The following is a 56,812-nucleotide window of genomic DNA, read 5'->3' as shown; positions in this document are numbered from 1 at the left end:
CTGCTGTATGCGCTGCTGTATCTCACCGGCTATCACGCCATCGGACTCGAGCAGATCAAGACCTTCCGCGAACTCGGCTCGCATTGCGCGGGCCATCCCGAGTACGAACCGGCGCACGGTATCGAGGCCACCACCGGCCCGCTCGGCCAGGGCATCGCCAACGCATTCGGCATGGCTATCGCCGAAGCGTATCTCGCGGCGAAATTCGGCGGCGACCTCGTCGACCACTACACGTATGCATTCGTCGGCGACGGTTGTCTGCAGGAAGGCATCGGCCAGGAGATGATTTCGCTGGCCGGGCATCTGCAACTGGGCAAGCTGATCCTCTGCTGGGATGACAACCAGATTACCGACGACGGCAGCACTTCTCTCTCGATCAGCGAGGACGTCTGCGCGCGCTTTCGCGTCGGCGGCTGGCATGTCGTCGAAGTCGACGGGCACGATCTCGAAGCGGTATCGGCGGCGCTGACCATCGCTCGCGCGGACCCGCGGCCTTCGATGATCGCGTGCAAGACCGTGATCGGCCGCGGCATCGCGCGTCTGCAAGGACAGCGCGGCGGCCATAGCGGCAAACTGTTCCAGACTGACGCCGACGCGGCGCGCGACGCACTCGGCTGGCCGCACGCGCCGTTCGAGATACCCGCGGAGATTCTCGCAGCATGGCGCGCGGCAGGGCGGCGTAGCGACCCGCAGTATTACGCATGGCACGAACGTCTCGCCGCGTTGCCCGCCGCGCAGCGGGACGAGTTCGAACGGGTCCAGTCAGGCCACCTGCCGCATGGCTGGCACGACGTGCTGGACGACTACCGCAAGCGCGCCGTGGAGCGCGACGAGCCGCAGCCCGGCATCACCGTATCGGGCGAGATCAGCGATCTGCTCGCGCCGCTGTTGCCGGAACGCATGGTCGGTTGCGCCGATCTCGAAGCGCCCACGAGCCACAAGCGCCAGTTGCACGCCTTCACCGCCGCCGACCGCAGCGGCGCCTACGTCCACTGCGGCGTGCGCGAACACGTGATGGGCTCGATGGCCAACGGCATGGCCGCGCATGGCGGCGTGATCGCGACGAGCGTCACCTATCTGGCGTTCTCCGACTATCAGCGTCCGGCCATGCGCATGGCGGCGCTGATGGGCCTGCCGGTGCACTACGTGTTCAGTCACGATTCGATCGGCGTCGGCAAAAATGGCCCGACGCATCAACCCGTCGAGATTCTCGCCTCGCTGCGCGCGATGCCGAATATGCGCGTGCTGCGTCCCGCCGATGCCGTCGAAGCCGCCGAGTGCTGGGCGCTCGCGCTCGAACATCGGCGCGGGCCGAGCACGCTGGTGTTCGCGCGCCAGGCGCTGCCGTTGGTGCGCCGTGAATATAGCGCCGAGCCGCTCTCGCAGCGCGGCGCTTACGTGCTGGCCGAAGCCGAGGGCGGAGCGCGCGCTGTGACGCTGTTGGCAACCGGTTCCGAAGTCGCGTTGGCCTTGCAGGCGCGCCGCCAGTTGCAGGACGAAGGCATCGCGACGGCCGTGGTGTCCATGCCGTGCTGGGAGATTTTCGACGAACAGGACGACGCCTATCGTGCAGCCGTGCTCGGTTCGGGCACCGTGCGAGTCGGCGTGGAAGCGGCGTTGCGGTTCGGCTGGGATCGCTATCTCGGCGAACGAGGCGGGTTTGTCGGCATGACCGGTTACGGCGCGTCGGCTTCGGCGGAGACTCTGTACGAGCACTTCGGCATCACCGCGCAGCATATCGTCGCTGAAGCGAAGCGGCACCTGTAAATCATCGGGGACATGACCATGCACAAGATCGTTTTTCTGGACCGCACGACCCTCGCACCGCAGATCGTGTTGCGTGAGCCGCGCTTCGAGCATCAGTTGATCGAGCACGACCGCACCACGCCGGATCAATTGATCGAGCGTCTGGCCGGCGCGTCGATTGCGATTACCAACAAGGTGGCGCTGACGGGCGAAGTGCTGGAGCAGTTGCCGCAGCTGAAGCTCGTCGCGGTGGCCGCGACCGGCACGGATTGCGTCGACAAGGCGGCGGCTCAGCGGCTCGGCATTGCGGTGAGCAATATTCGCGGCTACGCGATCAACACCGTGCCCGAGCATACGTTCGCGCTAATCCTCGCGCTGCGGCGCAATCTGGTCGCCTATCGCGACGACGTGCTCGCCGGCGAGTGGCAAAAGTCCGGGCAGTTCTGTTTCTTCACGCATGCGATTCACGATCTGGCCGGCGCGCGGCTCGGCATCATCGGCGAAGGGGTGCTTGGGCAGCGCGTGGCGGAACTCGGCAAAGCCTTCGGCATGCAGCCGATGTTCGCCGCGCACAAGGGACGCGAAGGACTCGGTCCGCTGTATACGCCGTGGGATGAAGTGCTCGCGACCAGCGACATCATCACCGTGCACAGTCCGCTCACGCCGCACACGCGCAACATGCTCGCCATGCCCGAGTTTCGCGCGATGAAGCGCCGGCCGTTGATCATCAATACAGCGCGGGGCGGGCTCGTCGATGAAGCCGCGCTCGTGCAGGCGCTCGACGAAGGTCTGATCAGCGGCGCGGGTTTCGACGTGACCGCGGGCGAGCCGCCCGCCGACGACAATCCGCTGTTGCGCGCCGCCGGCCGGCCGAATGTGATTCTGACGCCGCACGTGGCGTGGGCATCGGACGAGGCGCAGCAGAGTTTGGCGAATCAGTTGATGGATAACATCGAGAACTTCGTCGATGGTGCGCCGAACAATCTGGTGAGTGGGGCGTATTGAGGTCAATAGCCGCGCCGACTCATCCTTCGGCGCGGCTACCTACGTCTAACCTGGCCTTAACCCTGGCGGAAAATCGGCGCGCCCCACGGTGCTCCGATCGTGCCGCCGTCCACGACGATCTCCGCGCCCGTCATTCCCGACGCATCGCTGGAAGCCAGGAACAGCACCGCAGCCGCGACTTCTTCCGGAGCGGCGAGGCGCGCCATCGGAACACGCGGCGCGAGGGCCTGTTCGGTGCCGTCGAGCGTCGCGCCTTCGCGCGCGCCACGCGTCCAGATCGGCGTGCGCGTGCCGCCGGGGATCACCGTATTCACGCGAATGCCACGCTGCACCAGCTCCGACGCGAAGACCTTCGCCATGCCCGTGATGCCCGCCTTGGTGGCCGAATACGCCGACGAACCAGGCGAGCCGAGTTCACGCATCACCGAACCGTTCAACACGACCGCGCCACCCTCGCTCATCAACGGCAATGCGGCTTGCACGGTCAGAAAGACCGCCGTCAGATTCGTGCGAAGAATCGCCTCGAACGCCGCGGCCGTCGTGCCGCCGAGCGGCGTCGGACCGGAGATGCCGGCGTTGGCGAACACGATATCGAGCGACCCGAATTTGCTCTTGATCTGTTCGAACAACGAGTCGATATCCGCTTCGTTATCCAGATTGGCACGCACGCCCAGCGCGTTTTCGCCGAGCTCGGACACGGCCTGATCCAGCTTCGCACTGTCGCGGCCGGTGATCACCACTTGCGCGCCTTCGGCAATCAGCAGCTTCGCCGTGACGAAACCAATGCCGCTATTTCCACCGGTAACCAACGCTGTTTTTCCCGTGAATCGCATCATCTCTCTCCTGGATTGCGCCGCCAACGCGCCGGAAATCACGGCCGCGCGACGCATGTAACGGTTAAGCGGCCAAAAAGCGCCGCCGCGTACGGACATCCGCCAAAGACGCCCTCATCCAACAATCTGCATGTTGATCATCATGCACATTTTCAGTATTATGCTCATCATGCAGATTGTCAAGAGGGGTGACGGAAATGGGCTACTCGCAGGCGCAAAAAGCAGAAAGCCGTCAGCGCGTGCTGGAAACTGCGGCGCGGCAGATTCGCGAAGACGGGATCGAGGCGCTCGGCGTGGCGGACTGCATGCGGCGCGCCGGTCTCACGCATGGCGCGTTCTACGGCCACTTTGAGTCGCGTGACGCGTTGATCGTCGAGGCGCTGGAATATGCCGTCGCGCAAAGCGAGAAACGTATCGCCGCTTCAATCGCGGCGGCGAACGCGAACGGGTCGGCGAAGAAAGAACCGTTGCGGGCGATCGCCGACATGTTTCTCAGCGAGAAACACATCAAGAATCCGGGCAACGGCTGCGCGTTGTGCGCGCTTGCCGGTGAGGCGCGGCACGCGGCACCGGAAGTTCGCGATCGTCTGACGCAATACGTGCACAAGCTGGCATCGCGAATCGCGCAGACGTTGGCGGGTGGTAGCGAAAACCTGGCGCTCGGGATCGTCGCGACCATCGTCGGCGCGGTGACGCTTGCGCGTGCCGTCGACGATCCGGAACTCGCCCGATCGATTCTCGCCGGCTCGCTCGATCTGATCGTGGCGCAAGGCGCTGACGCTTAGCTTAATGTAGCGGCGCCGGCATAGGCCAGCGCCGCCCTTCTGTTGCTTCAATGCGCGTCGGGAGATACGAGGCGCGCGTCAGCGGCTCAATGATCGTCGTCGCGATCGGGACCGCACATACGGTCCGACTCGCCGTGGTCACGGCGGTGATCGCCATGATGATCGTCATCCACGCTAGGCAATTTCTGCGCAACGTAATCCGGCAAGTCGCTCGGGTCCCACGCGAAGGCGAAAAACTGATTCGGGTTCGCGATGCCGGCCGGATGCTTGGTGTCGGTGATCGTGCCCAGGAAGTCGTTGTCGTTGGCGACGAACAGCGTGTGCTTCTTCACACCGCCGACCACGACATCGGGACCGAAAGCCAGACCCTCCAGCTTCGCCGGAATATCGTTCGCGTTGTAGCCGTGCGCGGTGAGCGTGGCGACCACATCCAGAAACAGCGTCTTCTGCACCGCGTACGGCGCGAGGCCGGCCTCGCCGCTCGCGTTGCTCACGTCCTGAGCCCCGTTCAGGTCGATATGGAACACCTTCTTGAACACGGCCGTCGAGTTATCGCCGAGCCCCTGGCCGTCCCGCTCGTCCATCAGCAATTCGTGATCGTTGACGGCGACCACGTCGCTGATGGTCGGATATTTGGGCTTGGCCGCCGTGCCGATGTTCGTCAGCGGATACGCGAACTGGGTCGTCCTGCCGGTGCGCACGTCGATCCTGACGATACGGGTGTACGCGCCGTTCGTCCCGCCATCCTGGATCAGCGGGCTTTGCATCGCGCCGAACAGCGTCTTGCCGTCCGGCGAGATCGCGAGGCCTTCCATGCCCTTGTTGGCGACCCGGCCCGAGGTGTTCTCCGCTATTTCGTCGTTGCCGATCGGGCTCAGCGTGGCAACCGCAAATGCGTCCGGCAGCTTGTACGTGTCGATGCGGCGGCCGGTGCGGCGATCGAAACGATAAACGTAAGGGCCGTACTCGTCCGAGATGAAGACGCTGTCGCCGTCGTTGCTCACGCGCACGCTTTCGGGATCGAAGCGCGCGTCGCGGTCGTTAGTCGACAGGCGCGCCGGATCGAAGTTGTCCGAGCGGCCGGTGAAGTAGTTGGTGTGATTGCGGCGGTTGAGCGCCGGCGCGCCGTTGGGCACGCCCGCGGCAGCGCCTGTGCCGTAGACCAGCCTGTCGTTCGCGTGGAGCAGCGTCGTGGCGAGCAGGGTCGGCGTCATCGTGTACGGAAGCGAGGCGCCGGCCGCGCCGGGATTCAGGCGCAGGCGCAAGGTCTGAAAACGGTTGATGTACGAGGCGGTGTCGTCGATCGCCGCGTTGTACGACACGGCATTCGGGCCGCGGTCCGGCACGGCGACGAACGTGTGGCATCCCGCGTAAGCGATGCCCGAACCGAGGCCGCCGAGCAGATTGCCCGCCACACCGTTCTCCAGCGGCGCCGCGGTTTCCTTCGATAGATCGCCCGTCAGGCCGCTCAGTTGGCCAACCGCAATAAGATCGACGCCAGCGTGCGCGCCCGTTGCGACGAAAAGCGACGAAGCGATCGCCGTCAGAGCAAAGATTCTTGAACGAGACACGGTGTCTCCTTGATTGGAATGCTTGTTTGTCGACGGATCGGGCGCGCGGCGTTGTACATGGGCGCTTTGTCCGCGTGGATGTGCGAAAGACGTGAGGGCGGGCCGGCCTGCGGCCCGTCGGCCGATTGAAGGCCGTCGGTAATACTGCGTGAGGTTCGTGACCGAATAATGACGTCGAGAACTAGCCTTGAAGCGACGGCGGCAGTATTGCACTGCGCCAGAAAGGTCGATGAATGCCCGAGAGCCCTACCCGATCGCCAATCCCGCGTCGGCCAGCGAGCGGCGCAGCCCGAGCTTCGGATACGCGCGATCGACCGCGCGCACGTCGGCGCGCGTTTCCTCGATGATCCAGTCGCGCACGTCGGCCGCGGCCGGCCGCAGCGCGCGGCTCTCCGGCCACACCAGACAGCAGCGCCGGTTCGTGACGATCAGTTCCTGTTCGGCCGGCTGAAGCGCGCCCTCCAGCAGCCAGTGCGACACCACGTTCAGCCAGCCGAGCGCGACGCCCTGGCCGAGCAACGCGGCCTGCACGACGATCGCGTAGTCGTTGAAGCTCAGCATGCTCGCGGCGTGCCGCCCGTGTGCGGCGAACGCTTCAAAGCGGTCATGCCAGCCGCGCTCGCCGTCGTCCATGACGATCACCGTGTCGCCATGCGCGCGCCCCGCCTCCGTGGCCGCGATCTCGTCATAGCGCCGGTTGCACACCGGCAGCAGCGTCTCCGGCATGACCAGCACGCTGTTCTCGCCGATCTCGTCCTCGCGCCGAAAGCGCATGCCGAGATCCACATCGACGAGCGGCCCGCCAATGCGCCCCGAGATCAGTTGAAACCGTAAGTCGACGTTCGGGAACGCCTGATTCAGCCGGTTCATGCGCGGCATCAGCCAGTGCGTGGTGAAGGCCGTGGACACCGACAGCGTGACCGACTCCACGCCCGTGGCGCGCGCCTCGATCTCGCGGATCGCGCCTTCAATGCCATTGAAGCCCTCGGAAATCTTCCGGTAAAGAATCTTGCCGTTCTCGGTCAGCTCGATACCGCCGCGCACGCGCTCGAACAGGCGCACGCCGAGATGGTCTTCCATGCGCGCCAGCATGCGGCTCACCGCGGGCTGGCTCACATATAACTCCTGCGCCGCGCGCGTGAAGTTGCCGCAGCGCGCGGCAGCTTCGAACACGAACAGCGCATTGGCGCTCGGCAGTTTTTTGCGAAGGTTAGGCATGACCTGATGTTATGCCTTCTCCAACAATTTGGGAATTGCCGCCAAAAAGGACGCGGCCTATATTTTCCCTAACGCAGGCTTCTTCAGCGAGACAGAACGCAATGGACGCACGAGCGAAAACAGGTGTTTCGATCCGATCGGCAGCGAAACGTTATGGCCAGGTGGTGGCCCTCGACGACGTTTCACTCGACATCGCCCCCGGCGAATTCGTCTCGCTGCTCGGCCCCTCGGGTTCGGGCAAGACCACCTTGCTCGGCATTCTCGGCGGCTTCGTGCAGCCGAGTTCGGGCGCGGTCTGGGTCGGCGAACGCGACATTACATTTGCGCCGCCGCACAAACGCGACATCGGCATCGTGTTTCAGAACTACGCGCTGTTTCCGCATATGAGCGTCGGCGAGAACGTCGCTTTTCCGTTGCGCGCGCGCCGTCAGCCGAAAGGGACGTGGGCGAAGAAAGTCGCCGACGCGCTCGCGATGGTCGAACTCTCCGGCTACGAAAGCCGCGGCATCAGCCAGCTTTCCGGCGGCCAGCGGCAGCGCGTGGCGCTCGCCCGCGCGATGGTGTTCGAGCCGCAACTGATCCTGATGGACGAGCCGCTCTCCGCGCTCGACAAGCAGTTGCGCGAAACCATGCAGATCGAACTGCGGCGGCTGCATCGCAAGCTCGGCGCGACGATCGTCTATGTGACGCACGACCAGCGCGAGGCGCTCACCATGAGCGACCGCGTGGCCGTGCTGAAGAACGGCCGGCTGGTGCAGATCGACACGCCTGAACGGCTCTACGACCGGCCGTGCGATGCGTTCGTGGCGAGCTTCATCGGCGAGGCGACGCTGCTCGACGTGACGCGCGCCGGCGACGACGCCGTGCGTCTTGGCGATACCGTACTGCGCACCGCGCATCCGCTGCCGCACGGCAACAAACTGCTGCTCGCGGTGCAGACCGAAAAACTCGTGATCGACGGCGGCGGCGAACGCAATGACGGCGTGAACCGTCTGTCGTGCCGCGTCACCGAGGTGCTGTATCAGGGCGAGAGCCTGCGCGTGTTCGCCGCGCTCGCCGACGGCACCGCCATCAGTCTCAGACAACCCGGCGGCCACGACGCGCGCCGCCGCATTCCCGAGCCTGGCGCACAGATGAGCGTGACGCTCGACCCGCAGGACACGATCGTCGTGCCCGCCTGATTTTCTCCGCCCACGCGTGGGGCACTCTCTCTCCGATTCACCGCACACTGCAAAAGGATGATTTCATGAAGCTCACCGATTTCAAGGTCCTGACGTTCGACGTCGTCGGCACACTCATCGACTTCGAGCGCGGCGTGCTCGCTTCCGTACGGCGCATTGGCGGCCCGGCAGCGAAGGACCTGACCGACGACCAGATCTTCGAGCCGTATATGCGCGGCCGCGCCACCTATCCGGGCCGTTCGAGCCACGAAATGGCGAACGTCTATCTCTCGCTCGCGAAAGAACTCGGTCTGCCTGACGACGCGCAATCGGCCGCCGCCTTCCAGCGCGATGTGCTCGAATGGCCGGCGTTCGCGGATTCGGTCGCCGCGCTCAAGCGTCTGCGCAAACACTTCCGCCTGGTCGCGATGACCAACGCGGACCGCGTGGCACTCTCGGCCTACGCGCACACGCTCGGCGACCCGTTCGACGACACCGTCTGCTGCGACGAAACCGGCGTCGCCAAGCCCGACCCGCAATTCTTCGCGTACAACCGCGGCCGTCAAGCGGCGTTCGGCTACAAGTTCAGCGAAATCCTGCATACCGCGCAAAGCCAGTATCACGACATCGGCATCGCCACGAAGCTCGGCTACGCGACCTGCTGGATCGAACGCCGTCAGAATGTGAAGGGCTTCGGCGCCACGCCCGTTCCGGAAGCCGTGACCACGCCGACCTTCAAGTTCGCGACGCTCGGCGCGCTCGCGGACGCCGTCGAAGCCGAAGCGCGCCTCGCCGCCTGAGCCGATGCTCGCGCCGATGACACTACACACGCCCGCGCCTGATTCGCTCTGGCGGGCGCTCCTTGCCGCATCGCCAGGCGCCGGCGCGGCGGTCAGCACCGGCGTGCCGCTCGCGCGCGATCTCGAAGTCGAGGTCGCCGTGATCGGCGCGGGCTACTCGGGTCTCGCCGCCGCGTATGCGCTGCAAAAGCGCGGCGTCGACTGCGTCGTGCTCGATGCGAATCCGGTCGGCTGGGGCGCGAGCGGGCGCAATGGCGGCGTGGTGTCGTCGAAGTTCAGACTGTCGTTTCCCACCATCGACAAGCTGCACGGCCTCGATACCGCGAAGCGCATGCATCGACTCGCGCATGAAGGCGTGCGGGTCGTGGAGACGCTGGTCGACGAGTTCCAGTTGGCACGCGCCCGCTTCGAACATACCGGCAGCCTGCGCTGCGCTCACACGGAGGCTGCGTTCGCCGCGATTCGCGCCGAAGCCGACTGGGTTCGCTCGCATCTCGGCGATACCTCGATGACCGTGCAATCGCGCGCCGCCATCGAGCACGAGACGGGTTCGAAGGGCTTTGTCGGCGGCGTGCTGAGCGCCGACGCCGGCACCATTCTGCCGCTCGAATACGTGCGCGGCCTCGCGCGCGGCCTCACGCTGCGAGGCGTGCCGATCTACGAATCTACACCGGTGCGGCAGATGCAACGTGCGCCCGGCGAGACGCGCGTGACGCTGCGCACGCCCGGCGGCACGGTGCGCGCGAAGCAGGTCATCGTCGCGACCAATGCGTATTCGGATCTCACGGCGGCGACCTCGGCGTATCAACGCGAACTCGTGCCGTTTCGCAGCGCGATGATCGCCACCGAGCGCCTTCCCGCCGAGCTCGACGCGCGCCTGATGGTCGAGCGCCGCAGCTACACCGAAACGCGCCGCATGATGAAGTGGTTCCGCAAAGTGGACGGCCGCATGCTGTTCGGCGGACGCGACGCGTTCGGCAAGGAAGGCCAAACAACCGGCTTCGACGCGCTGCAACGTGCGATGGTCGCGCTCTTTCCCGATCTCGCGGACGTGCGTGTGGAATATCGCTGGTCCGGTTATGTGGGCATGACGTTCAATTCGCTGCCGCATGTCGGACGCAGCGACGACGCCACGACCTTCTGTCTGGGGTATAACGGAGCAGGCGTCGCGATGGCGAGCCTGCTCGGCCAGCATGCCGCCGCGCTCGCGCTCGGCGAAACGCCCGAGCTCTCGCTGCTCGGCGCGCCCGGCCTGCGGCCCGTGCCCTTTCATTCGCTGCGCGCGCCGGGTGTGAGACTCGTCGCGGCGTGGTATCAGTTTCTCGACGCCGTAGGTGCATGATGACAACCGCCAAACGGATGCTCCAGGGAACCACCTTGATGCAGGCCACCGAGTCCGATCCCGCCGCGCGCTACCAGCGCCGCGAGGATCGCACGATGCTTCTCCTGATGACGCCGGCGCTCCTCGTGATCGTCGTGCTGCTGGTCGTGCCGCTCGCTTGGCTGTCGTGGCAGTCCATCTATCACGACGGCTTCACGCTCGAAAACTACCGGCGTATGTTCACCGGCGCTTACGTCGAAACGTTTCTGCTGACGTTCAAGCTGAGCATCATCGTGACCGTCATCACGCTGCTGCTCGGCTATCCCGTGGCCTACTTCGCCGCCTCGTTGCCGCCGAAGCTAAGCGCGCTCGTGCTCGGCATGGTGATTCTGCCGTTCTGGACCAGCGTACTCGTGCGCACCTATGCGTGGCTCGTGCTGTTGCAGCGCACGGGGCTGGTCAACAAGGCGCTGATCGCCTCGGGACTCGTCGACCGGCCGGTGCAGCTCGCGTACAACCAGTTCGGCACGGTGATCGCGATGGTGCATATCCTGCTGCCGTTCATGGTGCTGCCGCTCTATTCGGCGATGCAGAAAATCCCCGCGAATCTCTCGCAAGCCGGCGCGAGCCTGGGTGGCTCGCCGCTGCATGTGTTCCGGCGTGTGTTCCTGCCGTTGTCGATGAGCGGCGTGTTCGCGGGCGTGACGCTCGTGTTCGTGCTGTGCCTCGGCTTCTACATCACGCCTGAACTGATGGGCGGCGGCAAGTCGATCATGGTGTCGATGGTGGTGAGCCGCAACGTCGAGATCTACAACAGTTGGGGCGCGGCGAGCGCCGTGAGCGTCGTGCTGCTGATCTGCGTGTTCGCGATTTTCTATGCCGCGAGCCGCGTGGTGCCACTCGAAAAGACCCTGGGCGCGAAATGAACAAACTCCCGTTCGGACGGATCGTCCTCGGCGCGAGCGTCGTGCTGATTCTGCTGTTCCTGATGGTGCCGGTGCTGATCGTGGTGCCGCTGTCGTTCTCCGACACGCGCTTCATGACCTTCCCGCCGCCCGCCTACTCGCTGCGCTGGTATCACTCGTTCTTCGACAACCCCGCATGGATCGACGCCGCGCGCACCACGCTGAGCGCTTCGATCTGCGCCGCGCTGATCGCCACGCCGCTCGGCGTGGCCGCCGCGTACGCGATCCAGAACGGCACACACTGGATCATGCGCTATCTGCGCACGCTGCTGATGCTGCCGTTGATGGTGCCGATCATCATCGTCGCGGTGGGCGTGTTCTTCGTGTACTCTCAGGCCGGCTACGTGAATACGCTCGGCGGCCTGATTCTCGCCGATACGATGCTCGGGTTGCCGTATGTGCTGATCTCGGTCGGCGCCGATCTGCGCACCTTCGACCGCACGCAGGAAATGGTCGCGCGCAGTCTCGGCATGAATCGTTTTCGCAGCTTCATGACGGTGACGCTGCCGCAGATCAAGGCCAGCGTGATTTCCGGCGCGGTGTTCGTGTTCATTCAGGCGCTCGACGAAACGGTGGTCGCGCTCTTCGTGTCGGGCGGTTCGAACCAGACGCTGACCCGCCGCATGTTCGTGACGCTGCGCGACGAGATCGATCCGACCATTGCCGCGATCAGCACGATGCTCACCGCGCTGACGCTGTGCCTCGTGATGATCGTCGTGGTGAGTCGTCGCTCCAACGCCGCGCGCGCCTAACTTCTCTCTGAAAATAGCCATTAAATGACCAATGCACTGAAGTTCTATATCGATGGCGCGTGGGTCGAGCCGTCCACCAACGCGCGCCGCGCCGTGGTCGATCCCTGCACCGAGGAAGCCTTCGCCGAAGTCGCGATGGGCACACCCGCCGATGCCGATCGCGCGGTAGCCGCCGCGAAACGCGCATTCGTGTCGTTCTCGCAGACTACGCCGGCCGAGCGCCTCGCATTGATCCGCCGCATTCTCGAGGTGTTTCTCGAACGTCACGACGAGATGGGCGACACCATCTCGCGCGAACTCGGCGCGCCGCGCGCGATGGCGCACGCGTGGCAGGCCGGGATCGGACGGCGGCATCTCGAAGAATTGATCCGCACGTGCGAAACGTTCGCGTGGCAGCGCAGAAAGGGCACGACGCTCGTCAATCACGAACCGGTCGGCGTGGTCGCGCTGATCACGCCGTGGAACTGGCCGATCAATCAGATCGTCTGCAAGGCCGCGCCGGCCATCGCTGCCGGTTGCACGATGGTGCTCAAGCCCAGCGAAGTCACGCCCCTCAATGCCTTGCTGTTCGCGGAGATACTCGACGCGGCGGGCGTGCCGCCGGGCGTCTTCAATCTCGTCAACGGCGACGGGCCGACTGTCGGCGCGGCGCTCGCGGCGCATCCCGATGTCGATATGGTGTCGTTCACCGGTTCGACACGCGCGGGCGTCGAGATTGCGAAGCTCGCGGCGCCGACTGTGAAGCGCGTGCATCAGGAACTGGGCGGCAAGTCCGCGAACATTCTGCTGGATGACGTCGATTTCGAAGCGGCCGTCACGGCCGGCGTCAACTCGTGCTTCAACAACAGCGGACAGTCGTGCAATGCGCCGACACGCATGCTCGTGCCCGCGGCGCGCCATGACGAAGCGGTGGCGATCGCGCGGCGCGCGGCGCAAGCGCAGCGCGTCGGCCCCGCCGATCACGAGCGCACGACCATGGGTCCGGTTGTCAGCAGCGTGCAGTTCGAGCGTGTGGAGCGGCTCATTGCGGCCGGTATCGACGAAGGCGCGCAAGTCGTGGCCGGTGGCCTCGGGCGTCCGCCGGGTCTGGAACGCGGCTATTACGTGCAACCGACTGTCTTCGCGGATGTGCGCCCTTCCATGACGATCGCGCGCGAAGAGATTTTCGGCCCGGTGCTCGCAATCATGCCGTACCGCGATGAGGAAGAAGCGATCGCGATTGCGAATGACAGCCCGTTCGGTCTCGCCGCCTATGTTCAATCCGCCGATCTGGAACGCGCTCGGCGCGTGGCGTTCAGGCTGCGTGCGGGCAGCGTGTATCTGAACTATCCGTCGTGGGATGCGGGCTCGCCGTTCGGCGGATACAAGCAGTCGGGCAACGGACGCGAATACGCTGAATGGGGGCTTGACGCGTTTCTCGAAGTGAAGGGTATTGTGGGGTTTGGCGAGTGAGCGTACTTGGCCCTTCTTGGGCTTAGTCGGAACCCTCATCGCTTGACACATGCGCCGGGCCATCGCGTTGCAATGCGGCGGCCCGGCATCGCATTCACGCACGGCCGCGCAACATATCCGCAATCCGTTCCGCGATCATGATGGTCGGCACATTCGTGTTCGCGCACGGTATCGACGGCATCAGCGACGCATCGCACACGTAAAGTCCGCTGACGCCATAGACCGCGCCGCGCGCGTCGCAGACGGCGAGCGGATCGTCGGCGGCGCCCATGCGGCAGGTTCCCGATGGATGCCAGGTGCCGCCTACCGAGCGCGTCACGAAACGCGTCAGCGCGTGATCATCGGTGAGCAATTCGTCGAGCGTCACGCCTTGCGTGACCACACGCCGCACCAGCCACGCGCGCAACGGTCCAGCAATGTCCAACAGCGTGCTCAGCACGCCGCGTTGCAATGCATTCCACGTCCCCGGAACGGCCACACTCGCGACGCGCGGCGAATAGCTCGAAGGCAGCAGCGTGGCGCAGTGCTGCGCCATCATCGGATCGGCCAGCGTGTGGGCGCCGAAGCGCAGCGCGAGCTTGAGCCGTTCGAGATCGCGCGCGTCGGACAGCATGTTGAAGTCGACGGTGGGTTCGTCGTGCGGATCAGCCGAAGCGAGACTCACGCGGCCGCGCGAGTACGACTTGTTCACCCAGAAGAAGATCGTGCCGAGCCGGTGGCCAACCGAATGCCAGCCCGAGCGCGACAGGATCGCGCCGTGCATGTCGCCGGGCACTGCCCCGCTCACGCCCGACGAGAAGCGCACGATCGCCTGCTCGTGATGCTCGTCCGGATATAACGTGCGGGCGGCGCGTGGCAGAAACGCCGAGACGGCAATCGACGGATGCTCCATCAGATTGCCGCCGACCCCGCCTCGATCCGCCACCACCTCGATACCGAGCGCGGCGAGTTCGGCCGCCGGGCCGATGCCGCTTCGCATCAGCAGCGCCGGGCTGTGAATCGCGCCTGAGCAAATGATCACCTGCGTGGCACGCAACGCTTCGCTCGCGCCGTCCTCGCCGATGGTCCGCGCGCCAATGGCGAGCTTGCCGTCGAATAGCACGCGCTCGACGAGCGTTCGCGTGCGGATCGTGAGATTCGGGCGAGCGCGCACGGTGTCGTCGAGATAGCAGACCGAAGTCGGGATGCGCTCGCCTGCTTCGCTCACCGCGATCGAGCCTATAAACGTGCCGTCCTGCCACTCGCCGTTCTGGTCGTCACGCCGTGTATGGCCGCGTGCGTCGAGCGTGGCGAGCACCGCGCGCACGAATGGCGAAATGCGCGCCCACGGCGCGCGCTGGATGCGAATCGGCCCGCTCTTACCATGCAGCGCGCCGCCGAAGTCGCAATCGGTTTCGAGCTTGCGGAAGTACGGCAGACAGGCGCTCCAGTTCCAACCCTGCGCGCCGAGCGCGTGCCATTCGTCGTAGTCGGCCGGCGCGCCGCGATTCGCCATCAGCGCATTGATCGCCGAGCCGCCGCCGAGCAGGCGCGCCTGTTCGTATCGGCGCGTCGCGGCTGAGGCGCTCATGCGTGCCTTCAGGCGCTGCCAGATGTTCGCGGTGTCGAGATAGGCGCGGCCCGGATAGCGGCTGCGCACCGCCGCCGGCATATCCGTTCGCGAGATATTGCGGCCGGCCTCGACGAGGCAGACGGTCTTGCCGGCGTCTTCCGACAGGCGAGCGGCCAACACGCAACCGGCCGAGCCGCCGCCGAGAATCAGATAGTCGATCACGTTCGATGAATGCGCAGACGATGAGCCGTGCGGGACGCGCGAGAAGCGCTGGGCGCTGCGCGCGGGTTTCGGCGTCCGTGGCGTCCAACGGACCCGAATCCCGCGCGCAAGAAGATGCGGTTGCGCCTACTGCATGAACTTGAGCCAGCGCGCCTTCGCCTGGACGCCGGCGTCCGACGCCCACCATTCCTCCGACATCAACGCCTGCTTCGATGCATTTTCCGGCGAACTCGGCAGCTCACTCGCGCGCTTCGCGTCGATCTTGCCCGTCTTGAATGCCGCCGGATTGCCCGGACCGTAGTCGATATACAGCGGCAGGTTGGCCTGCAATTCAGGCGAGACCGCCGCGTTGACGAACTTGATCGCCTCGGGCAGATTCGGCGCGTTCTTCAGCACGCAAAGCTGCGTGTTCTGCAGAATGCCGTCGTTGAATGTGAAGTCGACATCGGGATTGTCCTTGCGCACCGCGCTCGCGCGGCCGTTCCAGATCATCGTCATGTCGACTTCGCCGTCATGCAGCAATTGCGCCGACTGGCCGCCCGAGGTCCACCACACGGTTACGTCCGGCTTGATCTGCTGCAGCTTTTTAAACGCGCGATCGACGTCGAGCGGATAGAGCTTGTCGCGCGGCACGCCGTCGGCGAGCAACGCGGCTTCGAGCACGGTCTGCGGGTCGTTGCGCAGCGCACGCGTACCGGGGAACGCCTTCACGTTCCAGAAATCGGCCCAGCTCTGCGGCACCTTCTTCAGCGTCTTCTTGTTGTAGCCGATCACCGTCGAATAGAACTCGTAGGCGACCGAGTACGGCGTGCGGTATTTCTCCGGCATGGCCGCCGCATTCGGAATCTTCGAGAAGTCGAGCTTCTCCAGCAGGCCTTCCTTGCCGCCGCGCAGGCAGTTGGACGTCGGCGTGTCGACCACGTCCCAGATCGGCTTGCCGGTCGCGGCCTGGGCTTTGATCTGCGGCCACGCGTCCGGAATGCTATCCTGGTTCACGGTGATATTGAGCTGCTTCGCGGCCGGGTCGAGGATCGCCTTGGTCTGCGCTTCCTGATAAGTCCCGCCTTGCGAAACGAAGGTAATCTTGCCGGCCGCGGCAAACGCGGGCGTCAAACACGCCGGCGCGAGATTCGCGACGCCGAGGATCAGAACAGCGGCAAGCGGGCGCAACATGGGCTTCTTGATCACGACGGGGTCCTCGAGACGGTTGAGCGAACATATCGTCGATGTCATGCATCGTTGAGCCCAATATAGTGAGTCTATTTATCCGCGACAACGCCCGAATTGTTTGAGTGCCCATGACGTCACGTTATGACCCGGCAAAACCCCAATATGCCGTGAAATCGCCGGGTGCGTAAGTGTGCGGCACGCGCCTCCGGCTTATGCCAGGTTATCGGCCCACGCGTGTCACGCGTTCGCAACGTGAGTGTCGGAAATCGCGCGCACGTCGATGCGCCGCGGCAGAATCGCGTCGCGATTGGCGCTGTCGGCAACCTTCTGCAGCGCGCTGATATCCGCCTCGTTGACGAAGTGCTGTTTCAGCGACGCGCGATGCGTGATGCGCTTCGCGGCATCGAGCGGCGAACGCGTCAGCGTCGCGTAGATTTGCGCGTAGGCGTCGGGATTTGCAAGTGCCCAATCGCCCGCGCGCCGGAATCGCAACAGCACATCGGCAATCGCCGCGCGCTTACGCGGTTCCGCCAAGGCCGCGCCCGAGGCCGTGATGAAACCAAGCCCGCTATTAATGCCGGTGCCGTCGCGCAAAATGCGCGCGCCGCGTTGCACGGCGATGCCGTAGTACGGATCGAACGTGGCCCACACGTCGATCGAGCCGGACGCGAACGCCGCAAACGCATCGACGGGCAGAATGAAACGGACGTTGACGTCGTCTTTCGAGAGACCGGCTTCGGCCAATGCGCCATAAAGCTGGAACTGCGAAATACTGCCGCGCGCCGAAGAAACGAACACCGTGCGCCCTTTCAGGTCCGCGACCGTGCGAATCTTCGAATCCTGCGCGACCAGAATGCCGAGTTGTTCGCCGGAACCGACGCGCGTCGCGACGATCTTCAGCGTCGGGTCGCCGACGGCTGCGGCAAGCACGGGCAAATCGCCGGCCGGCGCGAGATCGACGGCGCCCGCGCGCTGCGCTTCGAAGAGCGGCGCAGCGCCCTGGAAATTGGCCCAACGAAATGCGTACGGCGCGCCGTCGAGCACCTTGGCCGCTTCGGCCAAAGCACGCGTGCCACCCGCCTGATCGCCGAGCACAAGTGTGACCGACGCCAGTTCGGCTGCGTGGACGTCGAGCGAATTGAATGCGCCGGATGCGGCGAATGCCGGCACTGCGCTCAAGAGTTTGAGTGCGCGCCGCCGTGCGGAAAACGAAGTAGAAATGGAACCGGCCATATGCCCTCTCTGATGATATGCCCGTAAGCGTAGCGACGAAGACGGCACCTGAGAATTATTCTCTTTCGATATGTTTATATCGAATCAATATTTAACTTTTGCATTTAATGGCGCAAGCGAATTGCCTCGTTCGCTCTGTGTTTTCGATGCACGCCTGCGCTTATGCGCTGACGTTCGATCTTTAGCTGAAACCATCGGTTCGCGCCGCGCAGGGTCGTTGCTAGCATGGTCGATTGGCCTTTCTTTCAGACTCGACTCTAGGACTATGAATCATGGCGCTGCTCAACAGACGGGCTTTTATTCGCGTCGCGCTGGCTTCCTCGCTGACTACGCTCGCGACGCGCAGCTACGCGCAAACATCGGCCACGAACGGCGAACCCATCGCGCTGCGGATCGGCTATCAGAAGTCGTCGACGTTGATCACGCTGCTCAAGGCGCGCGGATCGCTCGACAAGGCCCTCGCGCCGCTGGGCGTGCGCGTGTCGTGGAATGAGTTTTCAAGCGGCCTGCCCTTGACCGAAGCGCTCAATGTCGAAGCCGTCGATTTCAGCGCGGACGTCGCGGACACCGTACCGATCTTCGCGCAAGCCGCGCACGCGCGCTTCGTCTATGTCGCGCAGGAAGCGCCGTCGCCGGGCGCCCAGGCGATCATCGTCAAACAGGACAGTGCGCTCCATACGCTCGCCGATCTCAAGGGCAAGCGCATTGCCGTGACCAAGGCCGCCGGCAGCCACTATTTGCTGCTTGCGGCGCTCATCAAGGCAGGCCTCACGCCCGCCGATGTGCGAATCAGCTACCTCACACCAGCCGACGGCCGCGCGGCCTTCGAGCGCGGCAGCATCGATGCGTGGATCACGTGGGATCCGTACGTGGCTTCCGTCGATCGCGACGCCGACGTGCGCATTCTCGCGGACGGCAAGGGACTAGCGTCGTATCAGCGCTACTATCTCGCGTCGAATCGCTTCGCGGCGGCGCACCCCGAGGTCATCCAGATCGTGTTCGATCAATTGACGCAAGCGGGCGTTTGGCTGCGCGCGCATCCTCAGGAAGCGGCCCAGACTCTCGCGCCGATCTGGGGACTCGACGCCGCCACGATCGAACGTGCGAATGCGCGCCGCAGTTATCTGGTGCGACCCGTTATTGCGCAGAATTTCGGCGAGCAGCAAAAGATCGCGGATACGTTCTTTCAGGCCGGATTGTTGCCCGCCAAAGTCGAGACCGCGCAGGCGCAGCGTTGGGATTTCGGAACTAAACGCGGAGAGCCGGCGGGTACTTGATGGACTAGCTAACGAGGGATGTCAAAACGGTGTCAAAACGCGTGGAGAAAACCGAATAAATCGCATTGCAAAACGCCGCCCAAAATGTTTTTTGGCGGTCGATTATGATGATTCGATCACCTCACTCGAACGACTCGGTGTTGGATATGACGAATACAGGCAAGGCGTTGATAATCGCGCTGGTTCTGGTGGACGTGGGATTCATCTCTTACCAGCTTCTCCCCAAGGGCAACCGCTCCGAGGTGGCGCCGGAGGCGGTCACGACCAACTCGGTCACGACGGCGGCGGTCGATCCGCGCGTGGATGGTACGCATGTGACCGCAGGCAACGTGGTTTCCACTTCGCCGTCCGCGAACAACACGGGCGAAACCGCGGGCGCACCGCTGCCGTCTAAATCGGGCCCCGTTGCCAATCACGCGCAGACGGAAGCGCGGCCACAAGGACAGCGACATAAACAGCCGGGCCGCGCGCCCGCATCGGCGGAGACGAACGAGTCTGTCGCTGCGAAGGCAAGCACCGCGCAGCCGATCGGCCGCGCGCGCGACGATCTCACCCGACACGGCTCGAATGCCGTCGCGGCGGCCATGACGGAACAGCTCGTCAGGGAATCGTCCAAACCCGATCCGTCGTTGCCGATGCCGCCGGCGCAGGCCGCGCAGACGCAGGCCGCGCCGACCAGCCAGGACCATCGCGGCTCGAACCCCGTCGCCGCCGCGATGACGCAGGAACTGGTGAGGGAATCCGCACGGGTGAATGCCGCCTCGCAAGGACCGGCACGGAGTGGTACGCAGTAGGATTGCAGTCCGAACTAATTGGATGGCCGCTGGACCTCGAGCAGCAGGCGATCTCATCAACTACGCGACAGAATGGATGTCGCGTGCCTCTCAAACTCCGCAACTCGCTGCCGTCGAACACATTGCCGACGAGTCTGAATGTCATGTCGCTTGCGCGCGTCGACGGAAATCCGGCGACACATGTCCGCCATGAAGTTGGCAGGCGAACGTCCTATACTGGTTCGGACTGCCTGCTGTCGCGCGCATAGCGGCGGTATGCGTTGCGATCAGCAACGATCCCCCGCAGACCGACCCTCCGCCCCTGCCTGTTTGGACACAGCCATGCTGACCATCGACGACATTCGGGCAGTACCGCTCTTTGCAACACTCTCCGATGACGAACTCGACCATCTCGCGCACACGTCCGCGGACCTTCATCTGTGCGCAGGCGAGTTCGCGGTTCATGAAGGCGGCGAGCGCGCACTGTATGTCGTTCTCGCCGGCAAAATGGAAGTCATCAAGACGTTCGACGGTATCGAGCGCACGCTAGGCTGGCGTCTGCCCGGCACGATCTTCGGCGAAGTGCCGCTTGCGCTGAGTTCGCCGTTTCCTGGCGCATATCGCGCGGCGGAACCGTCGCGTGTGATGCGCGTGGACGCTCAGCGTTATTACGTGCTGGCCGCCGCATCGCCGGATGTGGCGCTCAAGATGGGCGCACTCGCTCGCGAACGCATCGGCGGGTTGCAAGGGCTTTCCGCTGAACCGCCCAAGGCGCGCGTGACCATGGTCGGCAGCCGCTGGGACGACGCCTGTACGGCGCTGCGGCATTTCCTCGCCCGCAACCAGATCAGCTACGACTGGATGACGCCGGACGCGCCCGAACTGCCCAAGCGTTGGCCCGGAACCTGTCCGACAGAGGAGGAGTGTCCGTCGCTGCGACTGGTCGACGGCACGGTGCTGAACCGGCCCAAGGCGCGCGAGCTTGCCGGACTGCTGGGTCTGCAAACGCAGCCTCACCTCGCTGAATACGACACGATGATCATCGGCGGCGGGCCGGCCGGTCTCGCCGCGGCGGTGTACGGTGCATCGGAGGGTTTGCGCACCATCGTGCTGGAGCGTGAAGCGCCCGGCGGCCAGGCCGGCACATCCTCGCGTATCGAAAACTACCTCGGCTTTCCCAACGGTGTCTCCGGAGACGAACTCGCAAGCCGCGCGCTGCAGCAGGCAAGGCGGCTCGGCGCGGAGATTCTGGTGACACGGTCGGTCGGCCGAATCGATGTGCAGGCGCGCAGCGTTCACCTCGACGGCGGCGACATCATCCGGACGCGAACGATCATTCTTGCGACGGGCGTCACGTGGCGGCGTCTTTCGATCGAAGGCTTCGACCGGTTTATCGGTAAGGGTATTTACTACGGCGCGTCGCGCAGCGAAGCGAACGCGACGCACGGACTCGACGTATATCTGATCGGCGGCGGCAATTCGGCTGGCCAGGCCGCGTTGTACTTTGCCAATCATGCGCGCATGGTGACGCTCGTTCTGCGCGGCGATTCGCTCGAGAAGAGCATGTCGCGCTACCTGATCGAGCAACTGCGCGGCAAGTCGAACGTCGCTGTGCAACTGCGATCGGAAGTCGTGGGTGCGTACGGCGACACTCATCTGACGGCGATCGACGTGCGCGACGCGTCAAGCGAGGAAGTGCGGCGGCACGATTGCGGCGCATTGTTCGTGTTCATTGGCGCCGACGCGGAGACTGCGTGGTTACCCGAGGAAATCGCACGCGATGCGCGCGGCTACGTGCTCACCGGCGACGACGTCGTCAAGGCCGGACGCTGGTCTCATGACCGGGATCCCTACCTGCTCGAATCGAGCGTGCCCGGCGTGTTTGCCTGCGGCGACGTACGGCTGAGTCCGGTCAAACGCGTTGCTTCCGCGGTCGGTGAGGGCAGCATGGCAATCGCGTTCGCCCACAAATATCTGCAGCAAGACGCCCGATAGCGCTGGATCGCGCGGTAGGGCTTCTGCCCGCTTGCAAAACCGCGCCGGCAGCGCCGCCACACGCCTATTCTTCAGCGGAATACTTCGATTTCCCAATCACCAAGGATTGACTAAAAAACAGGCTTCTGTTCGCCCGATTGAAACCCGACCCGCCGGCGCACACTGATATCGTGCCAATTGCGCAAGGAGCCCGCGATGTCCACCCGCCACGATAAAGATAACGAGTTCGAAATCAACCTGCCGGCTGCTTCGACGACAGAATGGACCAGCCCGGTGCCGGGCGCCGACGCCGACACGATGCGCGGGTTGCACCTCGCGTCGGAGAGCGTGCTGTGCCTCGCGACGCAGACTTACGACGCCGCCGCGCGTGGCGACGCGGCAGGCGCGGAAGCGGCGCGCGCGTCGCTCGAACAGCAACTGGCGCTGGCCACGCGCCTAATCGACGAACTTCTGTTTGACGGCGATAGCCCGCATACGACACACTGACCGGCCCGCAGGCCGAACAGCACTAATCGCAGTCTCTACATCTGAAAACCGAAATGAGCGCTCTGACGGTAATCCTCTGCATTTGGGCCATGGTGGCCTTCTGCGCAATCCTCTTCATTCGCGGCGCCACCTCGCGCGTGGAGCGTCCGACCAAGGCACCGCAAAAGCGCCCGTCGCGCTTTTCGATCGCGGAGTAACGGCAAGCAGGCGATCCTGATTCGTTCGTGACAACACGTGCGAATCCTTCGAACGTTCTCATCGGAATAGTCGTACGGCAAAAGCGGCCCGGCAGCCCATCATCACCACAGGTCGCAACGACCGGGCAGCCACCGCGGCATGAATCAGGGCGGCGCTGTGCCGCCCGGTCGTCATCTGCCCTACCCCCTATTCCATGGAGATCGTCATGCTGAAGTTTTACTTCCACCCCTCGCCGAACCCGATGAAAGTCGCGTTGATGCTCGAAGAACTGCAGACCCCGTTCGAACTGATCGCGGTCGACACGTTCAAGGGCGAGCAACATCGCCCGGAGTTTCTCCGCATCAATCCGAATGCAAAAGTCCCCGCGATTACCGACGACGGCGTGACCGTGTTCGACTCGCACGCCATCCTGCTGCATCTCGCGGCGAAACATGAACGGTTCCTGCCGGCACCGGCTGGCGAACGCGCACAGGCCTTGTCGTGGCTGATGTTCGTTGCGACCGGACTGTCGCCCTTCTCGGGCCAGGCAGTGCACTTTCTGCACCACGCGCCGACGCCGCTGCCCTATGCGCGCAATCGCTATCTGAAGGAAGTGGAGCGCCACTATCGCGTGCTGGACGAGCGCCTCGCGACATCGAAGTATCTGGGCGGCGATGCTTATTCGATCGCGGATATTGCGCTATGGGGCTGGGCTAGCTTCGCCGGCTACATTCTCGGCGAAGCGGGACTGAGTGCGTATCCGAACGTGAAGCGCGTCGTGGACGAAATCTCCGCGCGTCCGGCTGCGGCGCGGGCACAGGCGTTGAAGGACAAGCTGACGCTGAAAGCCGAGTTCGACGAAGAGACACGCCGCGCGCTATTTCCGCAGAACGAAAACCTGACCGCTTAAATAAGCGCCTGCTGGTTAGGCATGCCGCGCAACGCGCCGCCATGTTGCAGCGGTTGCGCGGCTCTTTGCGTTGCCGGTCATTTGAGGCCAAGCCGTTTGGCCAGCCGGTTCAGATTCGCCCGATCAAGACCGAGCTCACGCGCGACGGCCGCCCAATTCTGGTTGTGGCGAGCCAATGCGTCGAGAACGGTGGTTCGCTCGAACTCGGTCACCGCGCTGCGAAAGTCTTTCGATCCGGTTTCAGTTGTCTCGGCTGGCGTCTGGCTTTTGTCTTCAGCCGGTGCGGCTGATAGCGCAAAGTCGGCAGCCGTCAACGTCAGGATCCGCCGGCGCTCGCGATTCGCAGCCAGTGCCTTGAGCGCGCTTCGGCCGATCAGGTGTTCGAGTTCACGCACGTTCCCCGGCCACGGATAGCGCAGCAGCGTGGCTTGCGCATCCGCTGAAAGCCGCAGGCTCAGCAAGCCGAGCCGCGAGCGGTTCTCTTCGAGGAAAAACCCCGCCAGCAGCAACACATCGCGGCCGCGTTCGCGCAACGGCGGCACGCGCAACGGATAGACGCTGAGCCGGTGATATAAGTCCGCGCGGAACCGCCCCGTGCGCACCTCTTCAGCGAGATCGCGATTCGTTGCGGCGATCAGCCGCACGTCGACCTTGTGTTCGTGGTCCGAGCCAATGCGCTGCAACTGGCCGTTCTGCAAAACCCGCAAAAGCTTGGCCTGCACGAGCAGCGGCAGCTCGCCGACTTCATCGAGAAAAATCGTGCCGCCATCGGCCAGTTCGAATTTGCCGCGCCGATCCGAAGACGCGCCGGAGAATGCGCCCCGCACATGGCCGAACAGTTCGCTCTCGACGAGCGTGTCCGGCAGCGCGGCGCAGTTCAGACTGATCAACGGCTTATTCGCCCGCGACGAGAGCGCGTGAATCGCATTGGCCACGAGTTCCTTGCCGACGCCGGTCTCGCCGGTGATCAGCACGGTCAAGTCGCTGCCGGCAACGATCTCGATCTCCTTCATCAGATGCGTGTGCGCGTCGCTGCTGCCGACCATCTCGCGCCGGCTCTGGCTGCTCGCCTGCCGGTAAGCCTCCGCGCGGCGCCGCTCCTCCTCGCTGCTGCGCGCGAGCGTATCGATTCGCTCAACGACGCTCACCGTGGCGGCGGCCAAGCTCAGAAACGCGCGCAGCGACGCCATGTCGATGCTGTCGAAGCGTGCCGGGTCGAGCGCATCGAGCGTGAGCAAACCCCACGGCCGGCCGCGTACGAACAACGGACAGCCGAGGCAGTCGTGGACTTCGAGATGCCCGGCCACGCCTTGCACGAGGCCGTCGTAGGGATCCGGGAGGTCGGAGTCGGCGGCGAAGCGGGTCGGCTCCGGCCGCGACAGAAGCTGCTCGAAGCGCGGGTGGTCGCCGACACGAAAACGCCGCCCAAGCGTATCGCTGCTCAATCCGTCGATAGCGAGCGGCACCAGCGTATCGCCCTCCAGACGCAATAAAGCGGCTGCGTCGCCGGGAAACAGCGCGCGCAGGCTGCTGAGCAGACGGCGGTAGCGTTCGCGGTCGGACAGGTCGCGCGAGAGATCGAGGATCAGCGGCGTCAGGACGTCGAGGAGCGCCTCTGCAGTCAGATTGACTCCATCAGGAGTCTTTTCGACTAAGGTCGAATTGACCATCATGAAATTCAGATCGTTGATTTATTTACATTTTATACCTGGCACGAAACATGGATAGACAAGCCCGTCAGTCGAAGCCCGACTGGATATCCACCAACAACCAGGACTTCCCATGCTTTCCGCCGAACACCGCGCCATCGTCAAAGCCACCGTTCCTCTTCTCGAAAGCGGAGGCGAAGCGCTGACCACGCACTTCTACGACATGCTGATCAGCGAACATCCCGAAGTGCGTCCCATGTTCAACCTCGCCAACCAGGCGAGCGGCGCGCAGCAGCGCGCGCTGGCCAACGGCGTGCTGATGTACGCACGTCACATCGATCAACTCGAACAACTTGGCGGGCTGGTCTCGCAAATCATCAACAAGCACGTCGCGCTGAATATCCTGCCGGAGCATTATCCGATTGTCGGGCAGTGCCTGCTCAAATCCATCCGCGAAGTGCTCGGCGCCGAGATCGCAACCGATGCGGTCATCGAAGCGTGGGCCGCCGCCTATCAGCAACTCGCCGATCTGTTGAGCGGCCTCGAAGAGAAAATGTACGCCGAGCGGGAAGCGGCGCCGGGAGGCTGGCGCGGCACGCGGCTCTTTCGTGTCGCCCGTAAAGTGCGGGAAAGCGACGAGATCACGTCGTTCTATCTGCGCCCCGACGACAACGGCGAGTTGCTCGCGTTTCATCCGGGGCAATACATCGGCGTGCGGCTCTTTATCGACGGCGAGGAAGTGCGGCGCAATTATTCGCTCTCGGCCGTCTCGAACGGCCACGAGTACCGTATCAGCGTGAAGCGCGAACCGAATGGCAAGGTGTCGAACCATCTGCACACGCGCGTCAATGAAAACGACACGGTGGAACTGTTCGCGCCGGCTGGGGATTTCAAGCTCGAACACAACGACAAGCCGCTGGTGCTGATTAGCGGCGGCGTGGGCATCACGCCCACGCTGGCGATGCTGCAAGCCGCGCTGAAGACCGATCGCCCTGTGCACTTCATTCACTCGGCGCGTCACGGCGGCGTTCATGCGTTCCGCGACATGATCGACCAGTTGGCCGCGCGTCATCCGACATTGAAGCGTTTCTATTGCTATGAGCAGCGTCGCGCGGAAGATGCCGACGCGCACGGCATCGGCTATCTCGACGAAACGCGCCTCGACGCGTGGCTGCCCAAGACGCGCGACGTCGACGTCTATTTCCTCGGACCGATCGCGTTCATGAAGGCCATCAAGAAGCACCTGAAGGCGATTGGCGTGCCGGAGTCGCAAAGCCGTTATGAATTCTTTGGTCCGGCTTCCGCACTGGAATGAAGACGCGGGTTGCGCTGGACGTGCAAATAGCCGGAGCCGGCTATTTGCACGCACCTGTCGGTCGCGTTGAGGCTACTTACGCCGTCAGCAAAGCGTTGCGCTCGTCACCCAGGACATGCTCTTGAAGCGTGCGATCATGGCATCCACCAACTCGCGTTGCGCTTGAGCCAGCGCGATCGTGACCTCTTCAAACCCGCTGCCGGGAAGCGTCGTCACAACGACTGTCTCGACGTTGCGGGAGAAGGGAAATAGCACCTGCCAGATTGCGGCAATGCGCATACCATGAAGCGCCGCGCGCACCACGAGTCGGTGACGACCCGAAGCGTGCGACGACAGCACCTGCAAACCGCTCTCAGAAGATTCACTGGTCATGTCGTACCCTTTTATAGTGACTGAGCCGCGTTGCTCGCGGCATTCAGATGTTCGTTCGATTGTGCCGTCTTATTAAGGCATCTTGATGATTCCGCTCAAGCGTCTGAGTAGAGCGTCGGCGTGCTCCCGGTCGACCTTTGATACTTCGCGCTGATTCAGTATCGTCTCGATCCGTTGACGCCAATAACCCGGCTCATTGACCATCGACGTGCACGCCATCGAATCACCTTTTGAAAGCAATCTCTCTAACGTTGTGACTATCGTTTCAATGTGCGAGAGATCGTTCTTATACGATTGACTTCCCATTACATTCCCGGCTGACTTTTTTAAGCGCCTTCGGATCGCCCTTCGAACGAGTTGGCAAGCAATGCGATACCCATTTCGTTTCCGAATCGGCTGGTCCGTCCTGCTTGGAGGAAAGCGAAACAACAGCCCTGGAGCGTTTGCTCCAGGCTGCATGAGCATTGCTGTTGGCTGAATTGCCTTATTTGGCCCGCGCCGAGGCAGGCACCGTCAACTGAGTGGCCTGCGCCATGGCAATGGCTTGCGCGGTGGCTTTGCGCATCGCGTCGTAGGCAGCGCCCGCGCTGGAAACCGCCGACTTGAACGCGGTGACCGCGAGTTCGGAGCCTGCGGGCGCATTGCGCGCGAAGTCGTCGAAAACCGTCTGCATTTTCGTGTTGGACTGTGCAAACCGGTCTTCGAAAATCTTCAGAAATTCGGCCTGTGCGGCATTGGTAATTTCAAGCACGTGACTGTTATAAGACAGCACTTTCTCCGCGACGGGTTTCGCGTTGCTGGCCTGATGAATAAACAGTTCGACCGGCGTCTTACCCGACACCGCCATCTGCCACGCCTGTTCGCTTTCCGCGAACGTGGCCTTGGCCGCCTGCAGGTTCAACTTAGCCAGCTCTTCAAAATACTGGAATGTTTGCTGCGCCAACGAAAACGCGACGGCAACATTGGCACTTTGCATGGAGACGAATTGCTCTGGCGTCGAAAAATACACTCTGTACTCCTTCTTTAAACGTTCACATTGCTCAGACAAGAGGTATGCGAGACCAGTCGGGACGCAAGCAGTTGGTGACTCATCGGCTTGCGCCAACCTGCTCGAATCGTTCTGCGATGCAGCATTAGATGAAACATTCTAACTTTGTTAAATCTGCATCTGGCGCACTGTTTTGTAGGTAATTACCCTCGGGCGACAGCATGGTTTTGACTGAAGAGAGCCGCGGCTTTGATCGTCGAAAGATCAGCGGAATATTCGCGGCCTCGGCGTATGCGCCGATCTGTGGGAAACAGCGTGGGAAGCACTAACAGTAAGCGGCTTGATCGCGCTACGAAGTGCATGAGCAGATGTGCGATAGACGATCAAATGCAGGTGTATACGACCGTCTATCGCAAGAGGAAAAGACAAAATGTGATGCGGATTTACAACCAATCTAGCGGTGACACCACGCGGGTCCTAGTCAGGCGGCAATACCAGCGGACCGCAATTGGTATCGGCGATGAATGTCGCAAGTAACTTCGCCGGGCGCACCGGATCGGGATTCTCCGCGAATAAATGAAGCGCGCGCGGCGGCTCGAACCAGGTCTGTCCAATCGCGTAGTCGACGGACGGCCCACCTTGCAGTTGCGAGCGGATCGTCCCTTCCAGCACGACCGCCGTCACTGAGCCAGGGTGACGATGCGCGGGCGTGAAGCCAAGCGGCGGAAAGTCGACGATAGCCGTCGTCACCGACTTGCCCGGCACGTTGGGCAGCGCTTCGCACGAGAGCACTTTCACGGTCGATGCAGGCCGCCTCGCTGCGTCCGGGTGCGTCGATGCGTTGGACATCAATGAATCGCCACCGCAGATGTCAGCGAACCAGTGGATGGCCGAACGAGGCGCCGACGGGCCGAGCGCCAGTAGCGTCAGCGTGGCCAGTGCAAGCATGGCGGGCTTGCACGCGATACGCGGCAGCGTCAGCGGATTCATACGCGCGCCGCCGACCGCAGATCCGGCGACCAACCCAGCTCACGGCGCGCCTTCGCGCTGGTCACTTCAGCTGCGTCTTGCGCGACGTTGTACACGCCGGCGTTGCCCCGTTGAAGCGCAAGCAAGGCCGCAACGGCCGCCGCTTCGACATGCAGCGGACTTGAGCCAGCCGGGGCGTCGGCGCCTGTGCCGGGTCCGTAAATCTGTCCATAGCGAAGCACCGTGCCGTTCAGCGACGCCGCTTCCAGCACGTGCCGCTCGAGCGCCGCGACGCCACGCACGCTCGTGCCGCGCGCGCCCTGCGCATCGATGTCGAGCGGGCAGCTTTCGTCGTAAGGCGTCGTTCCCGGCCGGTACGCCCATGCAATGCTTTGCGCAATCATCCGGCGGCTGCCCGCCGCGATCGCCGCGGCCACCAGGTTGCGCGTGCCCTCGTCGCGTATCCGCGCGTTTGCCGTCACTGCCTGCGCCATTCGAGCGGGGTCGAGCCCGGGCGGCAGATCGGTCAATTGATGAAGCACGCTCGCCGGCGCGATGCGCACGAGCGCGTCACGCAGCGCGGCCGCATCGAACACGTCGACGACGACCGGCACCACGCCCGCGTCCTCAAGTTCTCTCGCGCGGTCCGCGCGCCGCGTGCTGCCGAACACCGTATAGCCCGCGTCGATCAGCAGCGGCGCAAGCGCGCTTCCGATGGCCCCCGTTACTCCGGCGACGAACACCTTGTGTGTCATTTCCTTTCTCCCGTGAGTCATTACTCGAAGTTCGGCGACATGCCGCGTTTCCAAATGACCCCAGCATAAGACTGTGAATGGTCGCCAAAAAGGTCCATTATTCGGAAATTGATTGAGCCAATTCGACGAGGACGAGAGTGCGGCGAGCCGAACAGATTGAACTTGCGCTAGCGCCCAGACTGCAAGGCGTGCCGCTTCAGCGCTGGCTCTACGACGAGTTGCGCAAGGCGATCTTGTCCGGGACGTTGCCGCCGGGCGCGCGCCTGCCTTCCACGCGCGATCTCGCGACACGGTTTCGACTGTCGCGCGGAACGGTGCTGGGCGTTTTCGCGCAACTCGACGCGGAAGGGTATCTATCGGGCGCAGTGGGGCGAGGCAGTTTCGTCGCGGCTGAACTGCCGGATCGGCGCATCGACAGCGGCGAGCGGACCTCGCCCAGAAAGCGCGATGGCCGGCCGCTCGTCCGCGAGCGTCATCGTGATGGCGAGAGCGGCGCGCAATCGCCTGGTGTCGAGTTGTCGGCGCGTGGCCGCTTGCTCGCGCGGAGCGCGTTTCAGCTCAGCGGCCGCACGCGCCCTGCGCTCGCGTTTCGCGCCAGCCAACCCGATCTCGACACGTTTCCATTCGAATTGTGGGCACGGCTCGCGGCCAACCGGGTGCGCCGCGCGCAGCGGGATCTGCTCGGCGATGGCGAGGCGCAAGGGTATCGGCCGCTGCGTGAAGTGATCGCCTCTTACGTCGGTCCGTCGCGCGGCATTCGATGTTCGGCGGACAACATCGTTGTGTTGGGCAGCGTTCAGCAGGCGATCGATCTGAGCGCGCGCCTCCTGCTCGATCCGGGCGACACCGCGTGGATGGAAGATCCCGGTTACCTCGGCGCACGTTTCGTGCTCGAAGCGGCGGGCGCGCGGGTGATCGGCGTGCCGGTCGACACGGCCGGCGTCGATGTGTCGTGGGCTCGTCAGCACGCCGCGGCAGCGCGCCTGGCCTATGTCACCGCCGGGCGCCAGGCGCCGCTGGGTCCGCCGCTCGCGCTCGAACGGCGCCTGTCGCTGCTCGAGTGGGCGCGGGATCGAGGCGCCGTCATCATCGAGGACGACTACGATAGCGAGTACCGCTTCGAGGGCCACCCGCTAGCCGCGATGAAGAGCCTCGACGACCACGGACACGTGATCTACTGCGGCACCTTCAGCAAACTGCTGTTTCCCGCTTTGAGGACCGCGTACGCGATTTTGCCCGACCGGTTGGTCGAGCCGTTCGTGGCCGCGCTCTCGTCGACGGCGCGGCATGTTCCAACCGATCAGCAGTCGGTATTGCACGACTTCATCGCCGACGGCCATTTTGGTCGGCACATACGGCGCATGCGCATGCTCTATGGCGAGCGGGCCGAGGCGCTGACGTCGGCGGTCGAGCGGCATCTCTCGGGCTTGCTCGCGCTTGCGCCGATCGTGGCGGGACTCGATGCGCCCGCCTTTCTGCCGCAAGGCACGGACGACGCCGACGTGGCGCGGCGCGCGGCACGCGAGGGCATCGAGACGCGCCCATTGTCGCTGTATGCAATCGATCGTCCCGCGCCGCCGGGGCTCGTGCTCGGTTTTGCGTCGATCGGTGTCGAGGAAATAGAGTCAGGTGTGATCGCTCTGGCTCGAGCGTTGACGCGCCGTTCGCGATGAACCAGTGCGGTACGCGCAGACCAGATTGACGCTACCGCGTGGCTCAGCCCGTAGACCGTTTGCGACGTTTAGCCTGCGAACGCTGACCTTGCCAGCTCTCCTCGTCGAGCAGACGATCGAACAGCCGGTCGCGGGCCGAGTCATCCAGCGGCGACAGTCCCAACAGAGAGTGAAACGCGAGACCGCTTGCCGCGAAGTATCGCAACAGCGACAGATCGAGGTCGGTCGCTTCGTCCTGCAAGGCCTTCATTTTCTCCGCGTCGGACATTTTCATTTCGTCGAGCAAGTTGGGATTCTCGACCAGCGCGGCGAGAACGGCTCGTGCCACGGAATGCGGCTGGTTGATGGACTCTCGATAAATCGCAATCTGCGCCGCGAGGTTCGGCTCCGCTTTCGACGCGCCCTCCTTCGCCATATAGTCGCGCGCGATCTGCTCGAACTGCTGCTTCTGATGCTCCAGCAACGCGCACAGCACCCCCTGCTTGGTGCGGAACTGATGCAGCAATCCGCCCTTGCTGATGCCGCTTTCACGCGACAACGAATCGAACGTCAGTCCACCGACACCTTCGCGGGTCAGGATGGTAAGAGCGGCATCGATTGCCTTCTTGCGAGAAATCTCCGAACGGGTCTGGTTATCCATTGTCGATATTGATGACGTCGCCACGCTGGCTGTGCCGGCCCGGTGGCCGCCGCGTCGTGATGGTATTGGGCAAATGAATCAGCGCGGTGAATCAGTGTCGGCAAGCAGTCGCGCCATCCGTCGGCACAAGCAGCGCTCGCTCTGAGAGTTGGAATTGTACCGCCCAAGCCGCCCAACAAACAAACCGGATAGACGGTTTACATTCAATAAAGACAGTGCTACTGTTCGGCCTCATCGGTTCTCGCCTGAACTACACGCCGCCCGGCATTCACCGGCACTCAATCAATTTGCCCTCAAGGAACATGCAATGTTCACGAACAAACTCGTCCCGCTTCTTTTCGTCGGCACAGTGGCACTGGCCCTCACGGCCTGCGCGGGTGTGCAACCCGTCGCCTACACGGGCATCGCTTCCTCGCCGCAGTTGAAGCAGAACCGGGACGACGATGCTGGCAAGGTGCCCTACAAATACGCGGCGCCTGTGGTCTGGGCGCGCTACACGCAGGTCGTGCTGGACCCGGTGGCCGTCTATCAGGGCAGTGACAACCAGTTCGGCAAATTAAAGGCCGCCGACAGGGCCGCGCTTGCCGACTACATGCAAAAGACGTTCTCGGAAAAACTGGCGAAACGGTTCGACGTGGCCACGCAGACCGGCCCCAACACCTTGCGGATCAAGCTGACCTTGACCGGCGCGGAAAGCACGACGCTGCTGGTCGGGCAGTTCATGCATTTCGACCTCGCGGGCAATCTCTACAACGGCGTGCAGTCGATCCGCGGCGGCCAGGGCGCATTCAGCGGCTCGGTGTCCTACGCCGTGGAAGTCTATGACGGTGCGAGCGGCCAATTGCTGAAGGCCTACGTGTCGAAGCAATATCCGAACGCCATGAATCTGCCGGCCGCTTTCGGCTCCCTGGGCGCTGCGAAAACGGGACTCGACAAGGGTGCGGATGCGCTGGTGGCGCAGCTTCATTGACCGGTCCGCTGCCGCTGCCCATCGCCTTGCGCGCCGCGCGTGCCGGGTCGATCCGCGCAGGCATCAGGCACAGCATGAAGCGAGCGCTGCGCTATCTTTGCCGGTTGGCGAAAGACATCGGCGACGTCGTCCGCGGAAAGCTGTAAATGCGACTTCGCCCACGACTCGCCGCCATCTGGCTCGCGCCGATTGCCGCCACATTGATCTGTCTCGCGCTACTCGCGCCCTGGCTCGAACGATCGGGGTCCGAGGTCACCGTCAGCTTCGCCACGGCCGAAGGGCTCGAGGCCGGCAAAACCCGCGTGCGCTATAAGGACGTCGAAATAGGCAGATTGACGGAACTGCGGCTCACGCACGATCGCTCACGTGTGCTCGCCGTCCTGGAACTCGACACGTCCGCCGAACGGTTTGCAATGTGCGGCACGCGCTTCTGGGTGGTCCGTCCGCGCGTCGGCAGCGCCGGTGTCTCCGGGCTGACGACGTTCATCTCCGGTCCGTACATCGCGGTGGATGTTGGACGCGCGTCCGCGACATGCCAGCAATTCGCCGGTCTCGAAACGCCGCCGTCCGTGACCAGCGACCAGAACGGTGGGCGGTTCGTTTTGCACGCGTCTTCCCTCGAATCGCTCAATGTGGGTTCGCCGGTCTATTTCCGCCGCGTGCAGGTGGGGCAGGTCCTCAACTATGCGTTAGCTCGCGGTGGCTCCGCCGTCGACATCGATGTATTCGTGAAAGCGCCCTACGACCGCTATGTCACATCAGGCACACGATGGTGGCACGCAAGCGGCATCGACTTGCGATTCGATTCGAGCGGCTTGACGCTGGACACTCAGTCCGTTGCCACGCTGCTCTCCGGAGGCGTCGTATTCGATCTGCCAGAATCACGGATACCCGAACATCGCGCCGCCGACGGCGCCGCGTTCGCTCTAGCCGCAAACAGAACCGAGGCGATGCGTCGCGCCGATGACGGACCCGCCGCGTCGGTGCGCATGATGTTCAGCGGGAGCGTGCGCGGACTCTCAGTCGGCGCGCCGGTCGACTTCGACGGCGTCGAACTGGGCGAAGTGACCGCCATCGATCTCGACTTCACTCCGGCGCGCAGCCGCTTCGACATGGTGGTGACGCTCGACCTCTACCCCTATCGTCTCGGACGACGCTACAGGGAGGCGCTCGGAAAAGGCTCCGGCGCGGCGGCCAAGGCGCTGCTGCATCAACTGGTCGCCCAGGGGTTGCGCGGGCAGTTGCGCACGGGGAGCGTCCTGACCGGCCAGCGCTATGTGGCGCTGGACTTCTTCCCGAACGTGCCCGCTGTCAGCATCGATACACGCCGCATGCCGGTCGAACTGCCGACCGTGCCCAATACCGTCGAGGAGCTTCAGGACCAACTCGCCAACATCGTGAAGAGACTCGACCACGTTCCCTTCGACGAGATCGGCTTCAACCTGAACCAGGCGCTTGTGAACGCCAATTCCCTGTTCCAGCGAATCAGCACGGAACTGGTGCCGCAGGCGCACACGACGCTGGCGACTGCCGAGCGCTCGTTCAACGCCGCAAACGCTTCGCTGCAGCAGGACTCGCCGATGCACACCGATATTCATCAGGCGTTGACTGAGTTGCGCCGGACACTTGCTGCGCTAAAGGCACTGTCGGATTATCTGGAACAGCATCCTGAATCGATTGTGCGGGGTAAATCGGCGGACCACTGACTTGCTTCGAGGCTTGCCCGCTGGCCGGCGCGCCGTCTGTGCGATGATGCCTGACGTCGAACCGACTCCCGGAGATCATGATGAGCGGCAAATGGTTTTCGAAGTTCTCAAGCTTCCTTTCCACGATGACCGGCAGACCGGTCACCTTTGTTCTGGCCGTCGTCATGGTGATCGTCTGGGCCCTCACTGGCCCGCTCTTTCACTACAGCGATACGTGGCAACTCGTGATCAACACGTCGACCACAATCGTCACGTTTCTGATGGTCTTCCTGATCCAGAACACCCAGAACCGCGACACCGCCGCGATGCAAATCAAGCTCGACGAGTTGATCCGCGCGTTGGAAGGGGCTCACAACGCCCTGCTCGATCTTGAAGAGCTTGAGGAAAAAGACTTGACGCGCTTTCGCAAACACTATGAAAAGCTGGCTGAGGAAGCGCGCACTGCGCTGCGCGCCGGCGGCAGCGATACCGATTCGCCGTTCGTCGACAACCGCGATGATGGGGACGAAGACCGGCGAAGCGGTAAAGGTCGCGATGGCAAAACGGGAGCGGCGGAGCAACGCGACTAGCCAATGCATTGGCTGCGAGCGCACGCTTTGCGATAGTCGTTAGCGAGCACGTAATGCTAGAAACGTGCGACGTCGATCACGGCATCCGCAAATGCTTTCGGCGCTTCCTGCGGCAGGTTATGTCCGACACCGCCGCCGATATTCCGGTGCGCGTACTTGCCGCTGAACTTCTTCGCGTACGCCGCCGGGTCGGGATGCGGCGCGCCGTTCGCATCACCTTCCATCGTGATGGTCGGCACGGAAATCGTCGGCGCCGCTGCCAGACGCTTCTCCAGATCGTCGTATTGCGCCTCGCCCTTCACCAGCCCCAGACGCCAGCGATAGTTGTGAATCACCACCGCAACATGATCCGGGTTGTTGAACGATTGCGCCGAGCGCTCGAACGTCACATCGTCGAAATTCCATTTCGGCGACGCCGTATGCCAGATCAGCTTGTTGAAGTCGTGGCGGTTCGCGTCGTAGCCCGCAGCGCCGCGCTCCGTGGCGAAGTAGAACTGATACCACCACGCCAGCTCCGCCTTCGGCGGCAACGGCGCGCGGTTCGCCTCCTGGCTGCCAATCAGATAGCCGCTCACCGACACCATCGCCTTGCATCGTTCGGGCCACAGCGCGGCGATGATATTCACCGTGCGCGCACCCCAGTCGAAGCCGCCGAAAATCGCCTTGTCGATCTTCAGCGCGTCCATCAACGCGATGATGTCGACCGCCACCACAGCCTGCTGGCCGTTGCGCGGTGTATCCGCGGACAGGAAGCGCGTCGTGCCATAGCCACGCAGATACGGCGCGATGACGCGATAGCCAGCCGCCGCCAGTAACGGCATGACTTCGGCAAAGGCATAGATATCGTACGGCCAGCCGTGCAGCAGGATCACCACCGGTCCGTTCCGCGGACCCGCTTCGGCGTAGCCGATGCTGAGCGTGCCGGCATTGATCTGCTTCAGGTTGTCGAACGAGGCGACACTGGCTCCCGTCTTCGTGCTGATGGATTGCGCGTTGGCAAGCCCGCTCAGTCCCAGTTCCATCAGGCTGAGGCCCGCAACCGTCGTCCCGAGCAGACGACGACGCCGAATATTGATCTGATCAGACATGGCGACTTCCTTAAAAGTTAAGCGCTCGCGAGCCGTGCCGGATCGCTCTCGCTGAAAGACGGCCCCAACGGCCGCAAGCGGATTGCCGGATCGAGACGCGTCCACGGAAGGTCGACGGGATCGGCGGCCATCGGCCCCGGCGCTTTCGCCACGAGGATCGCCTCGGCAATAGCCTCGAAATCCGCGCGAAAATGCACCGAACTCTTGTTCACGAGGATCTTCATCTGCTCAGGTTCGATGCCCGCCACGCGGAACAGGTTGCGATCGAACACCTGCATCTTGACCGAGCTCACCGCAATCCTGACGCCTTCGATCCGCAAACAGGCGACCGGCCCCAACTCACCTTGCATCCCGTTGAGCATCGGACCATCGAAACGGAAGCGTCCGTCCGACACGTGCTCGACTTCGAACACACCTTCCAGCGGCGCATCACCCGGCACACCGGAACGGCCGCCCAGCGCGAGTGAAATGCGCGCGCCCACACCCGCGCGATGCGCCGCTGCCGCAGCCTCCGCATCCCAGATCACGCCCACCGCCGCGCCGGTAGCGCCGTTGCGCAACAGCGCGCGCACCATCCCCATCGTGTTCGAATCGCCGCCGACGCCCGGGTTGTCCTGCGTGTCCGCAATGATGACCGGTTTGGCCGCAGTCCTGCTCAGCCGGATTGCTTCGAGCGCCGCTTTGTCGGGCGTCAGGAAGGGCACATCCCAACGGGCTTCATCGCCGGCGATCTTCGCGAACAGTGCGTCCGCCGCATGTTCTGCCGCGGCTTCGTCGAATGCATAAGCCCAGATCGTCGGGCCGCACTCGGGAAAATCGGCCGCGGGAAAGCCCGGCGCAAACGACACGGTCACGACAGGCCGCTCTTCGATATCCTCCAGCAACTGGTACATCCCGCGTGCGGGCTCGACCAGCGTGCACATGCCATTCACGGGAATCAGGAACGGCACGCGACGAACCGCCCGATGCAACGGGCGCCCCTCCCGCATCAGATCTTCGAGAAGCCGCGCGGCACGCTCGCCGGTTTCAGCCATGTCCACATGCGGATAGGTGCGATACGCCACGAGCGCACTCGCGTGTTCGAACATGCGAGCGGTCACGTTGGCATGCAGATCCAGCGAAACGACCACCGGCATGCGATCGCCGACGACCCGCCGCACGCGTTCGAGAAGTTCACCCTCGCCGTCGTCGTGTTGCTCCGTCACCATCGCACCGTGCAGGTCGAGATAGATCGCGTCGAAACCGCCTGCTTCGATCGCAGCGATGATCTCGCCACCGATCCGCTCGAACGCATCCGTCGTGACGTGTGCCGATGCGCTGGCGCCCGCCCAGATCACCGGCTTCAGTTCATGCCCGTTTGCTTCCATGACCTTGATGAAGCCGCCGATCGGCACATTGACGTCGCGAAGCCCGAACACGTCGTTGCCGCGGACCATGGGCGGAAAGCCCTCGCCTTGAACGAAACTCGAATAAGACGCCTTGGTAGGTGCAAAAGTATTGGTTTCATGCTGGAAACCGGCGATCAGGATTTTCATGTGTTTCACCTTTTCTCAAACGATCTCGCGAACCATCGGCGAGATGATATGGATGCCTATCTTTTAGATTTCGACAAAGACTTCGGAAAGCAGACTCAACAGCCCTTAGTCCTGCTTGAGCGTCAGCTTGCCCGTCAATATCAGAATGGCGGCCAACGCGGCGGCGCCAGCCATGACGAAGAGCCCGGTATGCATGCTGCCCGTCGATGCCTTGGCCCAACCGACCACAGCAGGCCCCCAGAAGCCGCCGGACAGTCCCACGGTATTGATTAGCGCGATGCCGCCCGCCGCCGCTGTTCCCTCGACAAGCTGGGACGGAATCGCCCAAAAAACCGTGTAAGCCATCCAGAGGCAAGCCGTGCCCAGCGTCAATGCCACGAGTGTGAGCGTCACACTCCCGTCGGCAAAGACGGCCGCGACCAGGCACATCGCCGCGCCAAGCGCCGGAATCGCGCAGTGGTAGCGGCGCTCGCCTACCCGGTCCGAGCTGCGGCCCGCGAGGTACATGCAGACGGCGGCCGCGACATAGGGAATCGCGGTGTACCAGCCGAGGCGGATCGTGTCGCTCACGCCCTGCTCTTTGAGCAGCGTCGGCAACCAGAAGCTGATCGCATAGATCGGAAAGATGATGCTGAAGTAAGCGAGCGCGAGCACATAGACTCTCGGGCTCTTCAGCACGGCCTTGAACGAGTCCGCGCGATGCTCGGCCGGCGCGGTTTCCCGTCCCAGCAGCAACTTTTCGTCGTCGCTCAGCCAGCGCGCCTGCTCGGGCCGGTCGGACAACACGCGCAGCGTCAGGAGGCCGAGTGCGATGCACGGCAGGCCTTCCACGAGAAACATCCACTGCCAGCCGGCCAGGCCGCCGACGCCGGAAAGACTCGTCATGAGCCACGCCGACACGGGGCCGCCGACAATCCCGCCAAGCGGCCCGGCGACGAACACGAGTGCAATGGCGCGTGCCATCCGCGCGGGCCCGTACCAGCACGACAGGTAATAGATCATGCCCGGTGCGAAACCCGCCTCGAACACGCCGAGGAGAAATCGCATGGCATAAAAGGCCGGCACGCTGCGCACGAATAGCATGCAGGCTGACGTAATGCCCCACAGCACGAGAATGCGGCTGAACGTGCGCCGCGCGCCGACTCTCGGCAACATGAGATTGCTCGGCAGTTCAAACAGGACGTAGCCGATGAAGAAGATGCCCGCGCCCACGCCGTAGGCAGCGTCTGAAAAACCCAGGTCGGTCTGCATCTGCAGCTTGGCGAAGCCGACGTTGACGCGGTCCAGATACGCAAACATGTAGCAGGTCACGAGAAACGGCAGGAGCCGCCAGTTGAGCTTGCTGTACAGCGCTGAGGCAGGATCGCCGGCGGCCGATGGATGGATTGCTGACATGCGTGTCTCCCGGTTTTGCGTCCGTGGGCCCGTCGTGCGGGTTAAGTTGATGGTGGCAGGGCAAAACCCGACTAGCAAGAGCAACTAAGTTCACATATCGTTGCTCTGTAGACAACGACAATTGGCGCTGGAGCGATCAAATGCGAGAAATCAACCAGCAGCGTCTTCGGTATTTCCACGAAGTGCTGACTCACGGCACCATCCGCGGCGCCGCCGACCACATCAATACGTCGCCGTCGGTCATCACGCGGCAGATCAAGCTGCTCGAAGACGAATTGGGCACCGTGCTGTTCGAACGCCAGGCGCGCGGCGTCAAGCCGACGGAGGCCGCGGCGCATCTGCTCGAGTTCTGGCAGGGTTACCGGTCGCAGCAGGAAAAACTCGAGGACCAGTTGCACGCGTTGCGTGGGCTTCAGAAGGGACGCATCCAGTTGTCCATCAGCGAAGGTTTCGTCGACACGCTCGTCGACGACGTGCTGGCGCCGTTTTGCACGCGCTATCCGCACCTGGAGATCAGCATGACGACGCAGGCCGTGGACGCACTGCTGGACGACGTGGCGGAAAGCCGGGCTCATATCGGGCTGGCTTACAATCCGCCGCCCCACCCGCGTATCGAGTATCGAGCCAGTTCGCACCAGCCCGTCGTGCTGTTACTGAGAAAAGATCATCCGCTCGTCAAACGGAAAGGGCCGGCGGGCGTCGATGATCTGCGCGCTTACCCGCTCGCGCTGATGCCTTCCACGTTCGGCATCGGCCATGTCGTTTCGATGTTGGAGTTGGCGGAGAACGTGGTGATCCGCCCGACGTTGACGACGAACTCGCTGAGCGCGTTGAAGCGTTTTGTGACGGCGGAAAACTTTGTGACGCTCATCGGGGAGTTCGCAGCATACCGGGAGCTCGCCAGCGGTGAACTGACCACGGTCCCGATTGCGCATCCGTTGTTTGAAAGTGCGCAGGCCAGAGTGCTGGTCAAAACCGGCCGGCCGCTTGCAGCGGGGCCGCTCGAACTGCTCAAGTGGATTCAGGAACGCATGCCGATGTTCGCTACGTCCAAAGCGAAAGACAGCCCACGGCGAAAGGCTGGTGGCCGGCGAAACGGATAACGGTGCATGGCGTGCGCCAGTGGCCGAACGATCGGCCTCGGAATAGGCAAACGGGCCGCAGCGATCTTGTGTGTCGCTGCGGCCCGTTGTTGTGGACTATGCCTCTTTACATCCGTGGCCTAACGCGGCCGGCTGACGCGGCTCTATCGCGCGCGGGCTGCTAGAAACGTGCGACGTCGATCACGGCATCCGCAAATGCTTTCGGTGCTTCCTGCGGCAGGTTATGTCCGACCCCACCGCCGATATTCCGGTGCGCGTACTTGCCGGTGAACTTCTTCGCGTACGCCGCCGGGTCGGGATGCGGCGCGCCGTTCGCGTCGCCTTCCATCGTGATGGTCGGCACGGAAATCGTCGGCGCCGCTGCCAGACGCTTCTCCAGATCGTCGTATTGCGCCTCACCCTTCACCAGCCCCAGACGCCAGCGATAGTTGTGAATCACCACCGCAACATGATCCGGGTTGTTGAACGATTGCGCCGAACGCTCGAACGTCGCATCGTCGAAATTCCATTTCGGCGACGCCGTGTGCCAGATCAGCTTGTTGAAGTCGTGGCGGTTGGCTTCATAGCCCGCAGCGCCGCGCTCCGTGGCGAAGTAGAACTGATACCACCAGGCCTGTTCCGCCTTCGGCGGCAACGGCGTGCGGTTCGCCTCCTGGCTGCCGATCAGATAACCGCTCACCGACACCATCGCCTTGCATCGTTCAGGCCACAGCGCGGCGATGATATTCACCGTGCGCGCACCCCAGTCGAAGCCGCCGAAAATCGCCTTGTCGATCTTCAATGCATCCATCAACGCGATGATATCGACCGCCACGACGGCCTGTTGCCCGTTGCGCGGTGTATCCGCGGACAGGAAGCGCGTCGTGCCATAGCCACGCAGATACGGCGCGATGACGCGATAGCCAGCCGCCGCCAGTAACGGCATGACTTCGGCAAAGGCATAGATATCGTACGGCCAGCCGTGCAGCAGGATCACCACCGGTCCGTTCCGCGGACCCGCTTCGGCGTAGCCGATGCTGAGCGTGCCGGCATTGATCTGCTTCAGGTTGTCGAACGAGGCGACACTGGCTCCCGCCTTCGTGCTGTTGGATTGCGCGTTGGCAAGCCCGCTCAGTCCCAGTTCCATCAGGCTGAGGCCCGCAACCGTCGTCCCGAGCAGACGACGACGCCGGGTGTTGATCTGGTCAGACATGGCTAATTCTCCTTATGTGCGACAGCGCTGAATTGAACGGTGCGCCCACAGGACGCACCGTATCCAGAATCAAAACATCGCGAGGCGTGGCTGGCAAGAACCCGCATCGTCGAAGCCGACCTTCCGTTACGGCTTGGCGTAAATGGCGCCGAGACCAATCACTTCGGTATCCGACGCACGCGAGCCCGACGCCGAGCTGCCGGCCGTCGCCGGGCCGTATGACGATGCCGTCAGCCCGTTTTGTGCGCTCACGCGAGCTTCGGCAGCCTGGATATTCCTGGGATACTGCGTTTCATCGCTCGCGGGGTTGTAACCGGCCTTCTCCAACTGGGCGAGTTCCGCACGGACCTCGGCCCGCGTAAGCGGCTGATTCGATTGCGCGAACGACAGGGCCGGGAGAGCAACGACAGCGGCAACGATAAGCGATTGAATGACTTTCATGACTTTCACCTCGAGAGAAATGTCTTCCACGCAAACGCCCGTTTGCGTTTCCAGTTAGCAAGGCCAGTTCGGCTGGCTTGGAAGCATTAGACCCCGCGGACGTATCTGGCTTATGTCGGCAATGCCCGTTGGTGAAACGTTATGTACCCTGCTACGGCGCAGATACATTGCGATACAAAGAAGCGGGGCGAGGCAAAGTCGCTCGCCTCCCTGAGATTGCCGATGCGAATCGAGCCGGTTCAGCTTGCCTCTGACTCTTCGTCCATGATGAGCAGAAACAGTGTTGCCTGGGAGGAAATGTTCAGTTTCCGGTAGAGATTGCGCCGGTGAACCTTGGCCGTGGCGGGTGACACACACAGTTGCGGTCTGGCGGAAATGATCGGGCGCGACTTCATCCAGACAATATCGCCTGGGCTGATTGCGCCGAGGCTGAATTGATAGAAAGGGTCCAGCAAATAGATGCCGTTCAGCTACCCTTGAACAGTTCGTCGTACGGCGTGCGCGTTTGTATCTCAGCGATCAACTGAGGTTTTCCGTTGGGCCAAAAGATCATCGCCACCCAGTTGTCGAAGTGGACCACTTTGCGCAACAGGTCGATGAGCGCATGCCAGAACTGTTTGTCGTCGAGTTGGCGACGGCGTGCTGTGCCGACAATGAAGCGGTCTATCCTCGCGGTGAGAAGATGAAATCGCTCATTCTGTCATTGCCTTTGCCGGCCGAAATCCTTCGCCTCCCAAACAGGCTGTGGACACAGTTCAAAGCGGGTCGGTAACTTACAATGCTGTAGATGAGCCCCTCATCAACAGCATCGATGCGAGACATACTGACTTCCTATTTCTGGAGCGGCGATGCCATTCGCAGTCGGAGCGTGAGTGACATCGTGCTGTCAGGCACGCTCGACGTGCCGGTGCCCCCTGCTCGTGTGCTCGCGGATTGGGACAGGGAGACGTCGTCGCGCATGGTCCTCGAACCCGGCGACGTCGAGGTCATGCCGTTGGCGCGAACGCAGGTGCGCTGGCCGGACTACCCACGCTGCGTGCGCGCAATGTCCGAGTGGACGGGTTCGCTCGGACTGCCCGGGGTGCTTGCCGACAGCGACATTGCCCTCATGGCCTGCCGCGGTGCGAGGTATCACCATGACGGTGCGCAATATGGCGGTGCGGCCTTTTGCAATCTCTTCCTCAGCGAGGACAAGGGGCTGGATGTGCATTTCCCCGGTACAGGTCATCGCTTTCCTCTGACTCGCGGAACGGCGGTGATATTCGACACCGGCCAGCCGCATGGGGTGATCCGGCGCGGCAGCAGCGGCTTTAATGCGGCCGACTTCGCGCCGGATCAGGATTGCACGCAAATATTCCTGACGTGGGAGCTTCCGATCGAAGATGTCCATGTTGCGCGCGCGCTTAACGTTGTCTTCGACATCGACATAGCACCTTCGACCCCATTGCAGCCGGATGAAGAGCAAGTCTGCGTGAATGGTGAACCAGCTATCGTGTGCCCGGAATCTGGTCGTTGGTGCAGGGTTGAATGATCGTCGGAGTTTACGGCGGGTTGTTGCAACTGAGCCTTGCCTCGTGCGGGCAACGGCCTCAAGATTGGCCTCCAGGCAGCCGTCAACATAGCGGCAGCGATATGCTGCCCGCGGTTGACGGTCCGCGACAGTCGTTGCACAACGAGAATGGTTATGACACGCCCGCGAACCGGGACACGGACGCCCGAAATTGCCGTAACCGATGGGTCCGCCGCGCGGACATCACTGCCTCAAGCGCGCATCGCCGAACCGTTGTCCTCGCCGACGTATTGGCAAAAGAGCACGGCCTTGCTCGCCGCACTGGTGGTAACCGCACTGGCGTTCCTTGCAAGCCGGGGCCTGCGGGCCATGACCGGCCAGGTTGCGCCGATGTGGCTGAGCAACGCGGTGCTGCTCGCTCAGATGATCGTCGCGCGGCGGGAACAGCGGCGCTGGGTCTTGTGCGGCGGCACGCTAGGCGACTTCACCGCCAATCTGCTGATAGGACGCAGCCTGCACACGTCGGTCTCGTTCACGTCGGCGGATATGCTTCAGGTCGTCATTGCATTCGCGTTTGCTCCGCGCGTGACGACGGTGGCCGAGTTTATCCGGCCCAAAGCGCTCCTCAAATTCCTCTTCGGCGGCGTGCTGCTTGCGTCGGCCGCGTCAGGCTTGTGGGCCACGCTTTTGCTCGAGGGCAGAATCGGCCATTTACTTTTGCCCACGCTGGCGCCCTGGTTCATCTCGGATGGTTTGAGCCTCATCATCATCACGCCGGTCGCGATGGTGTTCTGGAGCGGCGAGCTTGCCCGGGTTCTGCGTAGCGGCAATCGCTTGAAGACCTGCGCGCTGGTGGCGTTGGTGGGCGTGGTGACGAGCTGCATATTCGGATTGCAGATCAGCGCGCCATTGTTGTACTGGGTACTTCCGCCCATTGTGCTGCTCGCGTTTCAGGCCGAAATTGCAGGCGTTCTGCTTGGCTTACTCCTTTGTCTCGCGATCGCGCTGTGGTTCACCGCGCACGGTTCGGGGCCGCTCTGGGCTTATCCGTTCGAGAGCATGCAGCATCGCGTCTTCGCTTTGCAGCTGTTTTTCGTCGCCGCACTCGGCGTGGCGCTGCCGATCAGCGCGATCCAGATGCAGCGCAACCGCATGATCGGGCTCCTGCGTGACGGCGAAAAACGCTTCCGCACGCTGGCGGAAAACGCCACGGATGTCGTGATGAGCATGCAACTCGACGGCAAGCTGACCTACGTGTCACCGCGTGCGTTCGACGCGTGGGGTCGCGCGCCCGAGCAGTTGATCGGCATGCATTACGCGGATCTGGTCGACGCCGCCGATCGCAACACCTTGGCGGCGATGATCGAGCAGGTCGCGACCGGCCGAGGCGACGCCTCGCAGATCAGCCGTTTTCCGCGCGACGGCGGCTTGCGATGGATAGAAACGCACGTGCGTCCGGTGATCGATCCGTTGTCCGGCACATTGAACGGCCTCACCGCCATGGCGCGCGACGTGACGGAACAAAGAGCCATCGAACAGCGCCACGCCGACGAGCGCCGCGAACTGGAAGGCCTCGCGTTCCGCGACAGTCTCACGGGACTATTCAATCGCCGCTACTTCGATCGCGAACTCAAGCAGCGCTGCCAGCAGGGTTCGCATACGGCGACCTATCTGGCTGTCGTCATGATCGACGTCGACAACTACAAGAGCTACAACGATCACTTCGGCCATCAGACAGGCGATGAATGCTTGCGCACCATCGCCCGCTCGATAGCGTCATCTTCTGCAAAGTACACCGACATGGTCGCGCGCTATGGCGGCGAGGAATTCGCCTTGATTCTGGCGCACGCCGAACCGGACCGGGCACTCGCCGTCGCGGAGCAGATTCGCGAGGACGTGGAAAAGCTACGGCTTCCCCATCCGCCGAGCGTGTCGGGAGTCGTCACGATCAGCCTCGGCGTCTGCGCGCAGCGCAGTGACAAGTGCGGCGATGGCAGCAGCGTGGTCGCTGCAGCGGACATGGCGCTGTATTCGGCAAAGCGGCTCGGCCGCAACCGCACGTGTGTGGCCTGACGACGCGACGCGTCACCAATCACGTGCGGATCAGGCGGACGTTCGGTGTTGAGATAGCGTGGTGCGCTACGCGGCAATGCCTTGCTTAACGGGCGTGGCGCAAACCGCATCGCGCTCGTGTGCTTCGGGCGCGATCGTCTTGACCGGCGTGACCATGCTCGCCAGCGGCAAGCGCACCACGAATTCCGAGCCGCGGCCAAGTCCCTCGGAAAACGCCTCGACGGTGCCGCCATGGCTCGCGACGATATCGCGCACCACCGCCAACCCGAGTCCATGCCCCTTGGCGCCCAACGCGCAGCCCGCACGCCCGCGCGCGTAGGGCCTGAAGATGGTCGCGAGCTCGCCCGGCGCGATGCCGAGGCCTTCGTCGCGCACGCTGATATAGCAGTAACGTCCGGCGCGGGACGCCGTCACCTTGATCGCATCCGCGCCCGCCGAATATTTGAGCGCATTGACCAGCAGATTGACGAACACCTGGGTCAGCTTGCCGAAGTCGCCTTGCACCCGCATCGGCGCGTCGCTTGCCGCCAGTTGAATGGGTGCGTGATCGGGCGCGCCCGCTTCAGCTACCTGAACACAATGCGCAAGCAGATCGCCGACGTCGACCGGCGCGGGATGCGCAACCGTTCTCTCGCGCGACGAACATGCCAAAGCGCCGATCGCCGTTTCAAGGGAACCGGCGACCTCCGCATCATCCGGCGCCATCAATTGCTCGGCCAACTGCCCGAGGAGGCTTGCTTGCCGCGAGAGCAGAAGCGCATACCGTGTCAACTGTTCGTCATGGCCGTACTGGGTGTTCAACAGACGCGCGAGCAGGCCAAGCGGCGTGATCGCATTGCGGATCTCGTGGCCTATCGTTGCACCGATCGATGCTTCTTTCGTTTCGTCGCTACGTTCGGCAGGTGTCGCCGCGTTCTCCGGCCGTTGCACGCTCTGCCGACCCGCTTGTTCGCGCGAATGCCCGGAGATCTCGACGCGCGGCGGCTCGATCTTCGCATCGTGCAGGCGCTCGATTTCCCGCGTCTGTGCAGTGCGAAGCTTTTGCACGCAGTACGTGCACAAGCCGATGATCGGCCGCGCCGCGAGCTTCTCCTTCAGCGAGGCTTCGTAGTCGAGCAGCGCGACCCAGTCGGTGGTTTCGTTGCAGACGGCGTCGCCGGCCACTCGCAGTCCTTCGAAGCCTCGCCCCAGCGCGTCGTTGATCGCCTTCGACCACAAGCCCACGGTGGCGCCGCCGTTGAAGCCCGTTTTAGGCGAGGAGTAGATCTGTGCGCCGTCGAGAATCTGCAATTGGCCCGCGTCGATATAGTCAGCGAGTGCGGGCGCGGTTCGCGTGAGCATATAGCGGGCTTTGTCGGGTCCCAGCAACGCGGGCGCGACCCACACGGCCGCCTCGCGATTGGCGAGTCCGGCATGAAGGAAGTCCGCGGTGACGCTGAGCAATTCGCTACGCGATTCGTAGAAGTGACACAGATGTGAGCCCCAAGGGAGGGCTCCAAGCGCGGGAAAACCGCTTTTGCGCGTTCCGGTGGTCATCGTTTCCCTGAAAGTGCGTGGGTCAAGAACCACAGTCGCGCTAGGTTTTAACGATGTCCCGCGCGCTCGAATATAAATGTCACGGCACCTCCCGCGTCGTTCCGGCGATCCTGAAGGACAGGAAGCGGAACTGCCGCGTTGGTGCTCGATATTTGGGATTCAGCAGGATTCGAAAGTACGCGAGGGGAGATTTTGAATGAATAGTTGTTTTCCCTAGGCATGTTTCTTGACGCGAAAGAGCGCGTGGTCACACACGCGTCAATTCGGATTGGTATAGGACTTGGGGACGTGTGAGCATCCGCGCGCTCATGTCGAGTCAGAAAGTGCGAGAGCAGCTATGTGTTCGCTACAAGCAGTTCCTCCGCATTGCTCGGCGGACGCAGATCGTCGGTCCTGCCCGCGAAATAGCGCTGGGTAAGATCGGCCGCCGAGACGTGCCGTGCCTCTCTAAAGCCGGCTTCATGGGCCAGCGCCAGCATCTCCGGCGGGGTGAAGAAGCTGAGAAAAGGTGTGCCGCTCGCTCGCGCGCCCTTCTCCGCCATCTCGAGTCCCGGACGTACCTCGGGGTCCGCCAGTTCCAGCGGGAGCAGGAACGTCATGGCGAGCGTCGATCCCGGGGCGAGGGTCGCGACCTGGCGCAGCGCGGCCGCGTTCGCGTCCCTGGTGAGATACATACTGACGCCCGTGGAGACCACGATTGCCGGCTTGGTTTCATCGAAGCCGGCAGTCATCAGCTCGTCCCGCCAGTTCCGGCCCGCCTCGAAATCGACCGGCACGAAGCGCAGCCAGTCCGGGACGCCGAAGCCGAGCTCGACCAGGCGTTGACGCTTCCATGCCTGAGGACCTGGCTGGTCGATCTCGAACACCTTGAGGCGGGACGCGATCTCCGGCCTGCGCTGCGCGAAGCTGTCGAGGCCGGCGCCGAGGATGACGTACTGACTCAGCCCTCGCCCGGCCTGTTCCACGACCAGGTCTTCGATGAAGCGAGCCCGAGCCACGATCGAGGCGCGGAAGGGCCGCGTGAACTGCGGGTCCATGTCACCGCGGGCGCGCCAGTCCTCGTCCGGAGCCAGCAGCTTAAGGCCGATTTCGTCTTCCAGCACATGCGGCGGCGGGTCGGCCTCGACATGCAGCGCGCGCCACAAGGCGACGCGCGCTGCTGTGCTGTCCGGGGCTACATCTCGCTTGTCGTTCATGACTTTCAATCCTGTTTGTTCGTTCTCGGCTCCTACTTGCCATCGCACAGGATCACCGGCCGCGATCCTGCCGCCCACAACAGGCTATGATGGAGAAGTGGGTATGACGGATGACGAGGGACAGCGTGTCACAGACAAGCCCTGATCGCAAGACGACGTTCAGCAAACGCCTCTTATGGTTCGTTGGATTGTGGCTGCTCGGAGTCGCCGGGGCAGTGCTACTCGCGTTACCGTTTCGTCTTCTGATCGCTGCGGCAATGCATTATCAGCACTGAAACACTGCCGATACCCGATGACCGCTTCAAGGCCGATCGAGCATTTTTGGCACCTGTCCAAGCTGCCGAAACAGCGATAGCCAGTCCTCGAGGTGCCAGGTTTTCTCGATCAGATTTCCACGCATCTGATGGAAAGAATGAATCGCGAATTTCACGTGCTTGGAACTCGCGTCAATGCCGAGCAGTTTCCCGGTTTGCGTGCCGCTAATCTCCGCGCGAACACCTATCCGGTCTCCATGCACCAGCAAGTCGAGAATTTCGACTTTCATGTCCGGAAGCGCGGTCGCAATGTCATGGAACACCTGAACCATTTGACCGGGTCCGTGAGTGGCCCCGCGAGGCTCCGGAATATACTGCCAGTCAGGGGTGACAACCTTCCCCAACAACTCGACGCTTCTCTGCTCGAACGCTCGATAGAAGCCTTCAACCGCTGCACGAGCCGCCACTTCGTCGGTACCTGAGGTCATGATCCGTTGCTCCTGAAGATGCAAGTCACCATGTTAGACCGAATCATATCGGGCAGCTTCAGGCATTCGCGTGATAAGCAAGTATTTCGGCGCGCCATGTTCGTCATCGGCCGAGTGGTTTGCGAAAAACACTTCCACCATAGCCGCGCACGATATTGTCGACTTCAAACGGTGACGCTTCCTGCGCCTCGAGGATGAACGCCACGCTGCCGGCAGTGAGCTTGCTGGTTATCGATGCGACCAGTTCATTATCGAGTGTTTCCTTGATCGCATGCCCAGCCAGCCCGCCGCTCGCACCGATCGTGAAGCCCACGACCGCGCCTGCCGGTCCACCGAGCATGCCGATCAGGCCGCCAGTCAGCGCGCCGATCACAGTCCCCCAAAACGGCCGAGTCTGCTCGTCGAGCACGGTCAGTTGACCCGTGGCGTCTTTTTGCACCAGCACGCCGCTCTCGATCTTGAAACCGAGATCTTTTTCCTCGAAGTTCCTGAAATCCCGCCCCGCGCGTTCGGCTACGTCAACGCTATCGAAAACCGCGACGATCAACTGTTGTGCCATTGGATAGCTCCTCACATCGCAAACGTTATCTGTCAAAGATAGCGACTTTCGAAAAGCGTGCCACTTTTTTGTTTCCGATTCCTGGTATAGGTCGAAATGGGCATGATTCGCCGCGCGCACTCCTCGGAGCATTTCTGGCACGCACTTCAGCAGCATCGCCACGATCAGCCGTACCGGCGTCGGCACCTCGCGTTGTGTTTGAGTCAACAGATTCAGCTCGAAAGGCGGCAGATCGAAACCCGGCAACAGGCGGACCAGCCGGCCGGCCAGGAGCGCGTCGGCGCAGGCCGGCTCTTCCAGCACGCCAATGCCCGCACCCGTGACGATCATTTCATACATGGGCCGCCAATGACTGGTCTTCACCGCGGCATGGATAGGAACACTCTCCACGACACTCGTCAGATGCCTGAGCGGCAACTGGCCCGCGCCGAACATGCCCCGGACTCGAATGAACGGATGTTTTTCCAGATCGGATGGCTCGCTGATCGGACCATGCCGATCCACATAGGCCGGCGCGGCAACGAGGACACGCGCGATCTGCCCGAGTTGGCGAGCAATGAACGCCCCTTCTCCGAGCTGTCCAAGACGAAAGGAAATATCCACGCCTTCCGTCACGAGATCGACGATCCTGTCGTTCAGCACTAGCTCCATATCCCGTTGCGGATAGGCTGCTCGTACAAGCGCCAATGCCTTCGGCACGACCGTCTCGCCGAAGCAGTGAGGTGCCGCGATGCGAACCGTGCGAGGTCGATGGTATGCAGCGGGTTTCCTCTTCGGTTTGGACTGGTTCATGCTGTCGCTCCAATCCGCAGCACGCGATCGATTCGCGTCCGACGTCGCTCGACGGCCGCTCATTGCACCAACATCTATTTGCAATGCGAACGAATCACCTCTGTCCTTTTGCCAATCCGATAGACAGGCTCGATGGATTGCCTTCCTACCGGCGGATATTAGCGAGGTGACAGTGGAATGAAAAGCCGCTCGACCCGATATGAAGTATCGAAAGGAACCGCGAGCGTTGGCGCGGAATCGCCGTAGAATTTATCGCGTCCCAAAGCCGGCGCACGGTTTCCACAAAGTACCTGCTCGGTATAACATCCATGGGGCGTGATGGACGTCAAGCATGTCACGCGTGTTGCGCCCTCCCGGCGACGAGGCAAGCGGCCCGCATGCCCGAGGTGGCCGCAACAGCTAACCCGCTTCAATCATTCAAACGAAACTCGCGCCCGCCTCCGGCATGTGAAACGCGTAGGCGGAACGACATGGGTTCTACTGCTGTCGGAATCCGTAACGGTCTCTCAACACTCAAGCCGATGCCCAACGAAATCCCGGAACCGCAAGCAATTTGTAATGACGTCTCCCGCAGCGCGATCTTTATTGTCGCGACCATCGCGAACGATCGCGATCAGGAGGCCAAGGTGCGCGAATGGTGCGGTGACATCGCCGCCCTCGTGCGCGCGGTCGGCAAGCGGGTGCCTTCCGGCAATCTGTCGTGCGTCTGTTCCTTCGGCTCCGACGCATGGGACAGGCTGTTCGGCGCGCCCCGGCCTGCCCTCCTGCATCCGTTCCGGGACATCGGCGAAGGCGAACGGCGCGCGCTGGGAACGCCGGGCGATTTCCTGCTGCACATCCGCGCCGATCACATGGATCTCTGCTTCGAGCTCGCCACGCAGTTGCTCGGCGCACTCGGCGACGCGGTCACCGTGGTCGATGAAGTTCACGGTTTCCGCTACTTCGATATGCGCGACATGGTGGGCTTTGTCGATGGCACCGAGAACCCGACAGGCCGCGCCGCCGACGAATACACGCTCATCACCGAGGACCCGGGGTTCGAGGGCGGCAGCTATGTGCTGGTGCAGAAGTACCTGCACGACATGGACGGCTGGAATGCGCTTTCCGTCGAGACTCAGGAGCGCATTATCGGTCGCAAGAAACTGTCCGACGTCGAGCTCGACGCAGCGGTCAAACCGTCGTCGTCGCACAGCTCGCTGACCACGATCACCGAGAACGGCAAGGAAGTGAAGATCTTGCGCGACAACATGCCATTCGGGCGCCTCGGCGCGGGCGAGTTCGGCACCTACTTTATCGGCTATGCCCGTTCGCCCGCGCCGATCGAGCAGATGCTGGAGAACATGTTCATTGGGCGGCCGCCGGGCAATTACGACCGGCTGCTCGACTTTAGCCGCGCCGTCACGGGCGGCCTCTTCTTCGTGCCGTCGGCCACCTTGCTCGAGGAGCTCGCGGACCGCGATCCGCCGAGCGTCACGGCCGCTATCGAATCACAGCCCGAACCGTCTTCGCCCGCCGAGCCGCGCCACGACGGCTCGCTGAATATTGGCTCTCTCAAGGGAATCTCCCAACATGAATAACCTGCATCGCGAGCTTGCCCCCATCTCCAGTGCCGCCTGGTCGCAGATCGAAAACGAAGTGGCGCGCACGTTCAAACGCAGCGTAGCCGGCCGTCGCGTGGTCGACGTCAAGGGTCCCGGCGGAACCGAGCTGGCCGGCGTCGGCACGGGGCATCAGATCGCGATTACCGCGCCCCAACAGGGCGTCGCGGCGAAGCTGGCGGAGGTCAAGAGTCTCGTCCAGTTCACCGTGCCGTTCGAGCTGCAGCGCGATGCGATCGACAGCGTGTTACGCGGCGCGAACGACGCCGACTGGCAGCCCGCGAAAGACGCAGCGAAAGAGCTAGCCTATGCCGAAGATCGCGCGATCTTCGACGGATATCAGGCTGCGGGGATCGGCGGGATTCGCGAAGGCTCGTCGAATCCGCCGCTCGCGCTGCCCGCCGACATCGGCGACTATCCGGACGCGATCAGCAGCGCGCTCGAAGAGTTGCGGCTTGCCGGCGTGGACGGTCCCTATTCCGTACTGCTCGGCGCCGACGCCTACACGGCGCTCAGCGAGGCGCGCGATCAGGGCTATCCGGTGATCGAGCACATCAAGCGGATCGTGAACGGCGACATCATCTGGGCACCGGCGCTGACCGGCGGCAGCGTGCTCTCCACGCGAGGCGGCGACTTCGAGTTGCATCTCGGTGAAGATCTCTCGATCGGCTATCTCAGCCACACCGACGCGGTAGTGCGCCTTTATCTGCGCGAGACGCTGACATTCCTGATGTTGACGAGCGAAGCGTCGGTGTCGTTGACGCTCGCTGAGTAAGCGCGGGTCGTTGCGGGCTCAGGCACGCAACGACTGCTTCGGCAGCGCGGAGTCGACGTCGTCGGCCAGCACTTCAAGACCACGGGCCATTTTTCCGCACTCGACGTGCACTCTCTCGAGGATTTCCGGCGTGCACTGTTTCAACATCATCACGATCAGGCGTACCCGCGGCGGCACCGGACGTTGCGCCTGAATCAGTACATTGACGTCGAAAGGCAGCGCCTCGAATTGCGGCAACAGCCGAACCAGCCGGCCGTCCGCGAGCGCCTCGACGCACGCCGGCTCTTCCAGCACGCCAATGCCCGCACCCGCGACGATCATTTCATACATGGGCCGCCAATGACTGGTCTTCACCGCGGTACGGATGGGGGCGCTTTCGACCACGCTCGCCTGGTGTCTGAGGGGCAACTGGTCCGTGCCGAACATGCCCTGCACGCGAATGAACGAATGTCTTATCAGGTCGGACGGCTCGCTGATCGGACCATGCTGGCTCAGATAGCCCGGCGCTGCCACGAGCACACGCCCGACCTCCCCGAGTTGACGGGCAATAAACGCCCCTTCCCCGAGTTGCCCGAGACGAAAGGAAATATCCACGCCTTCCGTCACGAGATCGACGATCCGGTCGTTCAGCACCAGTTCCAGGTCCAGTTGCGGATAGGCTGCACGTACGAGCGTCAACGCCTCCGGCACGACCGTCTCGCCGAAGCAATGAGGCGCCGCAATGCGGACCGTGCCTCTGAGCGCCTGCTCGTCGTTCGACACATCGGCAATCGCCTGCTCGACGGCGCCCAGAATCCTCTTGCTACGCTCATAGAAGGTCACGCCTTCGGGCGTGCAATTGAACGCACGTGCACTGCGCAGCAAAAGCCGGCAACCAAGGTACTTCTCGAGCCGCTCGATGCGTTCGCTCGCGGCGGGCTGCCCGATATTCAGATCCCTGGCCGCGCCGGAAATGCTCTCGCGCTCCACCACTCTCACGTAAATGCGCATGGCTTCGAGCAGATTCATCATCCCCCTCCCCCTTTTGCGCCGGTCCTGCGTGATTCGAACGTCGAAGCGTCGGGGGGCTGATGGCATGCGTGGCTACTTCCCTTCAGATTTGCGTCTTCCATGTTTCGGCTCCAGTCTGTACACATCGACAGGCCCCTTTAGCAGGACCCGCGAACATGCGTTCGATGGAGAACAGAGTAAGGCTGGGTGGTCAGTCGGAGAGTGCACAAATCGGCCCGGCTTGCATCAGTACAGTTCTGCTACGATCTGCGCACCGGACGGCAGCACGTCTTCACGAGCGCGTGCACCGCAGCGAAGTGGCCGGTATAACCCGCCGTTGAAAAACGCCAGGGAAATCGTCCGATGAATCTCTATGAGAAGCTTGCAGACGACATCGAAAAGCTGATCCGGCAAGGCGTGTACAGCCATGGTGAACGCCTGCCCTCGGTGCGGCAGACCAGCCAGCAGCATCGGATCAGCGTGACCACGGTCATCCGCGCCTATTTAGTGCTCGAAAGCCGAGGCCTGCTCACGAGCAGGCCGCAATCCGGCTATTTCGTCAATTTCCGCGGCGACGGAGGCGAGCGGAAGACACTCGAACTGCGGCCATCGAAACCGATTCCGATTTCATCGCCGGTCGACGTCAGCCGGCTAGTGCTTTCCACGCTGCGCTCGATCGGTGTCGACGACGCGGTGCCGCTCGGCTCGCCCTACCCTGACGCGAGCCTGTTTCCCTTCGAGAAGCTCAACCGCTACGCTTACGACGCGGGACGAGGCAAGACACGGTGGGGCGTGACCGACGCGCTGCCGCCGGGCACTGCGACACTGGTGCGCCAGATTGCGCGTCGCTACCTCGAGAACGGCATGGCGGTCGATCCGAATGAGATCATCATCACGGTCGGCGCGACCGAGGCGATCAATCTGTGCCTGCAGGCCGTCGCGAAGCCAGGCGATACGATCGCCGTCGAATCACCCACGTTCTACGCGATGCTGCACGCGATCGAACGGATGGGCATGAAGGCGATCGAGGTGTCCACGCATCCCGAGCACGGTATCGACATCGAAGCGCTTGCCGCGATCGTGGAATCGCAGACGGTCACCGCCTGCATGGTCATGCCGAATTTCCAGAATCCGCTGGGGTTTCTGATGCCCGACGAGCGCAAGCGCGAGCTCGTCGAATACTTGACGAAACGGGACATACCGGTCATCGAGAACGGTGTCTACAACGAGTTGCACTTCGACAGCACGTATCCGAGCACGTTGAAGTCCTACGACACGAAGGGACTGGTGCTTCACTGTGGGTCGTTCTCGAAGACGCTGACGGCAGCCTACCGGATTGGCTGGGCGATGCCGGGCCGCTATCGCGATCAGGTCGAGAAACTCAAGTTTCTGAACACGCTGACCACGCCGACCATTCCGCAACTGGCGATCGCGGAATTCCTCGAACGCGATGGTTACGAGCATCATCTGCGACGGATTCGGAAGATCTATGCGCAGCAGGCGAACCTGATGAAGGCGATCGTCTCGCGCTTCTTTCCTGAAGGTACGCGAATGTCCAACCCCGCGGGCGGCTACGTGCTGTGGATCGAATTGCCGTCCAAGGTCGACGCGATGCGGCTCTACAAGCTGGCACTCGAGCAGGGCATCACGATCGGACCGGGCTACATGTTCTCGATCTCGGAGACGACCTTTCGGAACTTCATCCGTCTGAATTACAGCAGCCCCTGGTCAAGCGAAATCGAACAGGCAGTGATTACTGTCGGCAAGCTCGCCGCCCTGTGCGCCCGCTAGCGACACGCTGGCTGTTGAACCCGGAGCCGCCTCAACCTCCCGTGACAGGCGGAAAGAACGCAATTTCGCTGTCCTCGCGCACGATAAACGTCTCGGCGACCATCTCCTGGTTGACGGCCGTACGCAGCGGCCGTCCCGCGCGCAGTGCCTCGGCCGTTCGCTCGTCTCGCGAGGCGAGCCTGTCGCGCAAGCAGTCGACGGTGAGTTCGGAGGCGTCGATGTACACGATCTCCTGTGAGACGCCGAGTTGTTCGCGAACGCTGGCAAAATATCTGATCGTCAGTTTCAAACGCATGCTCCCATTGCCCGAAGCAAGGCGAAGCGGCGCATCATCCCCACCGCAGCATTGACCGCTCGTCGCTCGTCCTGGCCTTGACCCAGATGGCCGTGCCGTCCCGCCGGACTTCCTTTTTCCAGAACGGCGCATGAGCCTTCAGGATATCCATCAGGAATTCGCAAGCCTCGAATGCCTGCGCACGATGAGCTGCGGCGACCACGACGAGCACTACCGCATCGCCGAGCGCAACCCGGCCAATCCGATGCACGATTTTTACCGCATCGAGACGCCATCGCGCGGCCGCCTCCTCGACGATGCCCGCGAGCGATTGCTCAGTCATTCCCGGGTAATGCTCAAGCTCCAGTGCGATCACATCATCGACATCGCCTCGATCACGCACCACGCCAAGGAAGTTGACGATCGCCCCCACGTCCGGATTGCGCATGATCGGCGCCAATTCCCACTGGAGGTCGATCGGCTCGTGCTGGACACGTACCTCGAAGCACGATGCGGCGCTGATCGGCGGGTGCGCCGGAACGGTTCCACTGTCATCGATGTACTGATTGTCGGAGCGGATGTAATCAAGCGGCGATGTCGTCATGATGGCTCTCCGGTCTGCACCCGCCTGGCAAGGGATCGCAGAGGAAATGGGCAGCGTGCGCTGAGAGACTGAGCGATAGCAGCCGCCTTTCAGAGCGAAAGATCGACTGGCCGGGAATGACTCCGTCGCAGGATACTGCCGCGCCTTCACGATTGGGACGCACAGTCTGCATCGAACTCGAGGAGTACAGTTTCGTGCGCCCGTCTGCCGGGCAGGATGATCAGATGCTTCGCCAGCGCCACATCAGGTGAGCTGATAGGCGCGCACGGGTACGACCTCGTCGGGAAGTTCGCGTCCGCACAATTCAAGAATCGACCGTTCGATGTTACGGGTCATCGCATCGAGTGCCAGCGCATTCGGCGCGAGACTGAACGGCTCGGCGACTTCACTCGCAATCGCCTCCAGCGCAATGAGCGTATACGCAATGAAGACACAAAGAAGAGGTGTGAAGAATTCCGCTGAATCGACAAGACCGAACGGAAGCAAAACACAATAGGCATATACGGTGCGGTGAAGCAACACACTATAAGCAAACGGAATGGGCGTGGAAGCGATCCGCTCACATCCGCCAATCGTGCTTCCCAATTCGTTGATCTGTGCGTCGAACAT

General features: G+C 62.9%; 53 protein-coding genes (2 of these 53 running past the window's edge). 27 read left to right on the top strand and 26 right to left on the bottom strand.

What is annotated here, in order from left to right:
• Both tkt and PQR42_RS19405 read left to right on the top strand, forming a co-directional pair.
• Nucleotides 1-1,767: the 3' portion of a transketolase gene (tkt, locus tag PQR42_RS19410; RefSeq protein ID WP_408387051.1), read on the top strand. Its footprint begins 297 nt before the window's first position; the window shows 1,767 of its 2,064 coding nt (coding positions 298-2,064); its start codon lies beyond the left edge, outside the window; its stop codon occupies nt 1,765-1,767.
• An 18-nt stretch (nt 1,768-1,785) separates the two neighbouring features.
• Nucleotides 1,786-2,751, top strand: coding sequence for a D-2-hydroxyacid dehydrogenase (locus PQR42_RS19405; protein WP_408387052.1), 966 nt, complete (start codon nt 1,786-1,788; stop codon nt 2,749-2,751).
• Nucleotides 2,752-2,807: 56 nt separating this feature from the next.
• Here the strand turns inward: PQR42_RS19405 and PQR42_RS19400 are convergent, their stop codons facing one another.
• Nucleotides 2,808-3,584, bottom strand: coding sequence for an SDR family NAD(P)-dependent oxidoreductase (locus PQR42_RS19400; protein ID WP_408218975.1), 777 nt, complete (start codon nt 3,582-3,584; stop codon nt 2,808-2,810).
• Nucleotides 3,585-3,781: 197 nt separating this feature from the next.
• Between PQR42_RS19400 and PQR42_RS19395 the strand changes: the two genes are divergently transcribed.
• On the top strand, nt 3,782-4,369 hold the full coding sequence (locus PQR42_RS19395; RefSeq protein WP_408387053.1) for a TetR/AcrR family transcriptional regulator: 588 nt from the start codon (nt 3,782-3,784) through the stop codon (nt 4,367-4,369).
• 86 nt (nt 4,370-4,455) lie between these two features.
• Here the strand turns inward: PQR42_RS19395 and PQR42_RS19390 are convergent, their stop codons facing one another.
• A complete protein-coding gene (locus PQR42_RS19390; RefSeq protein WP_408387054.1) occupies nt 4,456-5,940 on the bottom strand; it encodes an esterase-like activity of phytase family protein in 1,485 nt (494 codons plus the stop codon).
• Nucleotides 5,941-6,186: 246 nt separating this feature from the next.
• Nucleotides 6,187-7,158, bottom strand: a complete 972-nt coding sequence (locus tag PQR42_RS19385; RefSeq protein WP_408220808.1) for a LysR substrate-binding domain-containing protein — start codon at nt 7,156-7,158, stop codon at nt 6,187-6,189.
• A gap of 101 nt (nt 7,159-7,259) precedes the next feature.
• Between PQR42_RS19385 and PQR42_RS19380 the strand changes: the two genes are divergently transcribed.
• The 6 genes from PQR42_RS19380 (at nt 7,260) to PQR42_RS19355 (ending at nt 13,608) form a co-directional block, all read left to right on the top strand.
• A complete protein-coding gene (locus PQR42_RS19380; protein ID WP_408220810.1) occupies nt 7,260-8,339 on the top strand; it encodes an ABC transporter ATP-binding protein in 1,080 nt (359 codons plus the stop codon).
• Nucleotides 8,340-8,404: 65 nt separating this feature from the next.
• Entirely contained in the window at nt 8,405-9,118 is a 714-nt protein-coding gene (locus PQR42_RS19375; protein ID WP_408220812.1) for an HAD-IA family hydrolase, read from the top strand.
• A gap of 4 nt (nt 9,119-9,122) precedes the next feature.
• Nucleotides 9,123-10,460 carry an NAD(P)/FAD-dependent oxidoreductase gene (locus PQR42_RS19370; RefSeq protein WP_408387055.1) on the top strand — a complete coding sequence of 446 codons (1,338 nt, stop codon included), beginning with the start codon at nt 9,123-9,125 and terminating at the stop codon, nt 10,458-10,460.
• A complete protein-coding gene (locus PQR42_RS19365; RefSeq protein ID WP_408387056.1) occupies nt 10,457-11,365 on the top strand; it encodes an ABC transporter permease in 909 nt (302 codons plus the stop codon). The genes PQR42_RS19370 and PQR42_RS19365 overlap by 4 nt, the downstream gene beginning before the upstream one ends.
• Nucleotides 11,362-12,156 (top strand): ABC transporter permease, encoded by a 795-nt coding sequence (locus PQR42_RS19360; protein ID WP_116147611.1) that lies wholly within the window; start codon nt 11,362-11,364, stop codon nt 12,154-12,156. The genes PQR42_RS19365 and PQR42_RS19360 overlap by 4 nt, the downstream gene beginning before the upstream one ends.
• A 24-nt stretch (nt 12,157-12,180) precedes the next feature.
• Complete coding sequence (locus PQR42_RS19355) at nt 12,181-13,608, top strand: aldehyde dehydrogenase family protein (RefSeq protein WP_408387057.1); 1,428 nt, start codon at nt 12,181-12,183, stop codon at nt 13,606-13,608.
• A gap of 94 nt (nt 13,609-13,702) precedes the next feature.
• On the opposite strand, the gene PQR42_RS19350 is transcribed toward PQR42_RS19355, so the two are convergent.
• The 3 genes from PQR42_RS19350 to PQR42_RS19340 all read right to left on the bottom strand — a co-directional run bounded on the left by PQR42_RS19350 (nt 13,703) and on the right by PQR42_RS19340 (nt 17,785).
• Nucleotides 13,703-15,382 carry a GMC family oxidoreductase gene (locus PQR42_RS19350; protein WP_408387058.1) on the bottom strand — a complete coding sequence of 560 codons (1,680 nt, stop codon included), beginning with the start codon at nt 15,380-15,382 and terminating at the stop codon, nt 13,703-13,705.
• Nucleotides 15,383-15,508: 126 nt separating this feature from the next.
• Nucleotides 15,509-16,570, bottom strand: a complete 1,062-nt coding sequence (locus tag PQR42_RS19345) for an ABC transporter substrate-binding protein (RefSeq protein WP_408220823.1) — start codon at nt 16,568-16,570, stop codon at nt 15,509-15,511.
• Between the two features lie 219 nt (nt 16,571-16,789).
• Nucleotides 16,790-17,785, bottom strand: coding sequence for an ABC transporter substrate-binding protein (locus PQR42_RS19340; protein ID WP_408387059.1), 996 nt, complete (start codon nt 17,783-17,785; stop codon nt 16,790-16,792).
• A gap of 272 nt (nt 17,786-18,057) precedes the next feature.
• On the opposite strand from PQR42_RS19340, the gene PQR42_RS19335 reads away from it, so the two are divergent.
• The 5 genes from PQR42_RS19335 (at nt 18,058) to PQR42_RS19315 (ending at nt 23,403) form a co-directional block, all read left to right on the top strand.
• A complete protein-coding gene (locus PQR42_RS19335; protein ID WP_408387060.1) occupies nt 18,058-19,062 on the top strand; it encodes an aliphatic sulfonate ABC transporter substrate-binding protein in 1,005 nt (334 codons plus the stop codon).
• 146 nt (nt 19,063-19,208) lie between these two features.
• A complete protein-coding gene (locus PQR42_RS19330; protein WP_408387061.1) occupies nt 19,209-19,856 on the top strand; it encodes a hypothetical protein in 648 nt (215 codons plus the stop codon).
• Nucleotides 19,857-20,177: 321 nt separating this feature from the next.
• The gene (locus PQR42_RS19325; protein ID WP_408387062.1) at nt 20,178-21,830 is read left to right on the top strand and encodes an FAD-dependent oxidoreductase; all 1,653 of its coding nucleotides are present in this window, start codon (nt 20,178-20,180) and stop codon (nt 21,828-21,830) included.
• Between the two features lie 195 nt (nt 21,831-22,025).
• Complete coding sequence (locus PQR42_RS19320; RefSeq protein ID WP_408220833.1) at nt 22,026-22,316, top strand: hypothetical protein; 291 nt, start codon at nt 22,026-22,028, stop codon at nt 22,314-22,316.
• Between the two features lie 403 nt (nt 22,317-22,719).
• Entirely contained in the window at nt 22,720-23,403 is a 684-nt protein-coding gene (locus PQR42_RS19315) for a glutathione S-transferase family protein (RefSeq protein WP_408220835.1), read from the top strand.
• A 77-nt stretch (nt 23,404-23,480) separates the two neighbouring features.
• Here PQR42_RS19315 and norR read toward each other — a convergent pair whose 3' ends face one another.
• A complete protein-coding gene (norR, locus tag PQR42_RS19310; RefSeq protein WP_408387172.1) occupies nt 23,481-25,073 on the bottom strand; it encodes a nitric oxide reductase transcriptional regulator NorR in 1,593 nt (530 codons plus the stop codon).
• A 112-nt stretch (nt 25,074-25,185) separates the two neighbouring features.
• Between norR and hmpA the strand changes: the two genes are divergently transcribed.
• The gene (gene hmpA / locus PQR42_RS19305) at nt 25,186-26,367 is read left to right on the top strand and encodes an NO-inducible flavohemoprotein (RefSeq protein WP_408220837.1); all 1,182 of its coding nucleotides are present in this window, start codon (nt 25,186-25,188) and stop codon (nt 26,365-26,367) included.
• Nucleotides 26,368-26,451: 84 nt separating this feature from the next.
• Here hmpA and PQR42_RS19300 read toward each other — a convergent pair whose 3' ends face one another.
• The 4 genes from PQR42_RS19300 to PQR42_RS19285 form a co-directional block, all read right to left on the bottom strand.
• Nucleotides 26,452-26,739: a hypothetical protein gene (locus PQR42_RS19300; RefSeq protein WP_408220839.1), complete on the bottom strand. Its 288-nt coding sequence runs from the start codon at nt 26,737-26,739 to the stop codon at nt 26,452-26,454.
• Nucleotides 26,740-27,223: 484 nt separating this feature from the next.
• Entirely contained in the window at nt 27,224-27,844 is a 621-nt protein-coding gene (locus tag PQR42_RS19295) for a phasin family protein (RefSeq protein WP_408220841.1), read from the bottom strand.
• 360 nt (nt 27,845-28,204) lie between these two features.
• Nucleotides 28,205-28,717 carry a cupin domain-containing protein gene (locus PQR42_RS19290; RefSeq protein ID WP_408387063.1) on the bottom strand — a complete coding sequence of 171 codons (513 nt, stop codon included), beginning with the start codon at nt 28,715-28,717 and terminating at the stop codon, nt 28,205-28,207.
• A complete protein-coding gene (locus tag PQR42_RS19285; RefSeq protein ID WP_408387064.1) occupies nt 28,714-29,451 on the bottom strand; it encodes an NAD-dependent epimerase/dehydratase family protein in 738 nt (245 codons plus the stop codon). Before PQR42_RS19285 ends, PQR42_RS19290 begins: the two co-directional genes overlap by 4 nt.
• Nucleotides 29,452-29,588: 137 nt before the next feature.
• Here PQR42_RS19285 and pdxR point away from each other — a divergent pair, with 137 nt between their 5' ends.
• Nucleotides 29,589-31,124: a MocR-like pyridoxine biosynthesis transcription factor PdxR gene (pdxR, locus tag PQR42_RS19280; protein WP_408387065.1), complete on the top strand. Its 1,536-nt coding sequence runs from the start codon at nt 29,589-29,591 to the stop codon at nt 31,122-31,124.
• Between the two features lie 43 nt (nt 31,125-31,167).
• Here the strand turns inward: pdxR and PQR42_RS19275 are convergent, their stop codons facing one another.
• Nucleotides 31,168-31,764 carry a TetR/AcrR family transcriptional regulator gene (locus PQR42_RS19275; RefSeq protein WP_408220849.1) on the bottom strand — a complete coding sequence of 199 codons (597 nt, stop codon included), beginning with the start codon at nt 31,762-31,764 and terminating at the stop codon, nt 31,168-31,170.
• A 307-nt stretch (nt 31,765-32,071) separates the two neighbouring features.
• Between PQR42_RS19275 and PQR42_RS19270 the strand changes: the two genes are divergently transcribed.
• From PQR42_RS19270 to PQR42_RS19255, 4 genes are all read left to right on the top strand, one after another.
• Nucleotides 32,072-32,734 (top strand): DUF3313 domain-containing protein, encoded by a 663-nt coding sequence (locus PQR42_RS19270; protein ID WP_408387066.1) that lies wholly within the window; start codon nt 32,072-32,074, stop codon nt 32,732-32,734.
• Nucleotides 32,731-32,880 (top strand): hypothetical protein, encoded by a 150-nt coding sequence (locus PQR42_RS19265; RefSeq protein ID WP_408387067.1) that lies wholly within the window; start codon nt 32,731-32,733, stop codon nt 32,878-32,880. Before PQR42_RS19270 ends, PQR42_RS19265 begins: the two co-directional genes overlap by 4 nt.
• The gene (locus PQR42_RS19260; protein WP_408387068.1) at nt 32,881-34,440 is read left to right on the top strand and encodes a PqiB family protein; all 1,560 of its coding nucleotides are present in this window, start codon (nt 32,881-32,883) and stop codon (nt 34,438-34,440) included.
• Nucleotides 34,441-34,517: 77 nt separating this feature from the next.
• Nucleotides 34,518-35,009 (top strand): low affinity iron permease family protein, encoded by a 492-nt coding sequence (locus PQR42_RS19255; RefSeq protein WP_408220857.1) that lies wholly within the window; start codon nt 34,518-34,520, stop codon nt 35,007-35,009.
• A gap of 56 nt (nt 35,010-35,065) precedes the next feature.
• On the opposite strand, the gene PQR42_RS19250 is transcribed toward PQR42_RS19255, so the two are convergent.
• The 3 genes from PQR42_RS19250 to PQR42_RS19240 all read right to left on the bottom strand — a co-directional run bounded on the left by PQR42_RS19250 (nt 35,066) and on the right by PQR42_RS19240 (nt 39,027).
• On the bottom strand, nt 35,066-36,097 hold the full coding sequence (locus PQR42_RS19250; protein ID WP_408387069.1) for an alpha/beta hydrolase: 1,032 nt from the start codon (nt 36,095-36,097) through the stop codon (nt 35,066-35,068).
• A 17-nt stretch (nt 36,098-36,114) separates the two neighbouring features.
• Nucleotides 36,115-37,632, bottom strand: coding sequence for a M81 family metallopeptidase (locus PQR42_RS19245; protein WP_408387070.1), 1,518 nt, complete (start codon nt 37,630-37,632; stop codon nt 36,115-36,117).
• 105 nt (nt 37,633-37,737) lie between these two features.
• Nucleotides 37,738-39,027 (bottom strand): MFS transporter, encoded by a 1,290-nt coding sequence (locus tag PQR42_RS19240; protein WP_408221446.1) that lies wholly within the window; start codon nt 39,025-39,027, stop codon nt 37,738-37,740.
• A 140-nt stretch (nt 39,028-39,167) separates the two neighbouring features.
• On the opposite strand from PQR42_RS19240, the gene PQR42_RS19235 reads away from it, so the two are divergent.
• On the top strand, nt 39,168-40,130 hold the full coding sequence (locus PQR42_RS19235) for a LysR family transcriptional regulator (protein WP_408221444.1): 963 nt from the start codon (nt 39,168-39,170) through the stop codon (nt 40,128-40,130).
• 160 nt (nt 40,131-40,290) lie between these two features.
• Here the strand turns inward: PQR42_RS19235 and PQR42_RS19230 are convergent, their stop codons facing one another.
• From PQR42_RS19230 to PQR42_RS19220, 3 genes are all read right to left on the bottom strand, one after another.
• A complete protein-coding gene (locus PQR42_RS19230) occupies nt 40,291-41,322 on the bottom strand; it encodes an alpha/beta fold hydrolase (RefSeq protein ID WP_408387071.1) in 1,032 nt (343 codons plus the stop codon).
• A gap of 126 nt (nt 41,323-41,448) precedes the next feature.
• A complete protein-coding gene (locus PQR42_RS19225; RefSeq protein ID WP_408208733.1) occupies nt 41,449-41,763 on the bottom strand; it encodes a DUF4148 domain-containing protein in 315 nt (104 codons plus the stop codon).
• A gap of 239 nt (nt 41,764-42,002) precedes the next feature.
• Complete coding sequence (locus tag PQR42_RS19220) at nt 42,003-42,218, bottom strand: LuxR C-terminal-related transcriptional regulator (RefSeq protein WP_408208730.1); 216 nt, start codon at nt 42,216-42,218, stop codon at nt 42,003-42,005.
• A 50-nt stretch (nt 42,219-42,268) separates the two neighbouring features.
• On the opposite strand from PQR42_RS19220, the gene PQR42_RS19215 reads away from it, so the two are divergent.
• The 3 genes from PQR42_RS19215 (at nt 42,269) to PQR42_RS19205 (ending at nt 45,346) form a co-directional block, all read left to right on the top strand.
• Entirely contained in the window at nt 42,269-42,535 is a 267-nt protein-coding gene (locus PQR42_RS19215; protein ID WP_408208727.1) for a hypothetical protein, read from the top strand.
• A 39-nt stretch (nt 42,536-42,574) separates the two neighbouring features.
• Nucleotides 42,575-43,294 carry a hypothetical protein gene (locus tag PQR42_RS19210; RefSeq protein WP_408387173.1) on the top strand — a complete coding sequence of 240 codons (720 nt, stop codon included), beginning with the start codon at nt 42,575-42,577 and terminating at the stop codon, nt 43,292-43,294.
• A 153-nt stretch (nt 43,295-43,447) separates the two neighbouring features.
• Complete coding sequence (locus PQR42_RS19205) at nt 43,448-45,346, top strand: sensor domain-containing diguanylate cyclase (RefSeq protein WP_408387072.1); 1,899 nt, start codon at nt 43,448-43,450, stop codon at nt 45,344-45,346.
• Nucleotides 45,347-45,412: 66 nt separating this feature from the next.
• Here PQR42_RS19205 and PQR42_RS19200 read toward each other — a convergent pair whose 3' ends face one another.
• From PQR42_RS19200 to PQR42_RS19185, 4 genes are all read right to left on the bottom strand, one after another.
• Nucleotides 45,413-46,882, bottom strand: coding sequence for an MEDS domain-containing protein (locus PQR42_RS19200; RefSeq protein WP_408387073.1), 1,470 nt, complete (start codon nt 46,880-46,882; stop codon nt 45,413-45,415).
• A 335-nt stretch (nt 46,883-47,217) separates the two neighbouring features.
• Nucleotides 47,218-48,078, bottom strand: a complete 861-nt coding sequence (locus PQR42_RS19195) for a class I SAM-dependent methyltransferase (RefSeq protein WP_408387074.1) — start codon at nt 48,076-48,078, stop codon at nt 47,218-47,220.
• Nucleotides 48,079-48,379: 301 nt separating this feature from the next.
• Nucleotides 48,380-48,820 (bottom strand): ester cyclase, encoded by a 441-nt coding sequence (locus PQR42_RS19190; RefSeq protein WP_408208713.1) that lies wholly within the window; start codon nt 48,818-48,820, stop codon nt 48,380-48,382.
• Between the two features lie 103 nt (nt 48,821-48,923).
• Complete coding sequence (locus tag PQR42_RS19185; protein ID WP_408387075.1) at nt 48,924-50,171, bottom strand: LysR substrate-binding domain-containing protein; 1,248 nt, start codon at nt 50,169-50,171, stop codon at nt 48,924-48,926.
• Nucleotides 50,172-50,692: 521 nt separating this feature from the next.
• Here PQR42_RS19185 and PQR42_RS19180 point away from each other — a divergent pair.
• Nucleotides 50,693-51,748: a Dyp-type peroxidase gene (locus PQR42_RS19180; RefSeq protein ID WP_408387174.1), complete on the top strand. Its 1,056-nt coding sequence runs from the start codon at nt 50,693-50,695 to the stop codon at nt 51,746-51,748.
• A complete protein-coding gene (locus tag PQR42_RS19175) occupies nt 51,741-52,544 on the top strand; it encodes a family 1 encapsulin nanocompartment shell protein (RefSeq protein WP_408387076.1) in 804 nt (267 codons plus the stop codon). The genes PQR42_RS19180 and PQR42_RS19175 overlap by 8 nt, the downstream gene beginning before the upstream one ends.
• Nucleotides 52,545-52,562: 18 nt before the next feature.
• Here the strand turns inward: PQR42_RS19175 and PQR42_RS19170 are convergent, their stop codons facing one another.
• A complete protein-coding gene (locus PQR42_RS19170) occupies nt 52,563-53,552 on the bottom strand; it encodes a LysR family transcriptional regulator (RefSeq protein ID WP_408387175.1) in 990 nt (329 codons plus the stop codon).
• Between the two features lie 345 nt (nt 53,553-53,897).
• Between PQR42_RS19170 and PQR42_RS19165 the strand changes: the two genes are divergently transcribed.
• Complete coding sequence (locus PQR42_RS19165) at nt 53,898-55,325, top strand: aminotransferase-like domain-containing protein (protein ID WP_408387077.1); 1,428 nt, start codon at nt 53,898-53,900, stop codon at nt 55,323-55,325.
• A 31-nt stretch (nt 55,326-55,356) separates the two neighbouring features.
• On the opposite strand, the gene moaD is transcribed toward PQR42_RS19165, so the two are convergent.
• From moaD to PQR42_RS19150, 3 genes are all read right to left on the bottom strand, one after another.
• Complete coding sequence (moaD, locus tag PQR42_RS19160) at nt 55,357-55,614, bottom strand: molybdopterin converting factor subunit 1 (protein ID WP_408208703.1); 258 nt, start codon at nt 55,612-55,614, stop codon at nt 55,357-55,359.
• A gap of 40 nt (nt 55,615-55,654) precedes the next feature.
• The gene (locus PQR42_RS19155; protein ID WP_408387078.1) at nt 55,655-56,203 is read right to left on the bottom strand and encodes a molybdenum cofactor biosynthesis protein MoaE; all 549 of its coding nucleotides are present in this window, start codon (nt 56,201-56,203) and stop codon (nt 55,655-55,657) included.
• 243 nt (nt 56,204-56,446) lie between these two features.
• Nucleotides 56,447-56,812 carry the final stretch of a bestrophin family protein gene (locus tag PQR42_RS19150; protein ID WP_408208698.1) on the bottom strand. The gene runs 546 nt beyond the window's last position, so only the last 366 of its 912 coding nucleotides appear in the window; the start codon falls outside the window, past its right edge; its stop codon occupies nt 56,447-56,449.

This window comes from Paraburkholderia sediminicola (assembly GCF_046027355.1).
Classification (GTDB): Bacteria; Pseudomonadota; Gammaproteobacteria; order Burkholderiales; family Burkholderiaceae; genus Paraburkholderia; species Paraburkholderia sediminicola_B.
Note: the sequence above shows the minus strand (reverse complement) of the source record. Positions and strands in the feature narration are given on the sequence as shown.

What these genes read in the sequence shown, in the direction of transcription:
- PQR42_RS19405 (WP_408387052.1), top strand. Translation starts at nt 1,786, where the DNA reads ATGCACAAGATCGTTTTTCTGGACCGCACGACCCTCGCACCGCAGATC.
- PQR42_RS19400 (WP_408218975.1), bottom strand. Translation starts at nt 3,584, where the DNA reads ATGCGATTCACGGGAAAAACAGCGTTGGTTACCGGTGGAAATAGCGGC.
- PQR42_RS19395 (WP_408387053.1), top strand. Translation starts at nt 3,782, where the DNA reads ATGGGCTACTCGCAGGCGCAAAAAGCAGAAAGCCGTCAGCGCGTGCTG.
- PQR42_RS19385 (WP_408220808.1), bottom strand. Translation starts at nt 7,158, where the DNA reads ATGCCTAACCTTCGCAAAAAACTGCCGAGCGCCAATGCGCTGTTCGTG.
- PQR42_RS19380 (WP_408220810.1), top strand. Translation starts at nt 7,260, where the DNA reads ATGGACGCACGAGCGAAAACAGGTGTTTCGATCCGATCGGCAGCGAAA.
- PQR42_RS19375 (WP_408220812.1), top strand. Translation starts at nt 8,405, where the DNA reads ATGAAGCTCACCGATTTCAAGGTCCTGACGTTCGACGTCGTCGGCACA.
- PQR42_RS19370 (WP_408387055.1), top strand. Translation starts at nt 9,123, where the DNA reads ATGCTCGCGCCGATGACACTACACACGCCCGCGCCTGATTCGCTCTGG.
- PQR42_RS19365 (WP_408387056.1), top strand. Translation starts at nt 10,457, where the DNA reads ATGATGACAACCGCCAAACGGATGCTCCAGGGAACCACCTTGATGCAG.
- PQR42_RS19360 (WP_116147611.1), top strand. Translation starts at nt 11,362, where the DNA reads ATGAACAAACTCCCGTTCGGACGGATCGTCCTCGGCGCGAGCGTCGTG.
- PQR42_RS19355 (WP_408387057.1), top strand. Translation starts at nt 12,181, where the DNA reads ATGACCAATGCACTGAAGTTCTATATCGATGGCGCGTGGGTCGAGCCG.
- PQR42_RS19340 (WP_408387059.1), bottom strand. Translation starts at nt 17,785, where the DNA reads ATGGCCGGTTCCATTTCTACTTCGTTTTCCGCACGGCGGCGCGCACTC.
- PQR42_RS19335 (WP_408387060.1), top strand. Translation starts at nt 18,058, where the DNA reads ATGGCGCTGCTCAACAGACGGGCTTTTATTCGCGTCGCGCTGGCTTCC.
- PQR42_RS19330 (WP_408387061.1), top strand. Translation starts at nt 19,209, where the DNA reads ATGACGAATACAGGCAAGGCGTTGATAATCGCGCTGGTTCTGGTGGAC.
- PQR42_RS19325 (WP_408387062.1), top strand. Translation starts at nt 20,178, where the DNA reads ATGCTGACCATCGACGACATTCGGGCAGTACCGCTCTTTGCAACACTC.
- PQR42_RS19320 (WP_408220833.1), top strand. Translation starts at nt 22,026, where the DNA reads ATGTCCACCCGCCACGATAAAGATAACGAGTTCGAAATCAACCTGCCG.
- PQR42_RS19315 (WP_408220835.1), top strand. Translation starts at nt 22,720, where the DNA reads ATGCTGAAGTTTTACTTCCACCCCTCGCCGAACCCGATGAAAGTCGCG.
- norR (WP_408387172.1), bottom strand. Translation starts at nt 25,073, where the DNA reads ATGGTCAATTCGACCTTAGTCGAAAAGACTCCTGATGGAGTCAATCTG.
- hmpA (WP_408220837.1), top strand. Translation starts at nt 25,186, where the DNA reads ATGCTTTCCGCCGAACACCGCGCCATCGTCAAAGCCACCGTTCCTCTT.
- PQR42_RS19300 (WP_408220839.1), bottom strand. Translation starts at nt 26,739, where the DNA reads ATGACCAGTGAATCTTCTGAGAGCGGTTTGCAGGTGCTGTCGTCGCAC.
- PQR42_RS19290 (WP_408387063.1), bottom strand. Translation starts at nt 28,717, where the DNA reads ATGAATCCGCTGACGCTGCCGCGTATCGCGTGCAAGCCCGCCATGCTT.
- PQR42_RS19285 (WP_408387064.1), bottom strand. Translation starts at nt 29,451, where the DNA reads ATGACACACAAGGTGTTCGTCGCCGGAGTAACGGGGGCCATCGGAAGC.
- PQR42_RS19275 (WP_408220849.1), bottom strand. Translation starts at nt 31,764, where the DNA reads ATGGATAACCAGACCCGTTCGGAGATTTCTCGCAAGAAGGCAATCGAT.
- PQR42_RS19270 (WP_408387066.1), top strand. Translation starts at nt 32,072, where the DNA reads ATGTTCACGAACAAACTCGTCCCGCTTCTTTTCGTCGGCACAGTGGCA.
- PQR42_RS19260 (WP_408387068.1), top strand. Translation starts at nt 32,881, where the DNA reads ATGCGACTTCGCCCACGACTCGCCGCCATCTGGCTCGCGCCGATTGCC.
- PQR42_RS19255 (WP_408220857.1), top strand. Translation starts at nt 34,518, where the DNA reads ATGATGAGCGGCAAATGGTTTTCGAAGTTCTCAAGCTTCCTTTCCACG.
- PQR42_RS19250 (WP_408387069.1), bottom strand. Translation starts at nt 36,097, where the DNA reads ATGTCTGATCAGATCAATATTCGGCGTCGTCGTCTGCTCGGGACGACG.
- PQR42_RS19245 (WP_408387070.1), bottom strand. Translation starts at nt 37,632, where the DNA reads ATGAAAATCCTGATCGCCGGTTTCCAGCATGAAACCAATACTTTTGCA.
- PQR42_RS19240 (WP_408221446.1), bottom strand. Translation starts at nt 39,027, where the DNA reads ATGTCAGCAATCCATCCATCGGCCGCCGGCGATCCTGCCTCAGCGCTG.
- PQR42_RS19235 (WP_408221444.1), top strand. Translation starts at nt 39,168, where the DNA reads ATGCGAGAAATCAACCAGCAGCGTCTTCGGTATTTCCACGAAGTGCTG.
- PQR42_RS19230 (WP_408387071.1), bottom strand. Translation starts at nt 41,322, where the DNA reads ATGTCTGACCAGATCAACACCCGGCGTCGTCGTCTGCTCGGGACGACG.
- PQR42_RS19225 (WP_408208733.1), bottom strand. Translation starts at nt 41,763, where the DNA reads ATGAAAGTCATTCAATCGCTTATCGTTGCCGCTGTCGTTGCTCTCCCG.
- PQR42_RS19210 (WP_408387173.1), top strand. Translation starts at nt 42,575, where the DNA reads ATGCGAGACATACTGACTTCCTATTTCTGGAGCGGCGATGCCATTCGC.
- PQR42_RS19205 (WP_408387072.1), top strand. Translation starts at nt 43,448, where the DNA reads ATGACACGCCCGCGAACCGGGACACGGACGCCCGAAATTGCCGTAACC.
- PQR42_RS19200 (WP_408387073.1), bottom strand. Translation starts at nt 46,882, where the DNA reads ATGACCACCGGAACGCGCAAAAGCGGTTTTCCCGCGCTTGGAGCCCTC.
- PQR42_RS19195 (WP_408387074.1), bottom strand. Translation starts at nt 48,078, where the DNA reads ATGAACGACAAGCGAGATGTAGCCCCGGACAGCACAGCAGCGCGCGTC.
- PQR42_RS19190 (WP_408208713.1), bottom strand. Translation starts at nt 48,820, where the DNA reads ATGACCTCAGGTACCGACGAAGTGGCGGCTCGTGCAGCGGTTGAAGGC.
- PQR42_RS19185 (WP_408387075.1), bottom strand. Translation starts at nt 50,171, where the DNA reads ATGAACCAGTCCAAACCGAAGAGGAAACCCGCTGCATACCATCGACCT.
- PQR42_RS19180 (WP_408387174.1), top strand. Translation starts at nt 50,693, where the DNA reads ATGCCCAACGAAATCCCGGAACCGCAAGCAATTTGTAATGACGTCTCC.
- PQR42_RS19175 (WP_408387076.1), top strand. Translation starts at nt 51,741, where the DNA reads ATGAATAACCTGCATCGCGAGCTTGCCCCCATCTCCAGTGCCGCCTGG.
- PQR42_RS19170 (WP_408387175.1), bottom strand. Translation starts at nt 53,552, where the DNA reads ATGAATCTGCTCGAAGCCATGCGCATTTACGTGAGAGTGGTGGAGCGC.
- PQR42_RS19165 (WP_408387077.1), top strand. Translation starts at nt 53,898, where the DNA reads ATGAATCTCTATGAGAAGCTTGCAGACGACATCGAAAAGCTGATCCGG.
- PQR42_RS19155 (WP_408387078.1), bottom strand. Translation starts at nt 56,203, where the DNA reads ATGACGACATCGCCGCTTGATTACATCCGCTCCGACAATCAGTACATC.